The organism is Micromonospora sp. GCM10011541, assembly GCF_042650725.1.
Classification (GTDB): Bacteria; Actinomycetota; Actinomycetes; order Mycobacteriales; family Micromonosporaceae; genus Micromonospora; species Micromonospora sicca.
The window spans coordinates 459,991-515,995 of sequence record NZ_JBHSBP010000055.1 but is presented as its reverse complement, the minus strand read 5'-3'; the positions used below and the strand labels follow the sequence as shown (position 1 = coordinate 515,995).

The following is a 56,005-nucleotide window of genomic DNA, read 5'->3' as shown; positions in this document are numbered from 1 at the left end:
CACGGTCCGGCCGAGCTTCGGGGCGAGCTGGAACGAGGCGCCGCTGGCCAGCGCGATGCCGACCGACCAGGGCAGGTTGGCCATCGCGGCGGCGAGCACCGACTTGTCGAGGCCGGCCTGGAGATAGATGATGAAGACCAGGAAGAAGGAGACGATTCCGGCGAAGAACACGAGGTTCACCAGGAGCCCGCCGACGAACGCCTTCTCCTTGAACAGCTCCATCGGCACCAGCGGCGAGCCGCCCTGGGCGGATCGCCGCCGCTGGTGGGCGGCGAACACCACCAGGCCCACCGCGGACGCGGCCATCATGGCGAAGATCCAGGTCGGCCAGTCCTTCTCCCGGCCCTGCATGAGCGGGTAGACCAGCAGCAGCATGGTGACGGTGATGATGCCGACCCCGGTGAGGTCCAGCCGCAGGGCGTGCGGGGTGCGCAGCTCCTTCATGAAGACCAGCGCGCCGACGAGCGCGGCGAGTCCGATCGGGACGTTGATCAGGAAGATCGTCCGCCAGCCGAGGTCGAGGAGGTCCGCCTTGATCAGCAGGCCGCCCAGCAGCGGCCCGCTGACCGTGGCCAGGCCGGCGACGCCGCCGTAGACGCTGAACGCGGCCACCCGCTCCCTGGGCGAGAACATCACCTGGATCGAGGAGATGACCTGCGGCACCATCATGGCCGCCATGGCGCCCTGCAGCACCCGGGAGGCGATGAGCACCTCCGGGTTGGGGGCCAGGCCGCAGAGCGCCGACGCGAGCGTGAAGCCGGCCATGCCGAGCAGGAACATCCGCTTCCGGCCGACGATGTCACCGAGCCGCCCGCCGGTGATCAGCAGCAGCGCGAAGGCGAGCGAGTAACCCGCCAGCACCCACTGGGCGGCGGTGTACGTGGCGCTGATGTCCTGCTGGATCGACGGCACGGCGATCGCCACGATCGTCACGTCGAGCAGGTCCATGAAGGTGGCGACGAGCAGGATGACCAGCACCAGCCAGCGCCGGCGGTCGGGTGGCGCCTCGGGCCGCGTGCCGACCCGGGGTTCGTTGTTGTCGGTCATGACGACTCCTTCGACGGGGATATCGCGATACAACTCTCTCGGCCAGTCACGCTATATCGCAACTGCGGAACGGGTCAAGACGGTTCCAGAGAGTGACGAGAAGTCGTTCGTCACCTGCGAAAACGCCGTCCGCGGCGACCGGTCGCGAGTGTCGCGAGACAGTCGCGACTGTGCCAGTCGGCGCTGAAGCCCCGGTCGACGCCCGCTCGAACACCCCCTGGATCGCGGGCCGAGCGGGACTCGAGCGACGCGCCCGAGGATCAGCCGGTCGGCGGCGGGCGACGCCACCCGCCGGCCCGCGCCCGCCGGGCGTCCGGCGTCCGGGCCGTCACCCGGGCGGCCCAACGAACTCAGGGGGAGCACGCGCATGTGTGGCATCGCCGGTCTCGTCGACTTCGAACGCACCCTGCCCACCCACCGGTCACCGGTGACCGCGATGTCCGGCACCCTCGCCTGCCGCGGCCCGGACGCCGACGGCCTCTGGACCGCACCGCACGCCCACCTGGCCCACCGCCGGCTGGCGGTCATCGACCTGGCCGCCAGCACCCAGCCGATGACGGCCCACGCCGACGGTCGGGAACTCGCCGTGCTCAGCTACAACGGCGAGCTCTACAACTACCGGCAGCTGCGCGCCGAACTGGCCGGGCGGGGCCACCGGTTCCACACCGACGGCGACACCGAGGTGGTGCTCCGCGCCTACCTGGAGTGGGGTGAGGACGTCGGCACCCACCTCAACGGCATCTTCGCCTTCGCCGTCTGGGACATCCGCACCGAGAAGCTCGTCCTGGTCCGCGACCACCTCGGCGTCAAGCCGCTCTTCTACCACCGCACCCCGGACCGGCAGCTGCTGTTCGCCTCCGAGATCAAGGCGATCCTGGCCACCGGGCTGCTCGAGGCCCGCGCCGACACCGACAACCTGCGGGAGATCCTCACCCAGGTCTGGACCCCCGGCCGCACCGTCTTCGCCGGGGTCGAGGAGGTCCGTCCCGGGCACGTGGTCACCGTGGACGCCACCGGCGTCCGGCACCGCTGCTACTGGCGGCTGGCCTCGCGGCCGCACACCGACGACCTGCCGACCACCGTGGACACCATCCGCGGCAAGCTGGAGCAGGTGGTCGACGCCCAGCTCGTCGCCGACGTACCGGTCGGATCGCTGCTCTCCGGCGGCCTGGACTCCAGCGTGATGACCGCGCTCGCGGCGCAGGCCCGGGCCCGACGCGGCGCCGAGCCGATCCAGACCTTCTCGGTCACCTTCACCCGGTACACGGAGCGGTTCCGGGCCGACGAGGTCCGCGACACCCCGGACGCGCCGTTCGCCCGGATGGTCGCCGAGCACGTCGGCTCCCGGCACACCCCGGTGGTGATCACCCCGGAACGGCTCGCCGATCCCGAGATCCGCCGCCGCACCATCGCCGCCCAGGACCGCCCCACCCCGCTCGGCGACATGGACGCCTCACTCTGGGTGCTCTTCGACCAGGTACGCCGGCACGCCACCGTGGCGCTCTGCGGCGAGGCCGCCGACGAGGTCTTCGGTGGCTACCACTGGGCCTGGGTGCCCGAGCTGATCCACCGGGAGGCCTTCCCGTGGATCGCCTTCTACCAGCACTTCTGCGAGGGGCCGGGGCTCGGCAGCGGACTGTTCGACCCGGGGCTGCTCAAGCTGCTGGACCTGGAGACCTACAGCGTCGACCGGTACCGGGAGGCGCTGGCCGAGGTGCCGCAGCTGCCCGGGGAGACCGGCACCGAGAAGCGGATGCGCGAGATCACCCACCTGCACCTGTCCCGCTGGCTGCAGCACCTGCTCACCCGCGACGACCGGCTGAGCATGTCGGTCGGGCTCGAGGTACGCGTCCCGTACACCGACCCCGACCTGGTGGAGTACGTCTTCAACGCGCCCTGGGCGTTCAAGAGCCACGACGGCCGGGAGAAGGCGCTGCTGCGGGCGGCCGGGCTGGACCTGCTCCCCGCCGACGTGCTGGACCGGCAGAAGAGCCCTTTCCCGGTCACCCAGGACCCGCTCTACACCCGCTACCTGAGCGAGTCGCTGCGGGAGATCCTGGACGACCCGGGCCAGCCGGCGCACGCCCTGGTCGACGTCGCCGCCGCCCGGCGGCTGCTGGACACCCCGGCCAAGCTGGCGAACGGCCCGATCGCCTGGGTCAACCGCACCCACATCGAGCAGGTGCTCACCCTCAACTCCTGGCTCGACATGTACCGGGTCCGGCTCGACCTGGACGACTGACCGCGCACCGGAGTCCCGGCGGCCGGGCGAGCGCCGGCCGCGACCCGTACCGCTGTGAGAGGAACGAGATGTCATTTCGCAAGGAACTCTGGGCCGCCGGCGAGGCCAGCTTCGACGCGCTGCTGGCGCACCCCGTACCGGTCGGCATCTGCGACGGCACGCTGCCCAAGGCGGACCTCGCCCGGCTGATCCGGGCCGACATCGTCCACCTGGGCACCTTCGCCCGGGCGCAGGCCCTGCTCGCCGCCCGGGCGCCGGAGCTGGCGGACCTGTCGCACTTCGCCGGCATCGCCATCGGCTCCAGCTACTCGGCGACCGGCAAGAGCGTGGCGGTGCTGCGGATGCTCGGCGGCAAGGCGGCCGAGCCGGGCGAGACCGTCGACCCCGCGTACGACGACTTCATCACCGCCGTCGCGCACACCGGCGCGTACGCCGACGTGGTGGTGGCGACGCTGCCCCGGATGTGGTTCCACGCCGAGTTCAGCAAGGAGCTGCGCCGGCGCGGCTCGCCGGACCGGACGTACCGCAAGTTCATCGACACGCTGCTGCACGACGCGTACCTGCCGATCGTGGAGGCCACGCTGGAACGGGCGGACGCGGTCGGGGCGGACGCCACGCCGGACGAGCGGGAGCGGCTCGCCGCCCTCTTCGCCCGGGCCGCGGAGTTCGAGCTGCGGCTCTGGGACGCCGGCCTGCCCCGGACCGCCTGAGCCGACCGCGGGGGGCGCGTGGGTGGTCCCACGCGCCCCGTCGCCTCTGATGAGATATAGCGCGTCGCACTATCGCGATAGTGGGTATGCTGATTCCGGACAGGCGGTCGGCCCGAAGGAGTGTGGCGTGCAGGAGTGGCAGGTACGCGAGGGCGAGCGGCTCGAGCTGCCGCCGGCCCGACGGGTCCGGATCCGCGTCGTCGGCGGCGAGGTCGACCTCACCAGCGGCCCCCCGCTGCTGGAGCTGACCGACCTCAACGGCCCGCCGCTGCGGGTCAGCCTGACCGGCGACCTGCTGGAACTGCGCCACGACCAGGGGCTGCACCGGCCCTGGTGGCGGGACTTCCCGCCGGCCTTCCGACGCAGGTGCCGCCTGGCGCTGGCGCTGCCCGCCGGCACCGAGGTCGAGGTGGAGACCGTCGGCGCCGGCATCATCGCCGTCGGCCTCTCCGGCAGCACCCGGCTGACCAGCCTCAACGGCGAGATAGTGGTGGACCGCACCGGCCCAGAGCTGCGCGCCCGCACCGTCTCCGCCCGGATCCTCGCCCGCGGCTGCACCGGCCACGCGCACCTGGAGACGGTCTCCGGCGAGGTGACCGTGGTGACCGGCCGGGAGCCGGTCGCCCTCGACCTCGCCGCCGTCTCCGGCCCGCTGCTGGTCGGCGTGCCGGACGACGCCGGGGCCAGCCTCGACGTCGAGCTGACCACCAACGGCGGGTCGGTCGTCACCCAACTGCCCGACGGCACGCCGGGGCTGGAGAGCCACGCCCCCGGCGAGGGTGGCGCGACCGTGGGGCTGCGGCTGCGCCGCGGCACCGCGCCGCACGCCGTCCGCGTCCGCGGCACCACGGTCTCCGGTCAGGTCGCGCTGGTCCGGCAGGCCGGATCCGGAACGCCCACCCCGCCACCGGCGGCAACCGCACCGGCCATCGGGACCGAGGAGCAGCGATGAGGGCACCCACATCCCCGTTCGGCCACGGGCAGTTCAAGCTCTACCTGCTCGCCCTGCTGCGGGACCAGCCCCGGCACGGCTACGAAGTGATCAAGCTGATCGAGGAGACCTTCGCCGGCACGTACGCCCCCTCGGCCGGCGCCGTCTACCCGCGACTGTCCCGGCTCGAGACCGAGGGCCTGGTCTCCCGGGAGGTCGACGAGAGCGGCCGCAAGGTCTACCGGATCACCTCGGGCGGCGAGGAGGAACTCCGCCGCCGCGCACCCGAGCTGGACGAGCTGTCCCGCGAGATCGACCGCTCGATCGCCGACATCACCCGGGAGGCCGACGCCGACATCCGGGCCGAGGCGGCCGGGCTGCGCGCCGAGGCCCGGCGCGGCCGGCGGGTGCGGAGCCCGGAGAACCGGCGCGGCTGGTTCCGTCGGGGCGACGAGCCGGAGCCGACCGCCGGCGGGCCGGAACCCACCGGCACCGAGGCCGAGGCGCCCGACCGGACCGCGGCGGAGGACCGGACCGCACCGGGCCGGGCCGACGCGGAGCGCGCACCGGCGGCGCCGGAGCCGGAGCGGCACGCGACCGGGCCGGAGGACTGGGGCCCCCGGGAGTGGCGCGAGGCGCTCTCCTGGGGCGCCGAGTGGCGCCACGAGTGGAGCGACTACTTCGCCTTCGGGCGCAACGCCCGCCAGGTCGAGAAGATGGTGGACCGGTTCCGGGAGGACGCCCGCCGGGCCCTCCAGGAGGGCAACGCCGCCGACGCGCACGCCATCGAGGAGTGCCGCCAGGCGCTCGGCGAGGCCCTGGTCCGTATCCGCCGGGCCGTCGGCGTCTGACCCACCGCCGCGCCCGCCGGGTCCGCGCGCGCCGGCCCTCCCCGCCGTCGAGCGGTGGTCCAGTCCCCGTCGAGTCGCCGGTGCGAGCCTTCCGCCGACAGGGGCGCGGGACGCCTCCCGCGCCGGACCGGCCACGGAGGACGCATCGATGACACGGATCCAACTGGCGCCACCGGCGCCGACGACCGCGCCGGGCCGCCTGGCCGGCCTGCCGCGCTGGTTCGTCACCCTCTTCCTCACCGACATGTGGGAACGCTTCAGCTTCTACGGCATGCAGGCGATCCTCTTCCTGTACGCGGTGGCGCCCCGCGCCGACGGCGGCCTCGGCCTCGGCGTCGGCACCGCGACCGCGCTGTTCGGGCTGTACATGGCGATGGTCTTCCTCGCCGCCGTACCGGGCGCGTGGATCGGCGACCGGCTGCTCGGCGCCCGGCGGGCCACCCTGTACGGCGGCCTCGTCATCGCCGCCGGGCACACCTGCATGGCGCTGCCCGGCGCCTGGTCGATCTGGGCCGGGCTCGGCCTGCTGATCGCCGGCACCGGGCTGCTCAAGCCCAACATGGGGGTCCTGCTCAGCGACTTCTACGGCGACGGAGAGGTGACCCGCCGGGAGGCGGCCTTCTCCATCTTCTACATGAGCATCCAGGTCAGCGCGCTGATCGCCCCGGTGGTCACCGGCTTCCTCGGCGAGACCGTGGACTGGCACCTCGGCTTCGCCGCCGCGGCCGTCGGCATGTACGCCGGGGTGCTCCAGTTCGCCCTCGGCCGCCGGCACTTCGGGCCGGTCGGCGCCCACCCGGCGCACCCGATCGGAGCGGCCGCGCGCCGGCGGCTGTTCCGCCGGACCGGATACGTCGTGGCCGTGGTGGCCGCCCTGCTCGGCGCCGACGCGCTGGCCGGCACACTGCGCGTCGAGCACGCCCTGATCCCGCTCGGGCTGACCGTGCTGGGCGTCCCGGTGGTGCTGTTCCGGCGGCTGCTGCGGCACCCGGCGATCACCCCGGTCGAGCGGCTGCGGGTGTACGGCTTCATCCGGCTCTTCCTCAGCTCGGCCGTGTTCTGGATGATCTTCACCCAGTCCGGCTCGGTGCTCAGCCAGTTCGCCCGGGAATCCGTCGACCGGGAGGTGTTCGGGTTCCTGGTGCCGGCGAGCTGGTTCCAGTCGCTGCACCCGCTGTTCATCCTCGCCGTGGCGCCGCTGGCCGCCTGGCTCTGGGTACGCCTCGGCGACCGGCTGGGCGTACCGGTGAAGTTCGCGCTCGGCCTCGGCCTGGTGGCGGCGAGCTACCTGGTGATGGCGGTGGTCGCGGTGCCGGCCGCCGAGGCGCCGGTGTCGCCGGTCTGGCTGCTGCTGGTCTTCCTGCTCCAGGCCGCCGGGGAGCTCGCGCTCGCCCCGGTCGGGATCAGCGCCGCCGGCACCGCCGCCCCGGCCTTCTACCGCAGCCAGATGATGGGGCTGTGGTGGCTGTCCGCGGCGGTGGGCGCCGCGGTCGGCGGCCGGATCGGGCAGCTCGCCCCCAGCCTGCCGCAGCCGCCGTACTACACGGCGCTGGCCGTGGTCGCGCTCGCCGCCGGCCTGGTGCTGGTCGCCCGCCGGGTCCGCATCGGCCGCCTGCTCACCGCCGGCGTCCCGGCGGCCTGATCCCTCGACGCGGCGGGTGCCCGGAACGGCAGGCCGCCCCGGCGCCGGGAGGCGGTGCCGGGGCGGCGGGTGAGCCGACGAGGGGACGGGACAGGAGCTAGGCGCCGCGGGCGGCGGCCGGCAGGCTGAGCACGGAGAGCTGGGAGATGCACCGCATCGGGGCGGGCAGGGCCACCACCGGACCCAGCACGTACGGCCGCAGCCGCTCCCACTCCAACGCCCGCCCCGCCCAGCCGGTGATGTGGTCCAGCGCCGCCGCCAACTCACCCTCGTACTGGTAGATCCGCACCAGCGTGCGGTCCCGGACGAAGGCCGCGGTGGCCAGCACCGGACCGTCCTCGGCGGAGATCGGCGGGATGGTGGCCAGCGCGCCGCCGATCTCCGGCGCGGCGTCCGGCACGACCGGCCAGCGCAGCGCGAGCATCGCGGTGGCCACGTCGTCGCGGCGGACGTGCTGCTGCACCGGGCGCATCCTGGCCCGGCTGAAGTGGGCGGAGAAGCCCTCGACGGTGCCGGTGTCCCGGGTCTCCGCGAGGTACGGCGCGATCTGCTGCTCGGCCCGGTGCACGCCCGGCTGGGAGCCCATGTGCCGGGCTATCGCGGCGCCGTTCCCCTCGAACTGGATCACCCGGACCATGTCCGTGTCCTGGATGAACAGTCCGGTGGCGAGCAGGCGACCGACCACCGCGCCGGCCGGGTCGCGCAGGGTCGGCGAGGAGGCCCGCTGGAAGCTGCCGGCCGAGAAGATCGCCGCGATCTCGTCCTCGTGGCCGGGTTTCACTCCGTAGCTGATGGCACCGAACGGCATGGTCACTCCTTCAGGTCGTGGGTCGGACTGGTCAGATGCCACCGTCGACGTGGACGACGGTGCCGGTGACGTAGCCGGAGAGCCGGCCGGCGAGGAAGAGCACCACGTCGGCGACCTCCGCCGCGGTGGCCTGCCGGCCGAGCGCGGCCATCGCGCGCTGCCGGGCGGCGAGCGGCGGGGGCGGCTCCGCACCGGGCGACGCGACCGGGCCGGGCGCGACCGTGTTCACCCGGATCCCGGTCGGGCCCAGCTCCTTGGCCAGGGAGCGGGAGAGGCCGAGCAGCCCCGATTTCGCGGCGGCGTAGTGACTGCGGCCCGGGGCGCCGCGCAGCGCCAGCGCGGCGCCGACGGTGACCACCGAGGCGCCAGGACCGAGCAGCGGCAGGACCGCCCGGGTGGTGGCGGCGACCGCGGTCAGGTCCGCGTCGACGACCCGCCGCCACTCCTCGTCGGCCATCCCCGCGAACGGCGTCCCACCGTCGACGGCGGCGTTGTTCACCAGCACGTCCAGGCCGCCGAACTCGTCGCGGCAGGCGACGGCGAGCCGCTCCCGGTCCGCGCGCACGGTCAGGTCCGCCCGCACCACCCGCAACCGCTGCGGTACGTCGGTCGACCCGGCCAGGGAAACGGCCGCCGCCGGGTCGCCCCGGTGGCAGGTGAGCACCGAGGCGCCGGCGTCGAGCAGTGCGTGCAGCACCGCCCGGCCGATCCCCCGGGTGCCCCCGGTGACCAGGCACCGCCGCCCGGCCAGGCCCAGCAGGTCGACCGCATGGGCGGGGGCGCTCACAGCGTCACCACCGCGATCGCGTTGAGCACCAGCGCGCCGACGGCCAGTGAGGTACGGGTCCGGTGCAGCGCCTGCCACCGTGGCCGCGGATCCGACCAGTCGGCCGGTACGGCGTCCGGGTCGACCCGCTTGACCTGCCGGTTGATCGGCACGTTGCCGAGGTGCGAGACGAACTGGCTGGCGGCCAGGAGCAGCCCGGCGACCACGAACAGCAGCCAGCTGCCGCTGTTCCGGCCCAGCGCCACCGGGACCAGCAGGAAGTCCGCGACCATGCCGACGTTCACCACGATCGGCATCACCGGGTGGTAGCCCTTGCCCAGCAGCCGGTGCACCCGGATGTAGGTGCCCGCGGGAAGCGCGAAGAGCGTGGGCAGCACGCTCACCGCGACGGCGAACAGCACCCCGGCGGTGATCCCGCTGGCCACCAGCGCGGAGACCCCGAGCAGCCCCGATATCCAGGTCATATCGTCCTTCCCTCCCCGCCACGGCGGCCCGCCGCGGCTGCCGGCCGCCCGGACGTCCCGGCCGGGCGGATCGGTGACCATGCTCGGCCACCCCGGTGGAGCCGATCTGGAGGGCGACTGGAGCGACGGGCACCACCACGTCCTGACCGGTTCTCGAGCGCGTGGCGGCACCGTCGCCGGTGGCGGTCGGTGGCCGGGGCACCGGTCGGTCCGCCGGCACACACCCGGCGAGAACGGAGAACCCATGGACAGCAACTGGCGAGGGGCCCAGGCGGTGGCCGGCCTCGGCGACGCGCCGTTGCCGGCACCCGCCCGGCTCCTCCTGCTCACCAGCGGCAAGCGCATCTCCCAGGTCATCTACGCGCTGGCGGAGGTGGGGGTCGCCGACGCGCTGGCCGGCGGCCCGCTGCCGGTCGACGAGCTGGCCCGGCGTACCGACACCGACCCGGGGGCGCTGTACCGGCTGCTGCGCTGCGCCGCCGCCGTCGGCGTCTTCGCCGAGCGGGAGGGCCGGGAGTTCGCGCTCACCGAGCTGGCCGAGGCGATGCGCGCCGACGTGCCGCACAGCCAGCGGGACATCATCCTGTTCAACGGCGCCGAGGAGATGTGGGCGCCGTACGGGCGGATCGTGGACAGCCTGCGCACCGGCAAGCCGGTCTTCCCGGAGCTCTTCGGCGCCGGGTTCTTCGACCACCTGCGGGCGCACCCCGAGGTGAGCGCGGTCTTCGACCGGGCGATGACCCGGATGAGCGCGACCACCACCCGGCAGTTCCTCGACGCGTACGACTTCGGGCGCTTCGCCCGGGTGGCCGACATTGGCGGCGGCCGGGGCCACTTCCTGGCCGAGCTGCTGCACCGGCACCCCGCGGTGCATGGCGCGCTGGTCGACCAGCCGCACGTGGCCGAGGTGGCGGCCGGGGTGTTCGCCGCCCGGGGCGTGGCGGACCGGGCCGAGGTGCGGCCCGGCGACTTCTTCGGCGAGCTGCGCGGCGGCTTCGACGCGTACGTGCTCAAGGCGGTGCTGCACGACTGGGACGACGAGGACGCCCTGGCCATCCTGCGCCGGATCCGCGCCGCGATCGGCGCCGACGCCGAGGCGCGCCTGCTGGTGCTGGAGCACGTGCTGGCGCCGCTGAACGCGTGGGACCACGGCAAGTTCCTCGACATCGACATGCTGCTGCGCTTCGGCGGTCGGGAACGCGACCTGGCGCAGTGGCGGGAGCTGTTGCTGGCCGGCGGCTTCGAGCTGGTCGGCGAGCCGACGGCCGGGCGGTGGGCGGTGCTCGAATGCCGGCCGGCGTGAGCGCGGGCGGGCGCGCCGCGGCCCGGCTGGACGGCCGGCGCGCGCTGGTCACCGGCGTCGACCGGGGCGTGGGCCGGGCCGTCGCGCTGGCCCTCGCCGAGGCCGGGGCGACGGTGGTGGCGGCGTACCGCGCGGAGGTCGCGAGCGTCGAGGATCTGCGGGTCCGGCTCAAGGAGCGGGGCGGCCCGCACCACCTGGTCCGGGCCGATGTCACCGACCCGGACGAGGTGACCCAGCTGCTCGACCTGTGCCGGCGGCAGCTCTCCGGAGTGGACGTGCTGGTCAACGCGGACACCGCGAGCGGGTCGGCCCGGCTGGCCGCGCTGACCGTGGCCGAGTGGCGGCGGGTGCTCGACGGCACGCTGACCGGGATGTTCCTGGTCACCCGGGAGGCGCTGCCGCTGCTCGGGACGGGCGCCTCGGTGGTCAACCTGACCTCGGCGGCGGCCCTGCGCGGCCGGCCGGCCCGGGCGCACGACCTGGCGGCGAAGGCGGGCGTGCTCGGGCTGACCCGGGCGCTGGCCCGGGAACTCGGACCGGACGGCATCCGGGTCAACGCGGTGGCCGTCGGGCGCATCGCCCTCGACCCGGCGGACGCTGGGACGCCCGCACCGCAGGCGCCGGTGGCCGCGCCACAGGGCCACTGGCTGGGCAGCGCGACGCAGGGCCACTGGGTGGGGACCGCCATGCAGGGCCTCGGTCCCGCCGCCGCCCCGCCCGCGCCGCCCGCTGCGGCGGGTCGGGCGCCGGGAGCCGCCGACACCCACCCCCCGGTGGCGCTGCGCCGACCGGGCACCGCCGCGGAGGTGGCCGCCGCGGCGCTCTTCCTCGCCGGGGACCTCGCCCGCTGTGTCACCGGGGAGACCATCACCGTGGACGGGGGGATGTGATGAGCGTCCGGATCCTGCTCTGGCACCGGGTGGACGGCGACGGCGCGGCGGTGCGGGACGCGTACCACCGGGTCAGCCGGGCGCTGGCCGGGACGCCCGGGCTGCTCGGCAACCAGTTGCTGCGCTCCGCCGTCGACCCGGCGAGCTTCGTGGTGATGAGCGAGTGGACCAGCCTGGCCGCGTTCCAGGACTGGGAGGGCGGCGCCACGCACCGGGGCACCACCGCGCCGCTGCGCCCCTACCAGGACCCGCGCCGCCAGCCGCCGTACGAGATCCTGGAGACCGTCGCGGCGTACCCCTAGTGCGGTGTCCACTAACGTTCACCGGGTTTGCGGTGGGTGTTGTGGATCCTCGCCTTGGGGGCGAGCGACTCCCCACCACCTGTGGGTGGGGCGGGCCTCCGCGGGCCAACTGACCCTCGCGCCGCCCGGGGTGGGCGGCGGGGGTCACGTCGGGACCGTCCGGCACCAGGCAGGTGCCGGCCGGCTCGACGGTGCGTGACCACCTCCGGCAGCACAACCGCTGCCAGGGTTGTGGTGGGTCCGCCGCCCGGGGTGCGGGTGGCGATGCTGGCGGCCGCGACGAGGTCGCGGTGCCCGGAGAAGCGGCAGTGCGGGCAGGACAGGGTCCGTCCGCGGGGTTTCGGTACCCGGCGGTGGCAGGCGGGGCAGGTCGACGAGGTGCCGCGTTCGTCGACCAGCCGGACGGTGATCCCGGCGAGGGTGGCCTTGTCGGTGAGGACCTGCAGGAGTCGGCCGATCTGCCACTGCCGCAGCCGCAGGTTGTGCCGCCGCCCCGCGTCGATGTCGAGCACCCCGCGCGGGTCACCGACGTGCAGCACACCGACCCGCTGCTCCACCGCCCAGGACACGACGCTGCGGGCGGCCTCGTGCTGGGCCTGACGCACCCTGCGCCGGTGCCGGCCCTCGACCAGGCGGGCCCGGCGCCGGTACTTGCGCCACCGCCGGGATCCCTTCTGGCCAGGTTTCGGCGCCCGACGGGCCACGGCACGGCGGCGGGCTTTCGTGTCGGCGAGGTGCATGCGGTGTTCGGCGCGGATCGCCCGCCCTGACACCAACAACCCCTCTGCATCGGGGCCGGCCACCGCATACGGGTGGATGATCCCCACATCCACCCCGGCCACCCGGCCGGGGTCCGGTTGTTCACCAGGCGGGTAGACCGCCACCGGCACCTCGGCGGTCACGTCGAGGAACAGCCGGCCACCCTCACACAGCAGGGTGACCGACCGGACCTGCTCCGCCGGATACGGCACCTCCCTGGCCAGACGCACCCACAACGGCGACGTGCCTCTGGCGGTCGGGAGCCGCACCCGGCGGCCGTCGAGGGTGAACGTGCCGTGAAACCAGCGCACCGGCACCAACCCCCGCCGCCGACGCGGGAACCGCGCCGACAGGTCACCGGCGCTGCGGCGCTTCGCCGCCGCGAACCACGCATCCGAGAACCGGCGCAACACCGACCGGGCACCCGTGGTGTCCAGGTCTCCGAAGGTGCCCGGCCCCGACGCGGACAGCTCCCGACACAACTGCTGATAGCCCACCAGCGGCGCGCCGCCGCGGCGGCGCCGCCACGCGTTGACCTCCAACACACACGCCCACACGTCACCAGCCGACCGCAGCAGCCCGAAACACCGCCGCCGCTGCCCCGGCGTCACCCGCAACGCGACACGCGCGGTGCGATGCACGACCCGCGGCAAGGCGGGATCCCGACGGCGAGGCACGAACCGAAGACAACACCATCCCTACGACATTTTCCCAACCCCGACCAACCCGGCCAACGTTTGTGGTCAGAGCACTAGCTGATCTCCTCGGCCCAGGTACGCCAGTCGTCGAGCACCCCGTGCAGCGCCGGGGTGAGCCAGCCGGGCGCGGAGCGGCGGAAGACCCCCGGGTCCATGCCGCCCGCCCCGTCGGGTAGCGCGCCGAGCAGGTTCGGCACCAGGTCGGTCAGGTTGGTCCAGTGCACCAGCTCCGGCGCGGCCGGCCAGGCGCCGATCACCACCCCGGCCGGGACGGCCCGACGCTCCAACGCCTCCAGGGTGAGCGCGGTGTGGTTCAGCGTGCCCAGCCCGGCGCGGGCCACCACCACGGCCGGGGCGCCCAACGACACCGCCAGGTCGGCCACCGTCCACGGCTCGCCCGAGGGCCGCAGCCCCATCGGCACGAGCAGCCCGCCGGCCCCCTCGACGAGCACCAGGTCGTGCTTGTCGGCCTCCTCGCGGACCGCGTCGACCGCCGTGTACAGCTCCAGCGGCTCCAGCCCGGCGACCCGGGCGGCGGTGAGCGGGGCGAGCGGATCCGGGTAGCTGGCCAGCGTCCGGCCGGTCAGCGGGGCGGCCAGTCGGGTCACCGAGTCGACATCACCCGGGTCGCCGGTGGCCGTACCGGTCTGGCCGGGCTTGATCACGGCGACCCGCAGCCCGGCGGCCTGCGCCGCCGCGGCGATTGCCGCCGTCACCACGGTCTTGCCCACCTCGGTGTCCGTGCCGGTCACCAGCACCGGCCCGGTCCACGCCCCATCCGTCACAGTGCCACCTCGGTTCGCGACTGCGGGGCTCGCAAAACCGGCTCACTCCTCGCGCTCACAGTGCCACCTCGGTTCGCGACTGCGGGGCTCGCAAAACCGGCTCACTCCTCGCGCTCACAGTGCCACCTCGGTTCGCGACTGCGGGGCTCGCAAACCCGGCTCACTCCTCGCGCTCACGGGTGCACACGCCACGATGACGTCCAGCGCCCGTTCGTAGTCCGCGCGGGCCACGCCGGCGCTGATGGTGAGCCGGAGCCGGGAGCGGCTGTCCGGGGTGGACGGCGGCCGGAAGCAGCCCACCGCGACGCCGCGGTCGCGGCAGTCCGCCGCCCAGGCGGTCGCCGCCTCCGGGCTCGGCGCGGTCACCGAGACCACCGCGGCGTCGGGGGCGGAGACGGTCAGCGCGGCCGCGTCGAGCCGGCGCACCGCGAGCGCGGCCCGGTCGGCCAGCTCGGCGCGCAGGTCGTCACCGGCCCGGGCCAGCCGCGCGGCGGCGGCGACCCCGGCGGCCACCGCCGGGGGCAGCGCGGTGTCGAAGATGAACGTGCGGCCCGTCTCCACCAGGTGACGGACGAACTCGGCCGGGCCGGCGACCACCCCGCCGGCGCCGCCGAGCGCCTTGGACAGGGTGGCGGTGACCACCACGTCCGGCTCGCCGGACAGGCCCGCGGCGGCCACCGCGCCGGCGCCGGCCGGGCCGGTCACGCCGAGCGCGTGCGCGTCGTCGACCAGCAGCAGCGCGCCGTGCCGCCGGGCGACGGCGTGCAGCGCGGCCAGCGGGGCCAGGTCGCCGTCGACGGAGAAGACCGACTCGGTGACCACCACGGCGGGCCGGCCGGGAGCGGCGGCCAGCGCGGCGGCCACCGCGTCGACGTCGGCGTGCGGGGTGACCACGGTCTCCGCGCCGGAGATCCGGCAGCCGTCGATCAGCGAGGCGTGGTTGTGGGCGTCGGAGACGAGCAGCGTACGCGGCCCGACGACGCCGCGGACGGCCGCGAGGTTGGCCAGGTAGCCGGAGGAGAAGACCAACGCCCGGTCGGTGCCGAGCCAGTCGGCGAGGGTGTCCTCGAGGGCGTGGTGGGCGTCGGTGGAGCCGCGCACCAGACGCGACCCGGTGGCCCCCAGCCCGTACCCGGACAACGCTCGCGCGGCGGCGGCGGTGACCTCGGGGTGGGTCGCCAGGCCGAGGTAGTCGTTGCCGGCCAGGTCGACCACGGCGTCGCCGGCGGCGCGCGGGCGCAGCGTGCGGGTGAGTCCCGCCCGGGCCCTCAGCTCGGCGCGACGGTCGAGCGCCGCCAGCCAGTCCGCCACCGTCACTCCCCTCGTCCGCCGCGCCGATGGGCGCTCCCGCCGGGCGAAGTTACCACCCGGCCGACCGGCCCCGGCGTGGCGGCGGCCGCTCCGCCGGGCTGCTCCGACGCCCCTGGTGCCCGGCTCGAACGCCGGGCCAGGGCGGTTCTCCCCCGTCGGGCGGCCTTGTAGGGTACGAGCCATGCCAGAGATCCTCGACCAGGCCCGGACCCAGGTGCTGGAGAACGGCGTCGGCCTCGACGAGGCCGGTGTCCTCGCCGTGCTGAACCTGCCGGACGAAGACATCCCCGCCGCCCTCCAGCTCGCTCACGAGGTGCGGATGCGCTGGTGCGGCCCGGAGGTCGAGGTCGAGGGCATCGTCTCGCTGAAGACCGGCGGCTGCCCGGAGGACTGCCACTTCTGCTCGCAGTCGGGGCTGTTCACCTCGCCGGTCCGCTCGGTCTGGCTGGACATCCCGTCGCTGGTCGAGGCGGCGAAGCAGACCGCGAAGACCGGGGCGACGGAGTTCTGCATCGTGGCCGCCGTGCGCGGCCCGGACGCCCGGCTGATGAAGCAGATGCGCGAGGGCGTCGCCGCCATCAAGGCGGAGGTCGACATCCAGGTCGCCGCCTCCCTGGGCATGCTCACCCAGGAGCAGGTCGACGAGCTGGTCGACATGGGTGTGCACCGCTACAACCACAACCTGGAGACCTGCCGCTCCTACTTCCCGAACGTGGTCACCACGCACTCCTGGGAGGAGCGCTGGGAGACGCTGAAGATGGTCCGGGAGTCCGGCATGGAGGTCTGCTGCGGCGGCATCCTCGGCCTCGGCGAGACCGTCGAGCAGCGCGCCGAGTTCGCCGCGCAGCTCGCCGAGCTGGACCCGCACGAGGTCCCGCTGAACTTCCTCAACCCCCGGCCGGGCACGCCGCTCGGCGACCGCCCGGTGGTGGAGGGCAAGGACGCGCTGCGGGCCATCGCCGCGTTCCGGCTGGCCATGCCGCGGACCATCCTCCGGTACGCGGGCGGCCGCGAGATCACCCTCGGCGACCTGGGCACCCGCGACGGCCTGCTGGGCGGCATCAACGCGGTGATCGTCGGCAACTACCTGACCACCCTGGGCCGGCCGGCGACCGACGACCTCGCGCTGCTGGACGACCTGAAGATGCCGGTCAAGGCGCTCTCCGCGACGCTGTGAGGTCGACGGTGACCGAGCTTGTGGGGCCGACGGCAGCCGACCTGTGGTGCGACCGCTGCGGTGAGTCCGCCGCCGCGGGTCCCCACCAGGCGTGCGCGGCGGCCCGGGCGCTGGAGCCGCCGCGCTACTGCGCGCACTGCCGGCGCCGGATGAAGGTGCAGGTGCTGCCGGTCGGCTGGTCGGCGGTCTGCGTCGAGCACGGCGAGATCCGGGGCTGAGCCCGATGCTGCGGGGGCGGGCGGTGACGCTGCGACCGGCGACGGACGCGGACGTTCCGGTCCTCGCGGCGATCCGGGCCACCCCGGAGGTACGCCACTGGTGGCGCGGCGGCGACGACCTGGCCGAGGCCGTCCGCGCCGACCTGGCCGACGACGACCTGACCGTGTACGCGATCGAGCACGACGGCCGGGTGGTCGGCGCGATCCAGTGGTACGCCGAGCCCGACCCGGACTACCGCCACGCCGCGATGGACATCTTCCTCGACCCGGCGGTACGCGGCACCGGCCTCGGCGGGGACGCGATCCGCACCCTGGCCCGGCACCTGGTCGACGAGCACGGGCACCACCGGTTCACCGTCGACCCGGCGGCGGCGAACACCGCGGCGATCCGCGCGTACGCGAAGGCGGGCTTCCGCCCGGTCGGCATCATGCGCCGGTACGAGCGCGGCGCCGACGGCCGCTGGCACGACGCCCTCCTGATGGACCTCCTCGCCGACGAACTGCCCGACTGACGCAGCGGGGGCGGCCCGCGCAGCGCCGGACCGCCGCAGCCCGCTGCCGTCCTGGTGGACGCCGCGGCCCCAGTCGTAGCGGGCGGCCAGCCAGGCGGTGTGCAGGCCGGCGGTGGGCGCGATCAGCTCCGGCATGCGGCGAGGCTGGCGGGTCGGGCGCCCGGCGGACCATCGCACTCCCGGCCTCACCGGTCCCAGAGCAGGTGGCCGTCGGGCTGGCGGCGGGCGCCCTCGGCCGGGCGGTGTGGACTGAGCCGGCCATCGGGCATGAGATGGGTCACCGAGGCACCGCGGCCGAGCACCGCGACGTCGGCGATCAGCCGGCGGTGGCAGCGCCACCACACGCTCTCGCTGCACATCACCGCCGTGGTCCGGGCCGCCGCGTCGGCGAGCACCCCGTCCAACGCGGCGTCGAACCCGGCGGTTCGGGTGTAGGCGGCGTACGCCCGGAAAGCCGGGACGGTCCACCAGGTGTCCGGCTCCGGCTCCCCGGCCGGGACGTGCCGGCGTCCGCCGAGCCGCACCTCCCAGCGGTAGCCGATGCCCCGCTCCGGCAGCCAGCGGGCCAGTTCCTCGCGCCGGACGTCTGGATTGGTGCGGCTGGCCGGGTAGCGCCGCACGTCCACCACCAGGGCGATCTCCGCCGCGGCCAGCAACGCCCCCAGCCGCTCGCGGTCGGCCGCGCCGTGTCCCACCGTCAGCAGTTCCGCCACGACGGTGCATTGCCCCGAATCCCGGCGACCTACCCGCACGTCGAGCGGCGGACGATCGCGACCAAACCTCTCGGTCGGGACGGCACCCGGCGCACGTCGGTGTCCCGATCCGAGGGTGACCTGTCCATCCGGACGGCCATCGCGGCTCCACCCCTGCCGGTTCCACCTGACAGCGGGCCGACGAGCCCGCCGACCGAGGAGGAACCATGTCCCCGAATCCACGGCGGCGCGAGACGCTGATCGCGCTCGGCCTGGCCGCCGGCCCGATCGTCGCGCTCGGCTTCACCCGCTTCGCGTACGCCCTGCTGCTGCCCGCCATGCGCGGTGACCTGCACTGGACGTACGCCCAGGCCGGCGGCCTGAACACCGCGAACGCCGCCGGCTACGTGATCGGCGCCGGGACGGCCGTGCTCTGGGCCCGCCGGCTCGGCGACCGGGCCGCCTTCGCGGGCGCCCTCGCGGTCAGCGCGCTCGCCCTGCTGCTCACCGCGACCACCGCGGACTATCCGGTGCTGAGCCTGCTGCGGTTCGTCGGCGGCCTGGCCACGGCGGTCTCCTTCGTGCTCGGTTCGGCGCTCGCCGCCCGGGTCGCCACCGGCGGTGGCCAGCGCCGGGCCGCGCTGCTGGTCGCCCTCTACATGACCGGGGTGGGCATCGGTGTGGTGCTCTCCGGGCTGCTGGTGCCGGCGGCGCTCGCCGTGGCCGGGGACGCCGGGTGGCGGGCCGGCTGGCTGCTGCTCGGTGTGGTGGCCGTGCTCGCGGTCGGGCCGGCGCTGCTCGCCGTCCGGCGGGTCCCGGCGGCGGCCGCGCCGACCGGCGCCGGGCTGCCCCGGGCGGACCTGGCCCGACTCGCCCCGACGTTCGCCTGGTACGTCCTCTTCGGCGCCGGCTACGTCAGCTACATGACCTTCGTCATCGCGCTCCTGCGCGACCAGGGTCTCGGCACCCCGGGCATCGCCACCTTCTTCGTGGTGCTGGGTCTCGCCTCGGCGGTGGCCACGCTGGCCGTGTGGGGGCGGGTGGTCGGGCGGCTGCCCGGCGGCCGGGCGCCCGCGCTGGTCTCGGCGCTGGTGCTGGTCGGCGTGCTGCCGGTGCTGCTGCTGCCGGCCGGGCTGCCCGCGGCGCTGCTGTCGGCCGCGATCTTCGGCAGCTCGTTCATGGCCGGCCCGACGGCGGCCACCGTGCTCGCCCGGCGGGCCCTGCCGGCCGGCGGCTGGACCGCCGGCATCGCCCTGCTGACCGTGGCGTTCTCGGTCGGTCAGGCGGTCGGCCCGCTGATCTCGGGCGCGCTGTCGGACTCCGGTGGCGTCGCGGTGGGGCTCTGGCTCTCCGTCGCGCTGCTGGCCGCCGCCGGCCTGGTCGCACTCCGCCAGCGCGACACCGTCCCCGCCGAAGCCCCGGAGCCCGTGGCCGCCCTGCGCCGCTGACCCCGGCGTCGATCCGGGACCTGTCGTCCGGCCGCTCCCCCGCCGGCCAGGACAGGTCCCGGGTCGGGCGGGGTTCAGGGGGTGGGGTTGATGCCGGTGGTGCGGAAGCGGGAGCGGTAGGCGCCGGGGGTGACGCCGCGCTCGCGGAGGAAGGCCCGGCGCATCGTCTCCGGGGAGCCGAAGCCGACCCGACGGGCCACCACGTCGAGGGTGTCGTCGCCCCGCTCCAGCAGGTCCTGCGCCGCCTCGACCCGGACCCGGTCGAGGTACACCCCCGGGGTGATGCCCAGCTCGCTGCGGAACAGCCGGCCCAGGTGCCGCGCGCTCACCCCGGCCAGCGCCGCCAGGCCGGCCAGGTCGTACGGCCGGGCCGGGTCCGCGGCCACCGTGTCCAGCACCCGGCGCAGCAGGTCGTTGCGGGTGCTCGCGGTGTTGGTGCGGACGCTGAACTGGGACTGCCCGCCGGGGCGCTGCATGAAGACCACCAGGTGCCGGGCCACCGCGCGGGCCGTCTCCGGGCCGAAATCCGCCTCGACCAGCGCCAGGGTCAGGTCGATGCCGGCGGTGATCCCGGCCGAGGTGATGATCCGGCCGTCGGCGATGAAGATCGGGTCCGGGTCGACGGTCAGCTTCGGGAACTGCGCGGCGAGCTGGTCGGCGAGGTCCCAGTGCGTGGTCACCCGGCGGCCGTCCAGCAGGCCGGTGGCGGCGAGGGGGAAGGCCCCGGCGCAGACCGAGGCGGTCCGGTCGGACTCGGCGGCGAGCCGGCGGATGTGGTCGAGCAGCGCCCGGTCCCCCGCGGCGGCCTGCCAGTCCGGCGCGCCGGGCACGACCAGGGTGCCCACCGGGCCGGGCACGTCGGGCAGCGCCAGGTCGACCCCGAGCCGGGCGCCGGCGCTGCTCACCACGTCCCGGCCGTCGGGCGAGGCGAGCAGCGGCCGGTACGAACCGCCGTGCTCGTTGGCGACGGTGAGCACCTCCAGCGGCCCGGTGACGTCGAGCAGCCGCACCCGGTCGTAGACGACGAAGACCACGGTGTCGCTGCGCCCCCGGGCCCGCATGGGTCGAGCCTAGCCAGCCTGGTCGTGACCGGTTGCCGGTCGACGTGACCGGCAACCGGCCGACGGGGTGGGCCACGGGGTGGCGGGTCACCGCGTCCGGATCCAGTAGCGCCGGGTCCGGCCCAGCTCCGTGTCCCGGACGTCCTCGAGCACGCCGCCGTGCCGCTCGATGGTCCGGGCCGACGGCACGTTGTCGTCGGCACAGGTGACCAGGGCCTGGCCGATCCCGCGCCGCCCCGCCTCGGCCAGCACCTCCCCCAGCGCGAACGTCGCCGCCCCGCGCCGCCGGGCGGACGGGCGCACGCCGTAGCCGATGTGTCCACCCGCGCGCAGCAGGAAGTCGTTCAGGCGCAGCCGCAACGAGACGGCGCCGAGGACCTCGTCCCCCTCGACGATCCACCAGTACACCGCCGGGACCCAACCCTCCGGCAGCGGCCGGGACTCGTCGGCCTGCTCGCGGAGCGAGCGCACCCAGGCCGCGAACCCGGCCGGCGAGTCGACGTCGTCGCCGGGTTGCAACCCGCTGCCGTCCTGGTGGACACCGCTGCCCCAGTCGTCCCGGGCGGCCAGCCAGGACCGGTGCAGGCGGGTGGTGGGGGCGATGAGCTCCAGCATCGGCGCAGGCTAACGGGGCGGCCGCCGAACCGGCCAGCGCTTTCCCGCGACCCCCCGCCCGAGGGCGGCGCGCGCAGAACGCCCTCGATCTTGGACAGTTGCCGTTCGTGGCGAACGGCAACTGTCCAAGATCTCGGGAGACGCCCGTGCCGGGGGGGCGTGTCCGGTGCTGGAGGCGGCCGCCCAGCCGGTGATCTCGGCCGTGCGGTGTTGGTCGCGGCGCGCGGCGGGCAGGGGTCTGGTGCCAGGCGGCCGGGTAACGCGGTGGTCACTGGTTGCTGAATACGACGCCGGTCCGAGAGGCCCGGGCGCAAAGGGCCGCTTTTGTGTTACATCGACACGCGCTGAAATCGGCTCGATCTTGCCGGATCTCGCCCTCCCGGCGGCAACATCTTCCCAGCTCAGGCCGACCGTCCGATATAGCCATCCGGCGCGCCGCATGGGATCATGTGCCGTCCCCTCACCACATCCTGGAGGATTTTTCATGCCACAGCGTCGGCACGTGGCGCGCGCGGCCCTCACCGCAGCCGCCGCCACGGCCTGCCTCGCCTTCGCCGCTCCGGCCTGGGCCACGGGCAACCCGCACAACCCGCCCGGCGACAACGGCACCGTAAAGATCGACGGCGCTCCGTTCGAGGACGAGGTCGACAACCAGCCGCACGTCACCTGCGACTTCGAGCTGGAGTTCTTCAACTTCGACGAGAGCCAGAAGGCGAACATCACCCTCTGGGCGCAGCCGCCGTCGAGCAGCCCGAAGGACAAGGTCGTCTGGTCGAAGAGCAATGTGCTGATCAGCAACGACCCGGCCTCCGGCGCGGAGAACGACCACGACGAGGTCATCAAGCTCTCCGCCAAGGACCTGGACCTGGCCGGGCTGACGCTGCATCCGCAGCAGGGTTACCACATCAAGCTCGACGTGGACCTGACCGACGGCAAGGCGTTCGACGACAAGCACAAGGTCTTCTGGCTGAAGCCGTGCGAGTCGAGCGAGTCGCCGACCCCGACGCCGGGCGGATCCGACAACCCGTCGGAGGACCCGTCCGCGAACCCGTCGGGCTCGGCGGGCGGCGGCAGCGGTGGAGGCACCGGCACCGAGGGCGGCCTGCCGCTCACGGGCGTGGCCGCGACCAGCATCGCGCTGACCGGCCTCGTGCTGATCGGTGGCGGCGTCGCGTTGATGGTGCTCCGCCGTCGCCGCGACAAGATCACCTTCACCAGCTGACCCACGCGTCGGCAGCGACCGGCCGTCGGACCTCGGTCCGGCGGCCGGTCGGCGCTTTCCCGGGGAGCCCGGCCCTGGTGCCGCAGCCCGGCTCGTCCGCGGCAGCCCGGCTCGTGCGCGGCAGCCCGGGCGGGTGGGGCTGCTCCCTCCCACCACCGCCGCCAGCCGTAGGCGGCTGAGCAGCACCTCAACCGATACGATCATGGCGTGGACGCGCTCGACCCGCACCGGACCGCCGTCGTCCTGATCGACCTGCAACGGCGCATCGTGGACCTGCCCACCGCCCCGCACACCGGCGCCGACGTGGTGGCCCGCTCGGTCGCCCTCGCCGACGCCGCCCGCGCCACCGGCGCCACCGGCGTGGTGGTCCGGGTCGAACGTCCTGGTCCCGACCCGCAGCCGGCCGGGAGCGAACTGGTTCCCGAGGCCGTACCACGACCCGGCGACCTGGAGATCGTCAAGCACAGCTGGGGCGCCTTCCACGAGACCGGGCTGGACGATGCCCTGCGTGCGCGGGGCGTCGACACGCTGGTCGTCGCCGGGCTGGTCACCAACTTCGGCGTCGAGCAGACCGCCCGGGTGGCCGAGGAGATCGGCTACCGCGTGGTCTTCCCGCACGACGCGATGTCCGGACTGGACGCGTACGCGCACGAGTTCGCCGTCGACTACGTCTTCCGCCGGCTCGGCACGGTCTGCTCCACCGACGAGGCAGTCGCGGCGCTCCGACCGGCCGGCGTTCGTTGAACCCGATCCGGCCTTGATCCGTACTGACGGGTAACCCGGTCGACGTCGCCCGGAGATGTATCACATAATCGGCAGCCTTCTATTCCTTTGAGGCGTACCCCCAGGTCAGAGCCGATGTTCGACGGTCGCGAGAATTCGCGAGCGGCGCCGCACGGCGGACCTGGTGTCCTGGCATACGAGCGTACGGTTGCCGCCGCGCTCGACGGCGCGGGACAGTACCCGACACCAGCGGTGCCATCGACGCCGCCGCTCCCCCGGTCCACCCTGAGGAGAAACGCGATGGCTCTCAGACTCGCCGACGGCACCGCCTGGTCCGACACCCTCGCCCGCGCGGTGGCCGCCACGCCGGAGGCCTTCGGGGCCCCGGCCGACGGCGTCACCACCCTGCACAACCTGGTCCAGGGCGACTGGCGGGCGGTCGGGGCACCCACCCCCGTCCGCACCCCCGTCGACAACACGGTCCTGGTCAACCTCGCCCGGCTCGACGCCGACACGGCCCGCGCGGCGGTCGCCCACGCCGCCGCCGCGCACCGGGAGTGGGCGCAGACCCCGCTCGCCGACCGCAAGGCCCGGGTCACCGACGCGCTGGACGCGCTCACCGCGCACCGCGACCTGCTCGCCCTGCTGCTGGTCTGGGAGATCGGCAAGCCGTGGCGGCTGGCCTGCGCCGACGTGGACCGCGCCCTCGACGGCGTCCGCTGGTACGTCGGCGAGATCGACCGGATGCTCGCCGACGGCCGGGAGCCGCTGCCCGGGCCGGTCAGCAACATCGCCTCCTGGAACTACCCGATGAGCGTGCTGGTCCACGCCGAGCTGGTGCAGCTGCTCGCCGGCAACGCGGTCATCGCCAAGACCCCGTCCCAGGGCGGCGCGGTCTGCCTCACCGTCGCGCACGCCCTCATGCGCCGGGCCGGCCTCCCCGCCACGCTCGTCTCCGGCGGCGGCGAAGAGCTGTCCGAGGTGCTCGTCCGGGCGCCGGAGATCGGCGCGGTCGCCTTCGTCGGCGGCCGCTCCAACGGCGGCAAGGTGGCCGCCGCGCTGCTCGACTCCGACAAGCGCCACTTCATCGAACAGGAGGGCCTCAACGCCTGGGGCATCTGGAACTTCTCCCAATGGGACCTGCTCGCCGCGCACCTGAAGAAGGGCTTCGAGTACGGCAAGCAGCGCTGCACCGCGTACCCCCGGTTCGTGGTCCAGCGCGACCTGGTCGACGAGTTCCTCGACATGTACCTGCCGGTCGTCCGCTCCGTCCGGTTCGGACATCCGCTCGCCGTCGGCGCCGACTGGTCGGCCGGCGACCCGCTGCCCGAGCTGGACTTCGGCCCGCTGATCAGCGCCGCCAAGGCCGAGGAGCTGCGCCGCAAGGTCGACGAGGCGGTACGCGGCGGCGCGGTGCCGCTGCACCGCGGCAAGCTGGACGGCGCGCCGTTCCTCGACGGGCAGGACACCTCGGCGTACGTGGCCCCGGCGGTGCTGCTCGCCCCGCCCGGGCGGTCCGGGCTGATGCACGCCGAGCCGTTCGGCCCGGTCGACACCATCGTCGTGGTGGACACCACCGACGAGCTGTTGGCCGCGATGAACGCCTCCAACGGCGCGCTCGTGGCGTCGCTGGCCTGCGACGACACCGACGAGGCGGCGAAACTCGCGGTCGACCTCCAGGCGTTCAAGGTGGGCATCAACAAGCCCCGCTCCCGGGGCGACCGGGAGGAGCCGTTCGGCGGCCGGGGCGCCTCCTGGAAGGGCGCCTTCGTCGGCGGCGACCTGCTCGTGCACGCGGTCACCGTCGGCGGGGACGGCCGGCTCTACGGTAACTTCCAAGACTGGACGGCACTACCGCCAAACGTCTGACCGTTTAGGCAAGCGTCCGTCATCCGTCAGGGTGCGTCCGGATCGGCCGAGGCGAGCGAGCACGACCCGGACTAGGTGCCGGAAGAGGCCCTAGAAACGCCGAACGTCCCGGCCCTGGGTAGCACCAGGGACCGGGGCGAACGGGCGCGAGAAGTGGCTTTACGAGGGGTACGACGGCTGGCGCCGCCGTCGGCCTTCGCTCGCAGCCGGCGCTACCCCGCTACAGTCGCGCGGGTGACCGGAGAGATTTCGTGAACTGGCGTCAATTCGTGGTCGCGATGGTTCAGGCCCTCGTGTGGCCGGCGGTCGTCGTCGTGGTCCTCGTCATGTACCGCCGCCGTGTTGCCGAACTGCTCGGCGACAATCTCCGCCGGCTCAGAGCAGGCCCTCTTGAGGTTGAATGGGAAAAGGCCGCGGAGGAGGTCAGAGCCACCATCGAAGCTGTCGAGGCTGTGTCGGACGCCAGCGACGACGACCAGCCGTCAAAGGTTGAAGAGCTCCTTACCATCGCGCGATCCCTCGTCAACGAGCGTCCGCCCTTGGCGATCGCGTTTGCCTGGGAGGCCGCACGGTACGCCTTCGAATCGCATCTTCCAGGCGAGGGTTTTGAGGATCTTCGGGGGCTTCGGAAGATGTTGGCGAGAGCGAAGGCACGTGGCCTAGTCAACCCCGGCGCGGCACTTGTTTTTGAGCGGCTCTTCCCGCTTGGCATGTTGTCCTACGAGGCTAAGGGGACGGAGGAGCAGGCCCGAGAGTTCGTCGATCTGGTGGAGGACTTCCGAACGCTCCTCGACAAGCCGACGCTTCTGACGTAGTGGCCTCGTCACGGCCTGCGGCCTCGCCCTCTGGCGGCCGAGACCACGTCTCCTCCACGTAGCGCTCGTAGGCGCGTAAACGCCAAAAGCCCCCGACCAGCACGGAGCCAGAGGTCGGGGCTAGGCGCTCGCCCGCCTCGCCCGGCGCCCTCAGCCGCGTCAAGTCGTCGAGCCCGAGGGTAGGCCGTTGGTTGCGTGCTTCCGCCAGGGCGCGGCCGGGTCGGCCAGGGTGTCGAGGATGAGCTGACACCAGGTATGGGCCGCGCCGACCGCCAGGTGCGCGTGACGCGGACGCAGGCCGGCGCGCGGCGCTGCTGGAGCGTGTCCAGTCCCCCAGCCTTCATTCCGCAGCTCGCCGAGGCCCATCGCGACGCTCATCAAGCCGCCGAGGATGCGTTTCACCGCGTTGCTTCCATCCGGTCCTGGCACCTGCGTTTGCGGGTGCAGGAGCAGCGCCCGCTGTGCGAGGTCGATCAACGCCGGCAACTTCGCCGTCTTGTCTTCGAACGGCACGCCGAGCTCAATGAGGACAGTCTTGGCGGTCGCCTCGACCAGTTCCTTCGCGGAGCCGATCGCCTGCGCCGGGTCCGTCGGTAGCGCCCGGTCGATCCTGTCGAACGAGTCCAAGATCATGGTCGGGTCGCGCAGTGCGCCGAAGGATCGGGGCAACCTCGCCGCGGCGGCGGCGAAGCTGTCCGCCTTCGGCTTGATTCTGCCGTCCGAGTCCAGGTCGAACCCCTGGCGCTCTAGGAACTTGCGCGCAGCGTCGATCACGCCGTCGGCTAGCCCATCGAGCAGCGTTTCGTAGACCCTGAGCACTCTCGCCACGTGCGCAGGGTCGACCCAATCGACGTTGTCCTCGTACTCGTGCCACAGCGTGCGCCGGTCGCCTGCTTCGTTGTTTGGGTCGCCAGAGGGGACGAAGCCTTGGTCCTCCCACATGCCCGTGATCAAGCGCAGCACAGAGGTTTGAGCGGCGAGCTCACGGAAGTGCCGTCGCACGGGCAGCGGGACGATCTGGCGATAGGTCACGGCCGCCAAGCGTATCCACTCGTCCACACACTGTGCTAACCGTTACTCCTCACCGGGCTGGTCTACTTGAGGACCAGGCCGGCAACCCCGAGAAGATACCGACAAGCAGACCCAGGGTCGCCAGACCTTGGCTGGGAGGCCGGGGCCGACGAGAAGACGAGCTTGACCAGCGCCATAAAGGCCAGCGCCGGAACGGCCGACAGGATGCCGCCGGATAGGCCCGGCTTCGCGACGGCGAGCTGGGCCGAGAGCGACAGACCGGCGGCGGCGACAAGCAGCGCGCGGGTAACCGGCGGCCTTGCTGGCGCGGCGACGGCGGCGGATGTCGAGGAGGGCGGCGACCGGGACGAGCTCGGATATGCACGCGTTAGCCCAGCCGAACCAGTCCGGCGTACCGGCGGGGCTGTTGGTCATGGTCCAGTCGTGGACGTGTGTAAACGAGGCTGCGCCAGCGGCGAGGCCGACCACGAGGAGGATCGCCACGAGGACGACGGACTCGGCCCGCTCGGCGCGGGTCGGTCGGTGGGTAGGCTCGGACAAAGCGGAACCTCCAGAGTTCCGTTAGGGCCTCGGCAGCGCTGCAATCGCTCGCCGGGGCGTGCCTTGTTGGTGGGCCTGGGTCAGGCGTCGGCGGACTCGTCCTCGCCCGCCCAGCGAACGCGGAAGCGCGCCTTCGGCGGTAGCGCACGGTCCCGCAGGATCGTGACGACGTCGAAGGTGAGCAGGTACAGCGCCCGCCGGTCCTCGGCGGTGCCGCCGTCGAGCGACTCCAATAGCTGGAACGCGTCGAGCAACCCACCGACGTCGACCACGTGGTCCGCCTCGGGAGCGGCGGCAGTCGCAGCGGCGAGACGCGCCGTCGCTCGCTCGTAAAGCGCCGTCCATCGCGCGATGCCGTTGACGCCGACGAACTCGCCCCGCTCGTACCGTGCGGCTTCGAGGTCGGCGACGGCGGCCTCCGCGTTCGCGATCGCGGCGACGGCGGCCCGTCGCTCGGCGTCGTCGACCGGGTCTTGCTCGCGGAGCCAGCGGGCGGCGACCGCCTGGAACTCGGGCGAGCCGGGCTCCAGCGCGGCGACGCGGCGAGCGACGCGCGACGACACCTCGGCGGTAATCGCGGGGGCGTTGACGTAGTTACCCGGACACGGGCTCGCGCCCTGCGAGCTACGTACGCACTTGAACGCGTCCGCGCCCTTCTTCCGCTGGCCTCGCCCGCCGCGCTGGAACGTCATCGCGCCGCCGCATTCGCACCGCAGAAGCCGGCTCAGCTCGTGCGCCGGGGCAGCACCTACGGCCGGCCTGCGGCGGCCGTCGGCGTTGAGCGCCGAGCGGGCGTTGAGCGCCGTTTGTAGGCCGTGCCACTCGCCGGGGCTGAGGATCGGATCGTTGGCGACGACGATCAACTCGCCGTCCTCGCCGCGTACGGGGAGACCTTCGTTCGGCAGCCAGCCAGCCAGCGCCGGGTTACGCAGGATGACGCGGACGGACTGGAGCTGCCAGGTCGGCGGGCCGGTGTAGGTGCGGCCGTTGCGGGCGGGCTTGTCGGGCCGCTTGTAGCCCTTGGCGGCCTTCGGCGTCGGCACGCCCTCCGCGTCGAGCCACTTCGCGAGGGCGCGTAGCGAGTCGCCGGTCATGGCTCGGCGCACCAGCTCGCGGACGATCGGTGCCTCGTCGGGGTGCCGCACGAGGCGGTGATCTTGGACGACGTAGCCGAAGGGCCGTTCGCGGGTCCACCAGCCCTTGCGGCGGTCGTTGGCTTGGCGCGAGAGCACGCGGGCCTTCAACGTCTCGCGCTCGGTGTAGGCGACCTCGGACAGCACGGCGGCGGTGATGCGGAAGGCGTGCGAGTCGCTGTCCATCCGGTCGCCGTAGGTCAGCATTCGGCCGCCGGACGCCTTGAGGACCTCCAGCAGCCGGGCGACGGCGGGTAGCCCTTCGCGGGAGATCCGGTCGAATCGCCACGCGAGCAGGGCACCGGCGCGGCCGGCCGCGGCGTCGTCAAGCCACGCGAGGAACGCGGGACGCGCGGAGAGCGCGCCAGACAACCCGTCGTCGACGTGGGTGGCTACAACGGTGTAGCCCTCGTCGAGCGCGAGGCGGCGCAGGTCGCGTTCCTGGCGCTCCAGCGAGTCGGACTCATCTTTCGATACCGATATCCGCAGGTAGAGTGAGCAGGTTTTCGGGGGTGTTGGCATGGCCCGGACGGTATCACTGTGCTGGGACAATTCCCCGACTACAGCAGCTACCCGGCCACCTGAGTCACCCCGGACATGGGCAGGGCCCCCGCACCAGGGGCCCTGCCGTTTCACCGCCTCCGCACCGGAGGTCGGCCGTCCCGCCGGCGCCGGGCGCACCGCCCGACGCCGGCGCTCCCTTCAGCTCACCCGGACCGTGCCGTCACGCCGGCCACCAGCGGCACCGTCGCGGTCAGCAGCGACCCGTCCCGCTCCACCGGGGCCGGGCGGCCCAGCCGGGCCAGGGTCCGCTGCATCGGCGCGTTCTCCGCCTGGACGAGCAGCACCACGGCCACGTACCCGGCCCGCTCGGCGTGCCCGACCAGGCGGCGCAGCAGCGCCGTGCCGATGCCCCGCCGCTGCCAGTCGTCCCCGACCAGCAGCGCCGCCTCGGCCTCGTCCCCCTCCGCGAGGAGGTTCGCCATCGCGACGACCGACTCCGCCTCCCCGCCGGAGCCGGCGCGGGTCGCGAGGAGGGTGATCCCCCGCGCCGGTTCGAGCAGCCGGCGCAGCCGGGACGCCGGCGGGCACGGGGCGCCACCCAGGTACCGGCGCTGCCGGCTGCGCGCCGAGCAGGCCCGGTGCAGCTCCACCACACCCGGCAGGTCGTCCCCGGTCGCCGGCCGGACCGACAGCTCCGTCCCGTCGGGCAGGAGCAGGGTGACCTGGTCCGCCGCCCGGCGGGCCACCGTGCCGGCCAGCTCGACGAGCGTCTGCGCCCGGGCGTACTCGGCCGGGGTGAAGCGGGGCGCGGCCCGGCGCAGCTCGAACGACCCGCCGGCCGGGTCGGCGAGCAGCATCGTCGCCGCGCCGATCCCGGGCCGGGCGCCGACCGGCACCGGACGCCAGGTCACCGCGTCCGCGCCGAGCAGGGTGCGCAGCGCCTCCCCGGTCGCGTCCGGGTCGCGGACCAGCCGGGTGGCCAGGCCGAGCACCCGGGTGGGCTGGTCGGCCAGGCCGCGCGCCTCGCTGCGCGCCACCCAGCAGTCCCGACCCCGCCCCCGCTCGACCGCGGCCAGCAGGTCCGCCTCGGTCAGCTGGTCGGGCGCGTCGACGAGAAAGTCGTCGACGGCGCCCACCTCGGTGGTGTGCACCTGCACGGTGAGGATGTTGACCCCGCGCAGCGCGAGGCTCGCCGTGAGCACCGACAGGTAGCCGGGCCGGTCGTCCACGGTGGCTCGGATCCGCCATAGCGTCATGTCTGCTCCCTTCCTCACCACAAGACCCTGCCGCCCAGCTGTTGCGCTGCCGTTGCCCGACGGTGACAGGCCCGGACCGGTCAGGTGACGCTGGTCACCGGCGGAGCGCCGACCAGGTCGAGGCGGTCGCCGAGGATCACCGCGCTGGCCCGGACCAGCTGGGCCAGCCGGTCCACCTCGGTGGAGTGGAACGCGGCGGCCGCGAGGGGCTCGATGCGGTCGCGCGCCACCACCAGCACCAGGCCGGCGCGCCCGAACGGCGCGACCGCGTAGTGGTCGCCGGCCGCGGTGGTCATCGCGCGGGCCCGCAGCGGGGTCACCTCCGGCAGCCGCGGCGGTTCCGGCGCCCGCCAGCTCGCGTGCCCCACCGTCGCCTCGCCGGCCGCGCCGCTGCGCGAGGCCCAGTCCAGCGGTACGACGGCGGCCACCGCCCAGTCGGCGGCGAGCAGCCCGGGCACCGCGTCCACCAGGGTGGCCACCCCGTCGGCCGGGTTCGCGGCGACCTGGGCGAGTAGTTCGGCGTCCTGCCCGGTGGTGGTGGGCGCGCCGATCGCCCGCCACACCCCGTCCACCTTGACGCCGGGGATCGCGGCCAGGCCGGCGAGGAGGCGTTCCACCCGCGCCGCTCCCGGCCAGACCACCGTGAAGTCGTCGACCGCCCGGCCGCCGAGCCGCTCCAGCACCACCACCTGGACGATGTCGGCGCCGGACACGCCGAGTGTGCGGGCCACCTGGCCGAGCGTCCCGGGTCGGTCCGGCAGGGTCACCCGAACTCTCAGCAACATGTCTGGTCCCTCCGCGTCGGCGGGCCGACCGTGGCGGCCGGCAGGCTGGGCACCAGCCTGTCGGTTGACCATTTCGCCCCTGTTGCAGCGGCATGTCCCGGCGGAAAATCCGACCTTGACAAGAAAGCTGAGCTGCCATCAACTATCCGGATGACCGAACCGGCCGTCGACCCTGCCCAGACCCCGACCGGCTCGGCGGCCGACCGGTCCCCGAAGGGCCTCGACCTCGACCGGCTCGCCGCGTACCTGGCCGAACGGCGGCCGGAGCTCACCGCCGGGCCGCTGTCGGCGCGGCTGATCGCCGGCGGCAAGTCCAACCTGACGTACCTGGTGCACGCCGGCGGGCGCGAACTGGTGCTGCGCCGGCCCCCGCTCGGGCACGTGCTGGCCACCGCGCACGACATGGCCCGCGAGCACCGGGTGATCTCGGCGCTGGCGCCGACCGAGGTCCCCGTCCCGGAGGCGCTGCTGCTCTGCGCCGACGACGCGGTGATCGGCGCGCCGTTCTACCTGATGCAGAAGGTCGACGGGCAGGTCTACCGGACCCGGGCGCAGACCGACCCACTCACCGACGGGCAGCGGCACGACCTGGCGATGGCGATGATGGACACCCTCGCCGCGCTGCACATGGTCGAGCCGTCCGCCGTGGGGCTGGCCGACTTCGGCCGCCCCGAGGGCTACCTGGGGCGGCAGGTACGCCGCTGGGCCGGCCAGCTCGACCGCTCCCGCAGCCGGGAGCTGCCCGGCATCGACGAGCTGCGCGACGCGCTCGCCGACACCGTGCCGGAGGGCGCCAACGCGGGACGGATCGTGCACGGCGACTACCGGCTGGACAACCTTCTCGCCGCGGTCGACCCGGTCACGGTCCGGGCGGTCCTGGACTGGGAGATGGCCACCCTCGGCGATCCCCTCGCGGACCTGGGGCTGCTGCTGACGTACTGGAGCGTGCTGGGCGACAGCGAGCTGGCCGAGGGCAACCCGGTGGCCGACGGGATCGGCCCGCGCGCCGGCTTCCCCAGCGGGGACGAGCTGATCGACCGGTACGCCGGCCGCAGCGACGTCGACGTGGGCCCGCTGCACTGGCATGTGGCGCTCGGCTGTTTCAAGCTCGCGGTGATCTGCGAGGGGATCCACTACCGGCACACCCTCGGGCAGACGCTCGGTGGCGGGTTCGACCGGATCGGCGACATGGTGGCCCCGCTGGTTGAGCACGGCCTGCGCGCGGTCAGGGAGAAGTGACGGACCTTCGTCCCGTCCGGCCCGCCCGCAGGTTCGCCTCTCCTCGCCGTCCGGGGGTCCGACGCGACCGCTGACTGCCTTTGGCGCTGATGTCGCAGACGATTCAGCCGGGCGCCGGGGGCCATTAGGCGGAGGCGCGGTGGATGAGTTTCGTGTCGAGGAGGACGTGGGGGCTCGGGACCTCGTCGCCGCGGATGCGGGAGACCAGCAGGCGGGCCATCTGCCGGCCCATCTCCTCGACCGGTTGGAAGACGGTGGTCAGCGGGGGTTCGGCCTGCCGGGCGATGGGCGCGTCGTCGAAGCCGACCACCGCCACGTCCTCGGGCACCCGGCGACCGGCCTCGCGGAGCGTGCGGAGGGCGCCGAAGGCCATCAGGTCGGAGGCGGCGAAGACGGCGTCCAGGTCGGGGCAGACCTCCAGCAGCCGCCGCATGCAGGCGGTGCCGCTGCCCTCGCTGAAGTCCCCGTACGCGATCAGGTCCTCGTCCACGCGGGCGCCCGCGGCCCGGACGGCCTCCCGGTAGCCGGACAACCGGGCCAGGCCGGCGCCCATGTCCTGCGGCCCGGCGATGGTGGCGATGCGTCGCCGCCCCCGCGCGAAGAGGTGCTCCACCGCCTGCCGGGCGCCTCCGACGTTGTCCATGTCGACGAACCAGGCCGGCTGGGCGTCGGGGTGCAGCATCCGGGCCGGCCGACCGCCGAGCACGGTGGGCAGGCCCCGCTCCTCCAGCAGGGCGGGCAGCGGGTCGGAGTCGTGCAGCGAGAGCAGCAGAACCCCGTCGACGTGCTGGTTGGTCAGATGGTGCTCGACCCGTTCCCGCTCGATCGGCGACTGCACCATGGCCAGCCAGAGCTGCATCGGCGTCTCCAGCAGCCCGGAGCTGACGCCCCGGACGATGCCGGCGAAGAACGGCTCGGTGAAGACCCGCTCGCCGGACTCGGAGACCACCAGCGCCACCGAGTCGGTCCGCTGGGTCACCAACGCCCGGGCGGCGCGGTTCGGCACGTACCCCAGCTCGGCGATCGCCTGTTGGACCGCGGCGCGGGCCTCCGGGCTGACCTGGGGCGAGCCGTTGACCACGCGGGAGACCGTGCCGCGCCCGACGCCGGCGCGGGCCGCGACCGCGTCGAGGGTCGGGCGCCCGAGCGACCGGGTGCGCTGCGTTGTCATCGTGTGCTCCTCCGACGTCGGACGGGCCCGGCACCGGTTGAGGCGTCGGTGCCGGGCCGCCCGCTACTGGCTGGCCTGGAGCCTATTGTGCGGCCAGGCCGTTCCGTCGGATCACCTCGGCGTACCACCTGGCGCTGGACTTGGGGATCCGGGCCTGGCTGTCATAGTCGACGTGGACCATGCCGAAGCGCTTGGTGTAACCCCACGCCCACTCGAAGTTGTCCATCAGTGACCAGGCGAAGTAGCCCTTCAGGGGCACCCCGGCGCTGATCGCGGCGTGCGCGGCGCGCAGGTGCGCGTCGAAGTACGCCAACCGGTCCGGATCGTCGACCTGGCCGTCGACCACCGTGTCGACGAAGGCCGAGCCGTTCTCGGTGACGTAGAGCGGCAGGTCGGTGTACTCCCGGTGCACCCGCTCCAGCGTCTCGACCAGGCCGGGGGCGTCGATCTCCCAGTCCATGTCGGTGACCGGAACGCCCCGGGTGACGAACCGGACGTCCTCGCTGCCCGGCCAGCACGACGGCGACCGCCAGTACGCCTCCGGCTCCGCCCCCTCGACCGGGGCGGCGACGACGTGCCGGCTGTAGTAGTTGATCCCCACCACGTCCAGCGGGCTGGAGATGATCGTCAGGTCGCCGTCCCGGACGTGCCCGAAGTCGCTGACCTCGCGCAGGTCGGTCCGCAGGTCGGCCGGGTAGGACCCGCGCAGCACGGGGTCGAGGAAGAACCGGTTCGCCAGCCCGTCGATCCGCCGGGCGGCGTCGACGTCCGCGGCCGCGTCGCTGGCCGGGGTGACCGGGTAGAGGTTGAGCGTGATGCCGAGCTGGGCGTCGGGCCGGGCCGCCCGCAGCGCCTGCACCGCCAGCCCGTGGCCGAGCATCAGGTGGTGCCCGGCCCGGACCGCGTCGCCGCCGTCCGAGCGGCCCGGCGCGTGCACACCGGAGCCGTAGCCGAGGAACGCCGAGCACCACGGCTCGTTGAGCGTCGTCCAGTACCGCACCCGGTCGCCGAGGGCGGCTGCGACGAGCTGGGCGTAGTCGGCGAACCGGGCGGCGGTGTCCCGCGCCGGCCAGCCGCCGGCGTCCTCCAGCGGCTGCGGCAGGTCCCAGTGGTAGAGGGTCAGCCACGGCTCGATGTCGTGCGCCAGCAGCTCGTCGACCACCCGGCGGTAGAAGTCCAAGCCCTCCTGGTTCGCCGCGCCGGTGCCGCCGGGCTGCACCCGCGGCCAGGACACCGAGAACCGGTACGACTTCAGCCCCAGCTCGGCCATCAGCCGGACGTCGTCGGGCATCCGGTGGTAGTGGTCGCAGGCCACGTCCCCGGTGTGCCCCGCCACCGTCCGGCCCGCGGTGTGGCTGAAGGTGTCCCAGATCGAGGGGGTCCGGCCGCCCTCGGCCGCCGCGCCCTCGATCTGGTACGCGGCAGTGGCCGCGCCCCAGAGGAAACCGGGCGGGAAGGTGAGTTCCGGGCCCTGGTCGAGGACGCCGACGGCGGGTGGGCTGGCTGGGTTGCTCACGACTTGACGGCGCCTTCCATGATTCCGCCGATGATCTGGCGGCCGAACAGAACGAACACGATGAACAGGGGCAGGGTGGCGATCAACGTACCGGCGAAGATCTGCGAGTTGTCGGCGAAGTAGGCGGTGTTGAGGCTGCGCAGGGAGATCTGGACGGTCGGGTTGGCCGGGTCGGCCAGCACCACGAAGGGCCAGAAGAACTGGTTCCACTGTTCCATGAAGGTGAGCAGGCCGAGCACCGCGGCGGCGGGGCGCAGGGCCGGCACCACCACGTGCCAGTACACCTTCCACGTCGAACAGCCGTCCACCCGGGCGGCCTCGATCAGCTCGTTCGGGACCGCCTGCTCGGCGTACTGCCGCATCATGAAGATCCCGAAGCCGCCGATCAGGAACGGGACGGTGACCGAGGGCATGGTGTTCAGCCAGTCGAGCTTGGCCATCAGGATGTAGAGCGGCAGCACCCCGAGCTGGATCGGCACCATCATCGAGGCGAGGATGACCAGCAGCAGCGCGTTCTTGCCGCGGAAGCGGAGCTTGGCGAAGGCGAAGCCGGCCAGCGAGCCGAAGAAGACCGTGGCCAGGGTGATCGTGCCGGCGACCAGGAACGAGTTCAGCAGGCCCTTGACGATGTTGGCGTCGCCGTTGGCGAGCACCCGCTGGATGTTGTCGCCGAGCTTGCCGCCGGGTAGGAACGGCGGCGGCCAGGAGTTGGCGGCGTCGTTGGTCCGCGACGCGATCACGATCATCCAGTAGAACGGGAAGAGCGACAGGATCACGCCGAGGACCAGGCCGAACCAGGTCAGCGGGCTGGCCTTCCAGAGGCGCTCGGCGGAGTGGCCGGCGGCGCGCGGTTTCCCGCCGGGGCGGACGGGTGGGCGGAGCGTCGTGGTCGTCATCTCGTCACCTCACTTGTCGGCGCTGATGCGCCGGGCCAGCAGGTAGTTCACCGTCGACATCAGCGCGATGAGCAGGAAGAGCACGAGCGCGACCGCGCCGGCGTACCCCCAGCGGAACCGCTGGTTCATCACGTCGAGCAGGTACATGGTGATGGTCTGGAACTGCCCCTCCGAGCCGCCGGAGAGGCCGCCGGAACCGCTGGTGAACAGCAGCGGCTCGGTGAACAGCTGCAACCCGCCGATGGTCGAGATGAGCAGCGTGAAGATGATCGTCGGGCGGAGCTGGGGGATGGTGATCGACCAGAACTGCCGCCGGCGGGAGGCACCGTCCAGCGCGGCGGCCTCGTACATGTCCTTGCTGATGGACTGCATGGCGGCCAGGTAGATCAGGGCGTTGTAGCCGACCCACCGCCAATCGACCATGGTCGAGATCGCGAACCAGGAGGCGAACCGGTTGGCCCGCCAGTCGACCGGGCCGAGGCCGACGGCGTCGAGCAGCCAGTTGACCAGGCCGAAGTCCTTGGCGTACAGCATCGAGAAGATCAGCGCGACCACCGCGGTGGAGGTGATGATCGGCATCGCGATGGCCATCCGGAAGAAGGTCTGCCCGCGCAGCCGCCGGTTCAGGGCGTTGGCCAGCACCAGCGCCAGCAGCAGCTGCGGCACCGTGGAGAGCAGGAACATGCCGAACGTGTTGACCACGGCGTTCCAGAACTGCGGGTCGTCGGTGATCAGTTCGACGAAGTTGTCCAGGCCGACGAAGGAGATCGTCGGGTTCAGCGGCGACCGGTCGGTCAGCGCGATCCAGACGGTGTACGCGATCGGGTAGGCGCTGAACCCGGCGAAGATCACGAAGAACGGCAGGACGTAGAGGTAGGGCGAGTACGTCAGGTCCAGCCGGGTGAGCGAGGCGGGGCGGTGCCGCGGAGAACGGACGGCGCGGGACGGTCCGCCGCCCGGGGGTGCCGCGGTGTGCAGGTCGAGGCTCATTGCGGGTCCTTATCCTCGGCCGGCGTCACCCGCCCACACGGGCGACGCCGGGACTCTCTGGACACCGCGGGTGGCGCCGACAGCCGGGCTGTCGGCGCCACCCGCGGCCGGTCCGGCCGGGTCACTTGCCGGCGGCCTCGCCGTTCTTCAGCGCTGCCTGCCACTGCTCCACCGCGGACTTGCCCTGCTCGACGGCGCGCAGGCTGTGCTCCACGGCGGTGCGGACCGCGTTGTTCTTCGGGCCGAGGTAGACCGGCTTCAGCTCGCTGGCGCCGGTGGCGAAGATCTTGCCGACCGGGGCCGTGCTGAAGTAGTCGTTGGTCGAGTCGGCGACGGCCGGGTCGGCCAGCGCCTGCGGCGAGGAGGGCAGGTTGCCGACCTTCTTGAACGCCTCGGTCTGACCCTTGGCGCTGGTCAGGAACTTCGCCAGCTCGGCGGCCTCCTTGGCGTGCGTGCTCGACTTCGGCACGGCCAGGAAGGAGCCGCCCCAGTTGCCGCCGGTGCCCGGGGCCTTGGCGATGTCCCACTTGCCGGCGGCCGCGTCACCGGCCTGGCCCTTGATGACCCCGGTCATCCAGGCCGGGCAGGCGATGGTGGCGAAGGTGCCGTTCTTGAAACCGGCGTTCCACTCGTTGGAGAAGGACTGGAGGTTGTTCGACAGGCCCGCGGCGATCATCCGGGTGGTGAGGTCGTACGCCGCCTTGACGTCCGGGTTCTCGCCGATGACCAGCTTGTTGCTCTTGTCGTAGTAGGTGTAGCCGGTGCCCGCGCCCGCGGTCTGCATGAGCACCACGTTGTAGAAGTTGGTCGCCGAGTCGACGAACTTGTGCTTCTTGTCGGCCGCGGCGAACCGCTGGCCGGTGGCGATGAACTGGTCCCAGCTGGGCCAGAGCGCGCCGACCTGCTCCCGGTCGGTGGGCAGTCCGGCGGCGGAGAACAGGTCGCTGCGGTAGCACAGCGCCATCGAGCCGACGTCGGTGCCGAGGCTGAGCACCTTGCCGTCTGGGGTGGTGCCCTGCTCCCACTTCCACGGCAGGAAGTTGCCCTTGAGGTCGTTCGCGCCGTGGTCGGCCAGGTTCACGAACCTGTCGGCCTGGGCGTAGAACTGGACGATGGTGCCCTCCTCGAGGGCGACCACGTCGCCGGCGCCTGACCCGGCGGTGATCTGCTGGGTCAGCCGGGTGGTGTAGTCGCCGAGGCCGAGGCCCTTGCCGCGCTCCTGGATCTTGACGTTCGAGTGCTCCGCTTCGTACTGCTTGTACAGCTCGTCGTAGCCGAAGCCCTGGTCGCCGAAGACGTCGACGACCAGGGTGACCGGGTCGGCGCTGCTGCCGCCGTCCGACGAGTCGTCGCCGCAGGCGGTGGCGGTGGCGAGCAGCGCGACGGACGCGACCGCGATGGCCGCGAACCGGCGGCGACGGATTGGGACGTTCATCCGAGACCCCTCTTTTCGCTGGTGAGGCTGGTGTCTGTGTGGTGGGGGGTGCTGTGCGGCGCGGCCGACCGGCCGCAAGGCCGGCGGGCGGGGGACCGGAGCGGCCACGGATGAGATCCGCGCCACTCACGGGAGCGCTCCCATGAGCGTGACGGGAGGGGTCAGGGGTGTCAACAGACGTATGGGAGCGTTCCCAGATCGTTACCGCCACGATCGGCGCAGCCCGGTCTCAACCGGTCGGGAGAGCCCGGATCAGCAGAGGCGGCGCAGCAGGGTGGTCGCCCGGGCGGCGTCGAAGGCGTCCGGGTCGAAGCCGGCGCCGGCCCACTCCCGCATCGCCAGGTGCTCGGGATGGGCCGGATCGGTCAGCGCGGCCAGCAGGACGGCGTACCCCGACGGGCCGCCGACGTCCTCCGGCGGGCAGGCCCGCTCCCCCTGCGGACACGACGGGTACCGCACGTCCGGGTCGGCCGTGCACACGTCCTCCACCAGCAGGTCGTGCTCCCACCAGTCGCCGAAGTCGTACGTGTAGTGGAACCGGCTGCCCTTGCCGACCACCGCGTCCAGCCGGACGTCCAACTCGTCGCGGACCGCCAGCTCGCCGTCCGGGTCCGGCTCGCCGTACTGGAGCCCGTCGATCTCGAACGAGTGCAGGTGACAGTCCCGCCAACCCATGGCGTGCTGCACCACCCGGTGCACCCGGTCCAGGGTGTACCCACCCGGGACGAGGACCCGCCGCCACACCGGCGGCCGGACCCCGGCCAGGGAGATCGTGAGCTGGAAGATCTGACGCGGCATCGGTGTCCCATCCTCCCTCGGCATAGGCTGCCAGCATGATCTGCCGAGCGTGCCGAGAGCGACGGCACGACGACTGTCCGGGCCGGAAGTGGTGCGACTGCCAGCACCGTACCCCCCGACCCACCCCTCCGGTCACCGGTCCGGCCAGCGAATGAGCGACAGCACGGCGATTTCCCGGGTCTGGCCCGCGCCGGCCGCCGGGCCGCTGACCGACCCCGAGCTGGCCGCGCTCTACGGCCGCGCCGGTCGACCACACCTGCGGGTCAACTTCGTGACCAGCGCCGACGGCGCGGTCACCCTGGACGGCTACTCCGAAGGGCTCTCCGGCGAGCCGGACAAGCGGGTCTTCGGGCTGCTCCGGATGCTCTGCGACGGCCTAGTCGTGGCCGCCGGCACGCTCCGGCACGAGGGCTACCGGGCGGTCCGGCTGAGCGAACCGCGCCGGGCCTGGCGGCGGGAGCACGGCCTGGTCGAGTACCCGACGCTCGTGGTGGTCTCCGGCTCGCTCGACCTCGACCCGGCCCAGGCCGCGTTCGCCGACGCGCCGGTCCGGCCGCTCGTGCTCACCCGCGACGCCGCCGAGCCGCCGCCGGGGCTCACCGAGGTCGCCGACCTGGTCCGCTGCGGCCCGGACCGGGTGGACCTCGGCGCCGGCCTGGCCGAGCTGCGCCGGCGCGGGCTCGACCAGCTGCTCTGCGAAGGCGGCCCGCACCTGTTCGGCGCGCTCACCGCCGCCGACCTGGTCGACGAGCTCTGCCTCACCGTCGCGCCGCTGCTGGCCGGGGCCGGCCCCGGCCGGATCACCGCCGGGGACGCCGGCGCGCCCCGTCGGCTGCCGCTGCGGCACGTGCTCGCCGCCGCCGACGGGACGCTCATGCTGCGGTACGCCCGAGGCCCGCAGGAAAAACCTCCGGCCGGCGCCGCCCCCGCCGCCTAGGGCGGGTCCCGTCGCGGACCACCGGCGGGTTCGCCCGGCCCCGGCGGCAGCGCGTCCGGCAGCCCGAACACCGGGAAGTGCGTCACCGCCACGAACGACGTGATCTCCGCGATCCGCGCGCCCCGCAGCGTCAGCACGTCGATCGACCACGGCAGGTGCGGGCCGGTCCCGCCCCGGCGCAGGTACGACCCGACCGCGGGCTGGCCGTTCGCGCTGGTCGGCAGGTGCCGCCAGCTCCCGCACCGGGTCAGCGGCACCTCGCGGGCGAAGTCGGCGACCGCGTCGAGGCCCCGGTACCAGTGCGGCATCGGCGGCATCGACCAGGTGACGTCCTCGGTGAGCAGGGCGATCAGGGCGTCGGCGTCGCCGTTCTCCAGCGCCGTGGCGTACCCGGTGACGATGTCCCGCAGGCGGGCGTCGTCGAGCTTGCGCAGGGTCCGCTGCTGACTGGCGGCGGGGACCCGCTCGGCCAGGACCCGGCGGGCCCGCGCGAGAGCCGAGTTCACCGACGTGGTGGAGGTGTCCATCATGGCCGCGATCTCCGCGGCGGAGAAGCCGAGGACGTCGAAGAGCAGCAGCGCCGCCCGCTGGTTGCCGGCCAGGTGCTGCAACGCGGCGACGAAGGCCAGCTCGACCGCCTCGCGCTGCTCGTAGCGTACGTCCGGGGCGGCCGGACCGGCGGCGAGGCCGGCATCCGGATACGGCCCGAGCCAGGCGACGTGGTGGGCCGGACGGTTGTCCGGCACCGCGCGTTCACTCGCCGGGCCGAGGTCGACGGGCAGTGCCCGGCGGCGGCGACCCGCGAGGATGTCCAGGCAGGTACGGGTCGCCACCGTGTACAGCCACGAGCGCAGCGAACCGCGTCCCGCGAAGCCCGGCAGGCCCGCAGCAGGGCGTCCTGCAGGGCGTCGTCCGCGTCGTGGGTGGAACCGAGCATCCGGTAGCAGTGGGCGTGCAGTTCCCGGCGCAGCGGTGCGACCAGCGCGGTGAAGGCGGCCTGGTCGGCCGCGCCCGCCGCCCCCTTCCGGGAAGTCACGCTCACAGCGACGATTCTGCCCCAGGACGGGAGTCTGCATGGTGAACGCCATCGCCACGACCGGGAGGACCCCGATGAGCAGCATCTCCGCCGACCATGTCACCGCCGCGACCCTGGAGGTCCCGGACGGGCGGCTCTACTACGAGGTACGCGGGCAGGGACCGCTGGTGGCCCTGGTCGCCGCCCCGATGGACGCCGGCGCCTTCGCACCGCTGGCCGACCTGCTGGCCGTGGCACACACCGTGCTGACCACCGACCCACGAGGCATCAACCGCAGCGTCCTGCACGACCCCCACCAGGACTCGACCCCACAGCTGCGCGCCGACGACGTGGCCCGGCTCCTCGCCCACCTCGACGCCGGCCCGGCCGCGGTCCTCGGCTCCAGCGGCGGCGCGGTGACCGTCCTCGCCCTCGCCGAGGCCCACCCCGAGCAGGTGCACACGGTCATCGCGCACGAGCCGCCGCTGCTCGGCCTGCTGGCCGACCGCGCGGAACTCCTGGCCCGGGAGGAGGACATGATCGCCACCTACCGGTCGGGGGACCGGCTCGGCGCCGGGCGCAAGTTCCTCGCCAACGCGAACATCGAGCTGCCCGAGGAGATGATCCAGGCCATGTTCGGCGGCGAACCCGATCCGCGGGCGGCCGCCGACGAGCACTTCCAGTACGTCCACATGATCCGGGGGACGACCCGGTTCCGGCCCGACGTCGCCGCCCTGCGCGACGGTGCCACCCGCGTCGTCGTCGGCCTCGGCGAGCAGTCGACCGGTCAGATCTGCGACCGCACCTCGCGGGCGCTGGCCGCGGCGCTGGGCGGCACCCCCACGATGTTCCCCGGCGGGCACATCGGCTTCGTCGAGGACCCGCCGGCCTTCGCCGCCCGGCTGCGCGAGGTCCTCGCCGACCACTGAGACGCACCACGACGACGGGCGCGGGCACCGGCGTAGTCGGGGTTCACCGGTGCGGGCGGTCGCCGAACCCGCCCGCACCCGCCCCTTCGGCCCCATAGCCTGGGACGATGCGGTTCACATGGGCGGGCGACAGCGGCGCGGCCGGGGCCGGCCGTCCCCTGCTGGCCAGCGGCCTACTGGCCGGCGCCGGCCTGGTCGACGTGCTGTCGGTCTGGCCGTACACGGCGCGCAACCTGTTCACGGTCGAGACCGGTCAGGGCGTGTACCAGGTCGACATCACCGGCTGGGCGTGGCTGCACGTCGCGGTCGGCGCCGCGGTGACGCTCGCCGGCCTGCTGGCGTTGAGCGGTCGACGCGGGACCGTTCCGCTCGCCGTCTGCTCCGCCACGGCGGCGATCGGCATCGACCTGCTGTTCCTGCCGTACGCGCCGATCCAGGCCGTCCTGGTGGTCGCACTCGACCTGGCGGCTGTCCGACTGCTGCTCCGCCACCGGCGCGCCGTCCCCGGTCGCACGCCGGCCCCGCCCGGGCCGGATCGGCTCAGCGCGCCTCGCAGACCCGGCCGGTCCTCGCCGGGTCCCCCTCCCGGCTCGCCGACCACACCGGGTTGAGCGACAGCGCTAACGGCGGCGCCTGCCAGGCGGCACCCAGCCGCTGGAGCAGGCCGTACTCCCGGCGGGGCTGCTCCACCCGCTCGCCGGCCAGGAACGCGATCACCCGGTCCTCCACCATCCGCTGGCCGATCAGGCCGCCATGGAACGCGGGCTGCTGGTAGACCGGGATGCGGCTGTACTCCCCGGGCGGAGCCTCGGCGGCGCTGACCGTGGGCAGGAAGGCGATCATCCGGACGCCCGGCACCGGGCAGAGGGTGCGGTTGCGGTAGAACGGCGCGTCGATCAGCACCGATCGCACGAACGGCTCGTCGGGGTCGTCCTTCACTGGTTGCGGCCGGCCCGCCAGCCAGAACAGGACGCGCAGCTCCCAGCCCGTCGCGACCCCCCAGCCCTCGTGCCCCGGGGGCGGGTAGTAGGTGCGCCCGGCCTGGACCAGCGGGCTGAACATCACCGCCGCGGTCACCGGGCCAGGGGGCAACTTCTCCAGGTAGGTCCGGACCACCATGGAGCCCTCGCTCTGCCCGACCAGGGCCACCGGCCGGCCGGTACGCCGGTGCAGCGCGTCCACCTGGGCGGCGAGCAGGACGCTGCTGGAGTCGAGCGACCGGTGGGTGGCCGCCGGCGGGTACGGCAGGGGCCGACCACGCGCGTCCAGCCCCGCGTAGGAGAAGCGCTCGACCCGCGGGTCGGCGGGTGCTTCCCCCTCCCAGTCCGAGTCGTGCCCGTCGAGGACGATCACCGCGTGGTTGACCCGGTCGGGCAGCCGTTCGGTGAGGACCGGCGGCCGCCACACCCCCGGTCCGGGGGCGGCGATCCCGATCAGCGACTGGGCCCAGACCGCCCCCGCCATGGTGAGGACGATGGCGATGGGGGCAACCGGTACCCGTCGCCAGCGCATCCGGGCCGGCAGCGCCGCGTCGGCCACGGTCCGTTGCCAGAGCAGCCCGTTCGCCACGCCGGCCAGGCCGGCGACCCCGACCGCCCACCAGCCGGGGGTGGTGGAGATCAGCGCGCCCGCCAGGGTCAGCAGCACGAAGTTCAGCGCCGACCAGCCGAACAGCTCGATCGTCGGCAACCCCCGCCACCAGCCGGCAGCCACCCCGGCCCGGACGAGGAAGGGGGCGAGCACCAGCATCGGGCCCAGCGAGGCGAACAGGTACCAGGAGAGCGCCACCGCGGAGAAGGCGACGGAGAGCGCGGCCCAGGGGGAGATCACCACCGCGGCCAGCACCGCGACCTCCAGGTTGCGCCGCACCAGCCAACCCCACGCAGGGCGCGGCGTACCGGCCGGCCAGGCCAGCGCGGTCAGCCCGGCGGAGAGGAGTCCCCGGGCCAACGTGATGCCGAGCAGCCCGAGCACGAACGTGAGCCACGAGTCGTGGTAGACCAGCAGCCAGCGCAGGTCGTGGTACGAGTCGTACGGCCAGACGGCCGTGACCTGCGGGGCGAGTCCCCGGGCGGCGTGCAGCGGGACGGCGGCCAGCGCCGCCTGCTCGACCACCGGCGGCAGCCCGGCGAGGACGAGCAGCGCCACCACCCGGCCCCGTCTCGATCCCACGTCCGCTCCCCGCTTCCCCCGGTCCCTTGCAGGATCTCGCGGATCATGCCCGGCCGGGGCGGGAATCGCGCCACCCCGACACGCGGTGTGGTTGACCGACCCCGTTGCGCGAGGGCGCGGAGGACCTCGGGTGGCGTCCGCCGCGTCGCGTGGCAACCTGTCGCATCCCTCGGGCAGGATGCAGGTCGTGCCCCGCGACCGAGACGACCAGCTGACCGGAGTCCGCCGATGACCGACGACCTGCTCGACGGCTCCGGCGAGGGGGTCGGCCGGGTGCTCGGCACCGCCGACGCCACCCCGCTGACGTTCTGGACCGCCGTCGCCCCCGGCAGCTACCTCCAGCTCGACGACGTCGTGGTGACCCGCCGCGAGCTGCCCGACCGCGAGCCGGTGACCATCGCCGGCGTGGTCACCCAGGTCCGCGCCCGGCACGAGGGGGCGCAGTTCGACTCCGACGTCTTCGCCATCGCCGACGGCACCCTGCCGGCCCAGGTGCAGGAGGCCGCCGAGGTGACCACCACCCGGGTCGACCCCGAGTTCTACGTGCCACCCACGCCGGGCGCGGTGGTGCACCGGGCCGAGGGCGACGCCCGGGCCCGGGCGCTGCACTTCGACCGGATGGAACGGCGCATCCCGATGGGCATGGGCCGGGACGGCGTGCCGGTCTACCTCAACGCCGACTTCCTCGACGGCACCCGGGGCGCGCACGTCTCCATCTCCGGCATCTCCGGGGTGGCCACCAAGACCAGCTTCGCGACCTTCCTGCTCTACTCGGTCTTCCGCTCGGGGGTGCTGGGCGGCGACGCGGTCAACGCCAAGGCGCTGATCTTCAACGTCAAGGGCGAGGACCTGCTCTTCCTCGACCACCCCAACACCCGGCTCGACGACGCCACCCGAGCCGGGTACGCGAAGCTCGGGCTGGACGCCGGCGCGTTCCCCGACGTGCGCGTGTACGCCCCGCCCCGGGTCGGCGACTCCTCCGGCACGCCGGACGTGAGCAGCCGGCTCACCGGCGTGGACAGCTTCTACTGGACCCTCACCGAGTTCTGCGCGGACCGGCTCCTGCCGTACGTCTTCGCGGACGCCGACGACGAGCGCCAGCAGTACACGATGGTGGTCCACTCGGTCGCCGCCCACCTGGCCCGGTACGCCCAGCCCGCGGACGGCGGGGTCAGCCTGGACGGGGTCCGGCTGGGGTCGTACGCCGACCTGGTCGACCACATCGTCGAGCAGCTCAACGACGACGAGACCCGGTCCGAGTGGGCGGGCAGCGCGGTCGGGCTCGGCACGGTCAACGCGTTCGCCCGGCGGCTGATCGGCAGCAAGAAGGACCTGGGCCGGCTGCTCCGGGGCGACCTGGCCACCCGCCGCCCGCACAGCATCAACACCGCGGAGAGCGCCCAGGTCACCGTCGTGGACCTGCACAACCTCCCCGACCGGGCGCAGCGCTTCGTGGTCGGCGTGACGCTGAAGAGCGAGTTCGAGCGCAAGGAGAAGGCCGGCACCGCCAAGCCGCTGCTCTTCGTCGTCCTGGACGAGCTGAACAAGTACGCCCCTCGCGAGGGCTCCTCCCCGATCAAGGAGGTGCTGCTGGACATCGCCGAGCGGGGCCGCTCGCTCGGGGTGATCCTGGTCGGGGCGCAGCAGACGGCCAGCGAGGTGGAGCGCCGCATCGTCACCAACTCGGCGATCCGGGTGGTCGGCCGGCTCGACCCGGCCGAGGCCTCCCGCCCCGAGTACGGCTTCCTCCCGCCGGCCCAGCGGCAGCGGGCCCTGCTGGCCAAGCCGGGCACCATGTTCGTCAACCAGCCCGACATCCCGGTGCCGCTGTGCCTGGAGTTCCCCTTCCCGGCCTGGGCGACCCGGGTCTCCGAGGCCGGCCGGGCGCCGTCGGAGACGCTGCGCTCGATCACCCAGTCCGCCGACCCGTTCGCCGTGGTCGGCTCCGGCGCCACCACCGACGACGACATCCCGTTCTGAGGTGATCCAGCCATGAAGATCCTGCACACCTCCGACTGGCACGTCGGCAAGGTCCTCAAGGGACAGTCTCGGGCCGAGGAGCACAAGCAGGTGCTGGCCCAGGTGATCGAGATCGCCCGGGCCGAGCGCCCGGACCTGGTCATTGTGGCCGGCGACCTGTACGACACCGCGGCGCCCACCCCGGAGGCGACCCGGCTGGTGACCCGGGCGCTGACCGCGCTGCGGCGCACCGGCGCGGACGTGGTGGCGATCGGCGGCAACCACGACAACGGGCAGGCCCTCGACGCGCTGCGCCCCTGGGCCGAGGCGGCCGGCATCACCCTGCGCGGCGGCGTCCGGGACAACCCGGCCGAGCACGTCATCGACGGCGTCACCGCCGACGGGGAGCGCTGGCAGCTCGCCGCGCTGCCGTTCCTGTCCCAGCGGTACGCGGTCCGCGCGGTGGAGATGTACGACCTGACCGCCGCCGAGGCCAACCAGACGTACGCCGACCACCTCGGCCGGGTCCTCGCCCGGCTCACCGAGGGCTTCACCGAGCCCGACCGGGTGCACCTGGTCACCGCCCACCTGACCGTGGTCGGGGCGAGCACCGGCGGCGGCGAGCGGGACGCGCACACCATCCTCGGCTACGCCGTACCGGCCACCGTCTTCCCGGGCACCGCGCACTACGTGGCGCTCGGCCACCTGCACCGCTCCCAGCGGGTCATCGGCCCCTGCCCGGCCCGCTACAGCGGCAGCCCCCTCGCCGTCGACTTCGGCGAGCAGGAGAACGTCGGCTCGGTGACCGTGGTCGAGGTGACCGCCCGGACCGCCGCCCAGATCCGGGAGGTGCCGGTGCCGGGGGCGACCCCGCTGCGCACCGTGCGGGGCACCCTGGCCCAGCTCGCCGAGCTCGAGGCGCCGGAGGGCTGGCTGCGAGTGTACGTCCGCGAGCAGCCCCGCGCCGGGCTGCGCGAGGAGGTGCAGGAGCTGCTCCCCCGCGCGCTGGAGATCCGGATCGACCCGGAGCTGGTCCCGGCGCCGGGCAGCGGCACCCGCACCGCCCAGCGGGCCGGCCGGTCGCCGCGCGAGCTCTTCGCCGACTACCTGGGCAGCCGGGGGCACGTCGACGAGGGCGTCCAGGAGCTCTTCGACGAGCTCCTCGAGGAGGTCGACTAGTTGTCGGCTCTCTCTGCTTTGAGGACATGCTGGCGGTCGTGCCCGCCTTTCGTGTCTGCTGTGTGGGTTGCGACGCTACGTGAAGGAACTCGGAAGGGGGCGGATCTGACCGTGGGGGGCGAGCGGTGAGGGTCACCCGGATTGCTTACTCGGCGCGCCTGAACTCGGGTAAGTACGCGGCGTTGCTGGAGCAGGCCCGTCGGTTGGGTCGGGTTCGCAGTGAGGTGTGGCAGCGTTACGGCTCGATTAGTGGAGTCGGGTCCGGCCTGAGGGACCGGCAGGTGCGGGACCGGTGGTTGGTCGACGGCACGCATGTGCGGTTCGGTGTGCTGGCGAATGCGTGGAAGGAAACGGTCCGCGACGCTATGGCCGACATCGCGACGAACCTGGCCTCGGCCAAGGTGCAGGTCCGCCGGGCGGTCTTCCGGCGCACGGGCGATCCTGGCGAGCGCAAGCGAATGCTGGCCGCGCTGGCGGCTGACCGGTGGGCTGGTGACCCGTTCCTGGCTCGGCAGACGCGCAAGCACTGGAAGCGTGGCCGCAACCGCACGCACGATCAGATCGTGGTGCGCGCCGACCAGCACAACACCGTCACCGACGGGCGCGGCCGGTTGTGGCTGGCGGTTCCCGGTCTCGAACGCCGCCAGATGGTGAGAATCCCGCTGTCCACGACCGTCGCCCCGACTGGCACGCTGCGGCTGATCCTGCGCGGCGGCCGGGTCGAGGTGCACTACCAGATCGACGCGTCGCAGATGCGGTCGTCGCAGCGGCCGTGCGGCGACGCGACGGTCGGCGTCGACAAGGGGTACACCGAGGCCCTGACCGATTCCGATGGCGTTCGCCACGGCAGCCGCCTCGGCGAGTTGCTGACCAGCGAGTCGGACCGGTTGAAGGAACGTAACCGGCGTCGGGCGAAGCTGCGCTCCATAGCGAACACCGCCGCCTTGCGTGGTGACCACGCGAAGGCACGTCGGATCACGGTCAACAATCTCGGGACGGTCAAGCGGGACCGACGGGCCGCCCGCCACCGTGCCCGGGTGCGCACGGAGATCTTCACCGCCGCGGACCGGGTCGCCGACAAGGCCGCCACCGTGGTCGCCGAAGACCTCACCAAGAGCTTCGCCGGGCGCAGGACGCTCGGCCGCAATGTCGACCGGCGCCTCGCCGCGTGGACCAAAGGGGTCACCGCCGAGGCCCTCACAAGCGTGTCGGAGCGCAGAGGTTCTGCGCTCGTGCACGTCAACGCCGCCTACACCTCACAAGCCTGTCACCGCTGCGGCCGGCTCGGCCGACGCAACGGGGACCGGCTTCACTGCACCTCGTGCGGGGTGGTGTGGCAGGCCGACGTGAACGCCGCGATCAACATCCTGCAGCGAGCCGGCGACCCCGACATCGCCCTGCACACCCCGCACCACGCAGTGAGGCAGATCCTGCAGGACAGGACCGATCGCCACCGGACCAGACTGCCGGTCCAGGACTCCAGCCCGGCCACCACCGAGCGGAGAGCGAGACATCCGAACCGCTCACTCATGAGCAACAGTAGGAAGCAGGTCGACCGCTGATGCGACCGATCCGGCTGGACATGGCGGGCTTCACCGTCTTCCGCGAGGAGACCACCGTCGACTTCACCGACGCCGATTTCTTCGCCCTGGTCGGGCCGACCGGCTCCGGGAAGTCCACGGTGCTCGACGCGATCTGCTTCGCGCTCTACGGCACCGTGCCGCGCTGGGGCGGCACCCGGGGTCTGGCCAACGCGCTCGCCCCGTCGGCCACCGAGGCCCGGGTCCGGCTGGTCTTCGAGTCCGCCGGCGACCGGTACGTCGCCACCCGGGTGGTGCGCCGGGACGGCCGGGGGGCGGTGAAGACCGCCAACGCGGGGTTGCAGCTCATGCCCGCCGGTTTCGACGTGACCAAGCTCGACACCGGGCTCAGCCCGGACGATCTCGGCGAGGTGGTCGCCGGCACCCCCGCCGAGATGGAGGACGCGGTGCTGGAGGCGGTCGGGCTGCCGTACGAGCAGTTCACCTCCTGCGTGGTGCTGCCGCAGGGCCAGTTCGCCGACTTCCTGCACGCCAAGCCCGCCACCCGGCAGCAGATCCTGGTCAACCTGCTCGGCCTCGGCGTCTACGAGGAGGTGCAGAAGCGGGCCACCGAACGCGCCGCGCAGGCCGAGGCGAAGCTGGAGGCCGTGGACCGGATGCTCGCCGGGCTCGCCGCCGTCGACGACGAGACGGTGGCCGGGGCGCAGGCGCGGGTCGACCGGATGCGGGAGCTGGCCGGGGCGGTGGCGGTGGCCGTACCGGAGCTGGAGGGGGCGCGGGCCACGGCGCGGGAGGTGGCGGCGGCGCTGGCCGGGCTCGACGCGGAGCTGACGGTGCTGGCCGGGGTGCGGGCGCCGGACGGCATCGCCGAGCTGGCCCGCGCGGTGACCACGGCGCGGGCCGCGGCCGACGAGGCGGTCGCCGCGGTGGCGCTCGCCGAGGAGCGGGAGGAGAAGCTCCGCGGCGAGCTGACCGCGGCGGGCGACGAGAGCGCACTGCGCCTGCTGCTGAAGGCGCACGCCGACCGGGACCGGCTGACCGCCGAGGCGGACACGGTCCGGGCGGCGGTGACCGCGGCGCAGGCCGAACACGACGCGGCGGCGCAGGCCCTGGCCGAGGCGCGGGCCGCGGCCGAGCGGGCGGACGCGGAGCTGGCGGCGGCGTTCCGGGCGCACGAGGAGGCGAAGGCCACCGACCAGGCCGTGGCCCTGCGGGCCCACCTGGTGGACGGCGCGCCCTGCCCGGTCTGCGAGCAGGTGGTGTCCCGGGTGCCGGCGGTGCCGGCCGGCTCGGCGGTGGCCCGGGCCACCGCCGCGGGAAAGGCGGCCCGGGCCGCCAGCGAGGCGGCGAAGCGGACCGTGCAGGAGCGCGACGCGGCCGCCCGCGACCTGGACCGGGTGCTGCTGCGCGCCCGCGCCGAGCACGACCAGCTGCGGGCCCGGCTGGCCGAGCTGGACGCCCAGCTCACCGACGCCGCCGCGCCGGCCGCGCTGCGGGCGGCCCTGGACGAGCAGACCCGGCTGCGCCGGGCGCTGGAGGAGGCGGCGACCGCGGTACGGGCCGGCCGGGACGCCGCCCGGCGGGCGCGGGGCGCGCTGGACGGCGCCGAGGAGCGGCTGCGCCGGACGTGGCGCGACTTCGACACGGCCCGGGACCGGCTCGCTCGGTTCGGCCCGCCGGCCGCCGACCGGGACGACGTGGCCGCCGCCTGGGCCGCCCTGGCCGGGTGGGCCGGCGGGGAGGCCGACCGGCGGCGGGCCGACCGCGGCGGACTGGTCGACTCGGTCGCCGCGGCCCAGGCGGCGGCGACCGAGGTGGCGGAGCGGATCGCCGCCCTGTTCACCGCCGCCGGTCTGGCCGTCGCCGACGACCCGGGGCGGGCCGCCGCGGTGGCGGTGGAGCGCGCCGAGGCCGAGCTGCGGCGACTGGTGGAGCGGCGCGAGCAGGCCGCCGAGCTGGGCGAGCAGCGGGCCGGCCACGAGCGGGAGGCCCGGGTCGCCCGGGCCCTGGCCGGGCACCTGCGGGCCAACAACTTCGAGCGCTGGCTGCTGGCCGAGGCGTTGGACCTGCTGGTCGACGGCGCGTCGCGGATCCTGCGGGAGCTGTCCGGCGGCCAGTACGACCTGGTGCACGACAAGGGCGAGTTCTTCGTGGTCGACCACCACGACGCCGGGCTGCGCCGGGGGGTGCGCACCCTCTCCGGCGGGGAGACGTTCCAGGCCTCGCTGGCGCTGGCGCTGGCGCTCTCCGAGCAGCTCGCCGGGATGTCGACCACCGCGGCGAGCCTGGAGTCCATCGTCCTCGACGAGGGCTTCGGCACGCTGGACGCGGCCACCCTGGACACCGTCGCGGCGACCCTGGAGAGCCTGGCCGCCCGCGGCGACCGGATGGTCGGCGTGGTCACCCACGTGCCGGCCCTCGCGGAGCGGATCCCGGTCCGCTACGAGGTCCGCAAGGACGCCCGCACGGCCCGCGTCGAACGGACCGGCCTGTGAGCGCGAGATGTGCGGCGCGGCGGAGTCGTCCGGTCGCGGACGAAGGGGTGGCGGCCCGGTGAGCCGGCCCCGGTTCTTCGTCGACGCCTGGGACCCGGCGTACGGCGCCTCGTTCGAGGCGTCGGCGGGCGGCCCGGCGGCGCCGAGCAGCGCCCAGGTCGACCCGGACGTGGAGCTGCCGGCGACGGACTGGCGGGCGATCGGGGCCCGCCGGGACCTGCCCGCCCCGGACGTGGTGCTGCTCGTCGACGGGGTACGCCGGATCGACGCCAGTGTCTGGACGGCCGAGGACGACGGCGGGTCGTTCCCCGGCATCGCCGCCTCGTACGCGGCCGGGGTGGTCCGCTGCGACCTGGAGCGCGGCGCGGCGGAGCTGGCCGGCGCCCGGGTCGGCCGGGGCCTCTTCACCGCCAGTCCGTCCGCCCAGGACGTGCTGGCCGGCCGGATCCACTACCCGGTGCACCGCGTCGGCGGCACCGGTGAGCTGAGCAAGCTCCCGGCGGCGGTGCAGGGCCCGCTGACCGCGCTGGAGGTGGCGGTCTCCGACGCCGCCCGGGTCGACGGTGACCTGCTGGTGGTGGACGGTCCACTGCGCAGCCGCCGGCAGCTGCCGCGCACCCTGGGCTACATCAAGACCCAGCACAGCCAGTACCTCGACGCCCGGCTGACCGCGGTGGTGACCGGGCTCGCCCCGGGCCAGCGCTCCCCGGTGTTCCGGCTCGGCACCGCCTGGGGCGGTTACTCGTGGTACCTGCGGCTGCCGGTGGCCGCGGGCGCGCCCTGGGCCGGCATCGTGCGGATGGAGTGCTCGGCGGAGCTGAGTCCGGCCGAGGCGATCGGCCTGGCCGACCTCTCCCTGGTCACCCTGCCCCGGTTCGCCTCCACCCCGTACAAGGACCCGCGCGCCCCGCAGAACCTCGTCCCCATCGCCGGGCTGGAGCGTCGACTGCGCGGGCTGCTGGGCGACGCCCGCCTGCTGCACCGGGTGCTGATCGCGGCGGCCCGCGGGATCCGGCGCTGATGGGCCGCCGACGCGACGCCGACCGGGTGGTCGAGCAGGTCGACACCGGGCAGGCCGAGCTGCTGCCGGACCCGGACCGGGCGGGCTCGTGGACGCTGCTGCTCGACGGCGCCCCGCAGTCCCATGTGGACCTCACCGACCCGACCCACCTGGAGTTCGAGTACGTCCGGCGGCTGGCCGCCGCGCTGGACCTGATCGCCCCGCCCGGCGCCCCGCTGCGGGTGCTGCACCTCGGCGGCGGCGCGCTGACCCTCCCCCGGTACGTCACCGCGACCCGGCCCGGCTCGACCCAGCGGGTGTCCGAGGTGGACGGCGCCCTGGTGGAGCTGGTCCGGCGGGCGTTGCCCTGGCCCACCGATCCCCGGCTGCGGGTCCGGGTGGCCGACGCCCGGTCCACCCTGACCGCCAGCCGGGACGCCAGCTACGACGTGGTGGTCGCGGACGTCTTCGCCGGCGCCCGCACCCCGGCCCACCTGACCTCGGTGGAGTACGCCGCCGAGGTGGCCCGGGTGCTCCGGCCGGACGGCTGGTACCTGGCCAACATCGCCGACGGCCCGCCGCTGCGGCACGCCCGGGCCCAGGTCGCCACGGTCCGTTCGGTGCTGCCCCGGGCCTGCCTGGTCGGCGACGCGGCGGTGCTGCGCGGGCGGCGCTACGGCAACCTGGTGCTGGTGGCCGGCCGGGTCGAGCCCCCGGTGCCGGAGCTGACCCGGCGGGCGGCCGGCGACTGGTTCCCCGGCCGGGTGCTGGCCGGCGAGGAGCTGGACCGGTTCGCCGGCGGCGCCGGTGTGGTCCGCGACGCGGACGCCACCGCCTCCACCCCACCCCCGCCCGGAATTTTTTCCGTGCGCCGTTGATCCGCTGAGCGGGCCACTCCGTATCCACGGGCGGCCATGCCCGTGGGGGGCCGGCTGATGTCATTGGACACCCGGAGGTCTGCATGCATGCGGTGGCGGCCGGCTGGCACGGCGAGGTGGCGCGGCCCGAGTGGATGTTCGCCCGGGCGCAGCCCCAGTCGCGTGCGTCGAGGGCGGGCCGTGGGGTCGACGGCCGCCCCGCCGATCGCCAGAATGGCCCGGTGACGCCACGACCGGCGCCCGGACGCCACCAGGCGGCGTCCCCTGAGGCCAGTCATTCCGACCAGCTGATCCGGCTGCTCTACGCGGAGCACGCCGGCCCGCTGCTGATGTTCGTGATGCGGCTGACCGGCGGTGACCGGCAGCGCGCCGAGGACATCGTCCAGGAGACGCTGCTGCGCGCCTGGCGCAACGCGCACCGGCTGGGCACGCACGGCCAGGGGTCGCTGCGCCCCTGGCTGGTCACCGTGGCCCGGCGGATCGCCATCGACGAGCATCGCAGCGAGCAGGCCCGCCCGGCGGAGACGTACGACCGGGACCTGACCGCGTTCGCCGAGGCGGACAGCACGGACCGGGTACTGCGCACGATGACGGTCGCCGACGCGCTGCGTACCCTGAGCCAGTCCCACCGGGAGATCCTGGTGGCGACGTACTTCCGGGGCCGGACGGTGCCGGAGGCGGCCGAGGAGCTGGGCCTTCCGCTCGGCACCGCCAAGTCGCGCGTCTACTACGCGCTGCGCGCGCTGCGCACGGCTCTGCAGGAACGGGGGGTGACGGAATGAGCCGGGCAGACCACATGGACGTGGCCGCGTACGCGCTCGGCGTGCTCGATCAGCAGGACACCGAACGGTTCGAGGAGCACCTCGCCACGTGCTGGGCGTGCGCCGCGGAGCTGGAGACCATGGTCCCCGTGGTGGGGCTGCTCTCCGGCATCGACGGCGAGACGATGACCGCGCTGGAACAGACCCGGACCGACCCGGCCCTGCTGGACCGGACGCTGGTGGCGGTGCGGCTGCACCGCCGGCGTACCCGGGTCCGGCGGCTCCTCGCCACGGCGGCGGCGGTGGTGGTCTTCGGCGGCCTGAGCGGCGTCGGCGTCGCCGGCCTGAGGGGCGGCGGCGACGGGGAGCGGATCCCGCAGGCCGAGCCGACCCTGACCACGCCGGTCACCGGCCCCCCGGCCGACCCGACGTCCGATCCGGGCGACCCGGGCACCGGCGGCAACGAGCAGGAGGGCGAGAAGCACAACGCCACTGATCCGGCCACCGGGGTGAAGACGACGATGTGGGTCGCCTCGAAGGAGTACGGCACCAAGATCGATCTTCAGCTGACCAGGCTGCCCGGGCCGCGCACCTGCCGGCTGGTGGTGATCCGGAAGAACGCCACCAGCGAGGTGGTCTCGACCTGGTCGGTGCCGGGCGGCGGCTACGGGACGAGCACCAATCAGCTCCCGTTGGAGCTGAGCGCGTCCACCTCGGCAGGGTTGCCGGACATCGAGAAGATCCAGGTGCAGTCGGTCGACGTGAACGGGATCGCCAGTCCGCTGGTAACGGTGGCCGACCTCTGATCCGCCCTGACGGCGGCGCCGGGCAGCGACATCGCCCGGCGCCGCTGCGGCGTGCGCGGCGGGGCGGACCCGACGTGCTCCCGTACGGGTCCGGGCGCGGATCGGTTCAATCGATCCACTGTGAAATGGAGCACCCTTTCCCCTTCAACCTTGACAGCGGACCACCCGTACTACCGGGTGAACTGCCAAGAATGAGGAGGGCACGTGGCACACCTGAAGCGGACGACCGTCATCGTCGCGAGCGCGATGGTCGCACTAACGGCCTGCGCTCCCGCGGGTTACGACGGGGCGAACTCGAGCGCGGCCGAGCCGGTCGCCGTCGCCGCGGCCGAACCCACCGCGGCGGCCGAACCGGAGGCCTCCGCGACCGCGGAAGCCCCCGCCACCGAGCAGGCGCCGCCAGCGGACGTCCGGCTCACCGACCAACTGGTCGGCAAGAAGGTGCCCCGAATGGGCAACGTCGTGATGGACCAGGACGGCTGGATCCTCTACCGCTTCGACAAGGACTCCGCCGACCCGCCGTCGTCGAACTGCGTGGACAAGTGCGCCCAGGTCTGGCCGCCCGCGCTGACCGACGGCAACCCGCAGCTCCAGGGCGTCTCCGACGACAAGGTCGGCACGGTCACGCGGCAGGACGGCACCCGGCAGATCACCATCGGCGGCTGGCCGGTCTACCGCTACATCGGCGACAAGAAGCCGGGCCAGTGGAAGGGCCAGGGCGTCGGCGGCACCTGGTTCGTGGTCGACCCGAACGGCAAGAAGAACCTGACCTGCCTGCCCACCGGCACGCCGAAGGCGGTCGCCCCGCCCGCGTCGGGTGACTCGGGCAGCTCCGACGGCGGCAGCTCGGGGTACTCGTACTGATCCCGCACCGCACGGACACGGTGGCCGGTCGCAGCCGGGGAGGGCGCGGTCGGCCACCGTCGTGAACCTGGACGCCGGCGTACCGGCAGCGCCCCGCGTCCCGGTGCCGGCGCCGGCCCGCTCAGGGCCGGCGCCGCTGCGCCCTGCCTGGACCGTCAGCCCCTCTCCCAGGGGCTGGGGACCGGGAAGTACGTGTCCAGGAATGGCGTCAGGATCGACAGCTGAGCGGCGAGGTCCTCCTCGGTGGAGAACGCGTCGTTGAGGCAGAAGACGTGCCGATCCCGTTTCGCCA

The 56,005-nt window shown here is 73.9% G+C and carries 52 protein-coding genes and 1 pseudogene (2 of these 53 running past the window's edge); 29 read left to right on the top strand and 24 right to left on the bottom strand.

Annotated elements, in window-relative coordinates:
* Positions 1-1,047, bottom strand: the 5' portion of a protein-coding gene (locus ACFOYX_RS24460; protein ID WP_322442825.1) for an MFS transporter. The gene continues 690 nt to the left of window position 1, outside the view; the window shows 1,047 of its 1,737 coding nt (coding positions 1-1,047); it begins with the start codon at positions 1,045-1,047; its stop codon lies beyond the left edge, outside the window.
* Between the two features lie 367 nt (positions 1,048-1,414).
* On the opposite strand from ACFOYX_RS24460, the gene asnB reads away from it, so the two are divergent.
* The 5 genes from asnB (at position 1,415) to ACFOYX_RS24435 (ending at position 7,423) form a co-directional block, all read left to right on the top strand.
* Complete coding sequence (gene asnB / locus ACFOYX_RS24455) at positions 1,415-3,289, top strand: asparagine synthase (glutamine-hydrolyzing) (RefSeq protein ID WP_322442826.1); 1,875 nt, start codon at positions 1,415-1,417, stop codon at positions 3,287-3,289.
* 68 nt (positions 3,290-3,357) lie between these two features.
* Positions 3,358-3,999 (top strand): hypothetical protein, encoded by a 642-nt coding sequence (locus tag ACFOYX_RS24450; protein ID WP_238454260.1) that lies wholly within the window; start codon positions 3,358-3,360, stop codon positions 3,997-3,999.
* A 127-nt stretch (positions 4,000-4,126) separates the two neighbouring features.
* On the top strand, positions 4,127-4,951 hold the full coding sequence (locus ACFOYX_RS24445) for a hypothetical protein (RefSeq protein WP_322442827.1): 825 nt from the start codon (positions 4,127-4,129) through the stop codon (positions 4,949-4,951).
* Complete coding sequence (locus tag ACFOYX_RS24440) at positions 4,948-5,781, top strand: PadR family transcriptional regulator (protein ID WP_322442828.1); 834 nt, start codon at positions 4,948-4,950, stop codon at positions 5,779-5,781. The genes ACFOYX_RS24445 and ACFOYX_RS24440 overlap by 4 nt, the downstream gene beginning before the upstream one ends.
* A 148-nt stretch (positions 5,782-5,929) precedes the next feature.
* Positions 5,930-7,423, top strand: coding sequence for an oligopeptide:H+ symporter (locus tag ACFOYX_RS24435; RefSeq protein ID WP_322442829.1), 1,494 nt, complete (start codon positions 5,930-5,932; stop codon positions 7,421-7,423).
* Positions 7,424-7,520: 97 nt separating this feature from the next.
* Here ACFOYX_RS24435 and ACFOYX_RS24430 read toward each other — a convergent pair whose 3' ends face one another.
* Genes ACFOYX_RS24430 through ACFOYX_RS24420 form a run of 3 tightly spaced genes read right to left on the bottom strand, consistent with a single transcriptional unit; the run spans position 7,521 to position 9,482 of the window.
* Positions 7,521-8,231 (bottom strand): SchA/CurD-like domain-containing protein, encoded by a 711-nt coding sequence (locus ACFOYX_RS24430; protein ID WP_322442830.1) that lies wholly within the window; start codon positions 8,229-8,231, stop codon positions 7,521-7,523.
* A 31-nt stretch (positions 8,232-8,262) separates the two neighbouring features.
* On the bottom strand, positions 8,263-9,018 hold the full coding sequence (locus tag ACFOYX_RS24425) for an SDR family oxidoreductase (protein WP_322442831.1): 756 nt from the start codon (positions 9,016-9,018) through the stop codon (positions 8,263-8,265).
* On the bottom strand, positions 9,015-9,482 hold the full coding sequence (locus ACFOYX_RS24420; protein ID WP_322442832.1) for a DUF1772 domain-containing protein: 468 nt from the start codon (positions 9,480-9,482) through the stop codon (positions 9,015-9,017). Before ACFOYX_RS24420 ends, ACFOYX_RS24425 begins: the two co-directional genes overlap by 4 nt.
* A 244-nt stretch (positions 9,483-9,726) precedes the next feature.
* On the opposite strand from ACFOYX_RS24420, the gene ACFOYX_RS24415 reads away from it, so the two are divergent.
* The 3 genes from ACFOYX_RS24415 to ACFOYX_RS24405 are packed head-to-tail and all read left to right on the top strand — an operon-like array spanning position 9,727 to position 11,977.
* Positions 9,727-10,785 (top strand): methyltransferase, encoded by a 1,059-nt coding sequence (locus ACFOYX_RS24415; protein ID WP_322442833.1) that lies wholly within the window; start codon positions 9,727-9,729, stop codon positions 10,783-10,785.
* Entirely contained in the window at positions 10,770-11,675 is a 906-nt protein-coding gene (locus tag ACFOYX_RS24410) for an SDR family oxidoreductase (RefSeq protein ID WP_322442834.1), read from the top strand. Before ACFOYX_RS24415 ends, ACFOYX_RS24410 begins: the two co-directional genes overlap by 16 nt.
* Positions 11,675-11,977, top strand: a complete 303-nt coding sequence (locus ACFOYX_RS24405; RefSeq protein ID WP_201749425.1) for an antibiotic biosynthesis monooxygenase — start codon at positions 11,675-11,677, stop codon at positions 11,975-11,977. The genes ACFOYX_RS24410 and ACFOYX_RS24405 overlap by 1 nt, the downstream gene beginning before the upstream one ends.
* Before the next feature lie 11 nt (positions 11,978-11,988).
* Here ACFOYX_RS24405 and ACFOYX_RS24400 read toward each other — a convergent pair whose 3' ends face one another.
* From ACFOYX_RS24400 to ACFOYX_RS24390, 3 genes are all read right to left on the bottom strand, one after another.
* A complete protein-coding gene (locus tag ACFOYX_RS24400) occupies positions 11,989-13,347 on the bottom strand; it encodes a transposase (RefSeq protein WP_322475067.1) in 1,359 nt (452 codons plus the stop codon).
* Between the two features lie 140 nt (positions 13,348-13,487).
* A complete protein-coding gene (gene bioD / locus ACFOYX_RS24395; protein WP_322442855.1) occupies positions 13,488-14,192 on the bottom strand; it encodes a dethiobiotin synthase in 705 nt (234 codons plus the stop codon).
* 141 nt (positions 14,193-14,333) lie between these two features.
* Positions 14,334-15,530, bottom strand: a complete 1,197-nt coding sequence (locus ACFOYX_RS24390) for an 8-amino-7-oxononanoate synthase (RefSeq protein ID WP_322442836.1) — start codon at positions 15,528-15,530, stop codon at positions 14,334-14,336.
* Between the two features lie 181 nt (positions 15,531-15,711).
* Here ACFOYX_RS24390 and bioB point away from each other — a divergent pair, with 181 nt between their 5' ends.
* From bioB to ACFOYX_RS24375, 3 genes are read left to right on the top strand one after another with little or no spacing between them, the layout of a single operon-like run.
* Positions 15,712-16,707 carry a biotin synthase BioB gene (bioB, locus tag ACFOYX_RS24385; RefSeq protein WP_322442837.1) on the top strand — a complete coding sequence of 332 codons (996 nt, stop codon included), beginning with the start codon at positions 15,712-15,714 and terminating at the stop codon, positions 16,705-16,707.
* Positions 16,708-16,715: 8 nt separating this feature from the next.
* Positions 16,716-16,925, top strand: a complete 210-nt coding sequence (locus tag ACFOYX_RS24380) for a hypothetical protein (protein ID WP_322442838.1) — start codon at positions 16,716-16,718, stop codon at positions 16,923-16,925.
* Between the two features lie 5 nt (positions 16,926-16,930).
* A complete protein-coding gene (locus tag ACFOYX_RS24375) occupies positions 16,931-17,437 on the top strand; it encodes a GNAT family protein (RefSeq protein ID WP_322442839.1) in 507 nt (168 codons plus the stop codon).
* Positions 17,438-17,622: 185 nt separating this feature from the next.
* On the opposite strand, the gene ACFOYX_RS24370 is transcribed toward ACFOYX_RS24375, so the two are convergent.
* Entirely contained in the window at positions 17,623-18,150 is a 528-nt protein-coding gene (locus ACFOYX_RS24370) for a DUF488 domain-containing protein (RefSeq protein ID WP_322442840.1), read from the bottom strand.
* 206 nt (positions 18,151-18,356) lie between these two features.
* Here ACFOYX_RS24370 and ACFOYX_RS24365 point away from each other — a divergent pair, with 206 nt between their 5' ends.
* Positions 18,357-19,577: a YbfB/YjiJ family MFS transporter gene (locus ACFOYX_RS24365; protein ID WP_322442841.1), complete on the top strand. Its 1,221-nt coding sequence runs from the start codon at positions 18,357-18,359 to the stop codon at positions 19,575-19,577.
* A gap of 74 nt (positions 19,578-19,651) precedes the next feature.
* Here ACFOYX_RS24365 and ACFOYX_RS24360 read toward each other — a convergent pair whose 3' ends face one another.
* Together ACFOYX_RS24360 and ACFOYX_RS24355 are read right to left on the bottom strand one after the other, a co-directional pair.
* A complete protein-coding gene (locus tag ACFOYX_RS24360; protein ID WP_322442842.1) occupies positions 19,652-20,638 on the bottom strand; it encodes a GlxA family transcriptional regulator in 987 nt (328 codons plus the stop codon).
* 87 nt (positions 20,639-20,725) lie between these two features.
* Entirely contained in the window at positions 20,726-21,253 is a 528-nt protein-coding gene (locus ACFOYX_RS24355) for a GNAT family N-acetyltransferase (RefSeq protein ID WP_322442843.1), read from the bottom strand.
* A gap of 484 nt (positions 21,254-21,737) precedes the next feature.
* Here ACFOYX_RS24355 and ACFOYX_RS24350 point away from each other — a divergent pair, with 484 nt between their 5' ends.
* The 4 genes from ACFOYX_RS24350 (at position 21,738) to ACFOYX_RS24335 (ending at position 25,882) form a co-directional block, all read left to right on the top strand.
* Complete coding sequence (locus ACFOYX_RS24350) at positions 21,738-22,475, top strand: LPXTG cell wall anchor domain-containing protein (protein WP_322442844.1); 738 nt, start codon at positions 21,738-21,740, stop codon at positions 22,473-22,475.
* 207 nt (positions 22,476-22,682) lie between these two features.
* Positions 22,683-23,219: an isochorismatase family protein gene (locus ACFOYX_RS24345; RefSeq protein ID WP_322442845.1), complete on the top strand. Its 537-nt coding sequence runs from the start codon at positions 22,683-22,685 to the stop codon at positions 23,217-23,219.
* Positions 23,220-23,498: 279 nt separating this feature from the next.
* The gene (locus ACFOYX_RS24340) at positions 23,499-25,067 is read left to right on the top strand and encodes an aldehyde dehydrogenase family protein (protein WP_322442846.1); all 1,569 of its coding nucleotides are present in this window, start codon (positions 23,499-23,501) and stop codon (positions 25,065-25,067) included.
* 269 nt (positions 25,068-25,336) lie between these two features.
* The gene (locus ACFOYX_RS24335; protein WP_322442847.1) at positions 25,337-25,882 is read left to right on the top strand and encodes a hypothetical protein; all 546 of its coding nucleotides are present in this window, start codon (positions 25,337-25,339) and stop codon (positions 25,880-25,882) included.
* Positions 25,883-26,041: 159 nt separating this feature from the next.
* Here the strand turns inward: ACFOYX_RS24335 and ACFOYX_RS24330 are convergent, their stop codons facing one another.
* From ACFOYX_RS24330 to ACFOYX_RS24310, 5 genes and pseudogenes are all read right to left on the bottom strand, one after another.
* Positions 26,042-26,914, bottom strand: coding sequence for an abortive infection family protein (locus ACFOYX_RS24330; RefSeq protein WP_322442848.1), 873 nt, complete (start codon positions 26,912-26,914; stop codon positions 26,042-26,044).
* A gap of 113 nt (positions 26,915-27,027) precedes the next feature.
* A pseudogene (locus ACFOYX_RS24325) lies at positions 27,028-27,454 on the bottom strand (DUF2637 domain-containing protein); the annotation flags it as partial.
* An 80-nt stretch (positions 27,455-27,534) separates the two neighbouring features.
* The gene (locus tag ACFOYX_RS24320) at positions 27,535-29,109 is read right to left on the bottom strand and encodes a recombinase family protein (protein ID WP_322475066.1); all 1,575 of its coding nucleotides are present in this window, start codon (positions 29,107-29,109) and stop codon (positions 27,535-27,537) included.
* A 185-nt stretch (positions 29,110-29,294) separates the two neighbouring features.
* Positions 29,295-30,347, bottom strand: coding sequence for a GNAT family N-acetyltransferase (locus ACFOYX_RS24315; RefSeq protein ID WP_322442850.1), 1,053 nt, complete (start codon positions 30,345-30,347; stop codon positions 29,295-29,297).
* Positions 30,348-30,427: 80 nt separating this feature from the next.
* A complete protein-coding gene (locus ACFOYX_RS24310; protein WP_109802987.1) occupies positions 30,428-31,132 on the bottom strand; it encodes an amino acid-binding protein in 705 nt (234 codons plus the stop codon).
* 150 nt (positions 31,133-31,282) lie between these two features.
* Between ACFOYX_RS24310 and ACFOYX_RS24305 the strand changes: the two genes are divergently transcribed.
* A complete protein-coding gene (locus ACFOYX_RS24305; RefSeq protein ID WP_322442851.1) occupies positions 31,283-32,371 on the top strand; it encodes a phosphotransferase family protein in 1,089 nt (362 codons plus the stop codon).
* A gap of 124 nt (positions 32,372-32,495) precedes the next feature.
* Here the strand turns inward: ACFOYX_RS24305 and ACFOYX_RS24300 are convergent, their stop codons facing one another.
* The 6 genes from ACFOYX_RS24300 to ACFOYX_RS24275 all read right to left on the bottom strand — a co-directional run bounded on the left by ACFOYX_RS24300 (position 32,496) and on the right by ACFOYX_RS24275 (position 39,177).
* Positions 32,496-33,542 (bottom strand): LacI family DNA-binding transcriptional regulator, encoded by a 1,047-nt coding sequence (locus ACFOYX_RS24300; RefSeq protein WP_109802985.1) that lies wholly within the window; start codon positions 33,540-33,542, stop codon positions 32,496-32,498.
* 82 nt (positions 33,543-33,624) lie between these two features.
* On the bottom strand, positions 33,625-35,058 hold the full coding sequence (locus ACFOYX_RS24295) for a GH1 family beta-glucosidase (RefSeq protein WP_322442852.1): 1,434 nt from the start codon (positions 35,056-35,058) through the stop codon (positions 33,625-33,627).
* Positions 35,055-35,954 carry a carbohydrate ABC transporter permease gene (locus ACFOYX_RS24290; protein WP_322442853.1) on the bottom strand — a complete coding sequence of 300 codons (900 nt, stop codon included), beginning with the start codon at positions 35,952-35,954 and terminating at the stop codon, positions 35,055-35,057. The genes ACFOYX_RS24295 and ACFOYX_RS24290 overlap by 4 nt, the downstream gene beginning before the upstream one ends.
* 9 nt (positions 35,955-35,963) lie before the next feature.
* A complete protein-coding gene (locus ACFOYX_RS24285; RefSeq protein ID WP_322442854.1) occupies positions 35,964-36,944 on the bottom strand; it encodes a sugar ABC transporter permease in 981 nt (326 codons plus the stop codon).
* Between the two features lie 121 nt (positions 36,945-37,065).
* A complete protein-coding gene (locus ACFOYX_RS24280; protein ID WP_322439135.1) occupies positions 37,066-38,379 on the bottom strand; it encodes an extracellular solute-binding protein in 1,314 nt (437 codons plus the stop codon).
* A 252-nt stretch (positions 38,380-38,631) separates the two neighbouring features.
* Positions 38,632-39,177, bottom strand: coding sequence for a plasmid pRiA4b ORF-3 family protein (locus ACFOYX_RS24275; RefSeq protein ID WP_238453778.1), 546 nt, complete (start codon positions 39,175-39,177; stop codon positions 38,632-38,634).
* Between the two features lie 151 nt (positions 39,178-39,328).
* Here ACFOYX_RS24275 and ACFOYX_RS24270 point away from each other — a divergent pair, with 151 nt between their 5' ends.
* Positions 39,329-40,114, top strand: a complete 786-nt coding sequence (locus tag ACFOYX_RS24270) for a pyrimidine reductase family protein (RefSeq protein ID WP_322439136.1) — start codon at positions 39,329-39,331, stop codon at positions 40,112-40,114.
* Here the strand turns inward: ACFOYX_RS24270 and ACFOYX_RS24265 are convergent.
* Entirely contained in the window at positions 40,111-40,947 is an 837-nt protein-coding gene (locus ACFOYX_RS24265) for an RNA polymerase subunit sigma-70 (protein ID WP_322439138.1), read from the bottom strand. The two genes, ACFOYX_RS24270 and ACFOYX_RS24265, sit on opposite strands and share 4 nt — an antisense overlap.
* A gap of 277 nt (positions 40,948-41,224) precedes the next feature.
* Between ACFOYX_RS24265 and ACFOYX_RS24260 the strand changes: the two genes are divergently transcribed.
* Together ACFOYX_RS24260 and ACFOYX_RS24255 are read left to right on the top strand one after the other, a co-directional pair.
* Positions 41,225-42,058: an alpha/beta hydrolase gene (locus ACFOYX_RS24260; protein ID WP_322439139.1), complete on the top strand. Its 834-nt coding sequence runs from the start codon at positions 41,225-41,227 to the stop codon at positions 42,056-42,058.
* Positions 42,059-42,165: 107 nt separating this feature from the next.
* Complete coding sequence (locus ACFOYX_RS24255) at positions 42,166-42,669, top strand: hypothetical protein (protein WP_322439140.1); 504 nt, start codon at positions 42,166-42,168, stop codon at positions 42,667-42,669.
* Here ACFOYX_RS24255 and ACFOYX_RS24250 read toward each other — a convergent pair.
* Positions 42,599-44,230 carry a hypothetical protein gene (locus tag ACFOYX_RS24250; RefSeq protein WP_322439141.1) on the bottom strand — a complete coding sequence of 544 codons (1,632 nt, stop codon included), beginning with the start codon at positions 44,228-44,230 and terminating at the stop codon, positions 42,599-42,601. The genes ACFOYX_RS24255 and ACFOYX_RS24250 overlap by 71 nt on opposite strands.
* A 228-nt stretch (positions 44,231-44,458) precedes the next feature.
* Between ACFOYX_RS24250 and ACFOYX_RS24245 the strand changes: the two genes are divergently transcribed.
* From ACFOYX_RS24245 to ACFOYX_RS24205, 9 genes are all read left to right on the top strand, one after another.
* A complete protein-coding gene (locus ACFOYX_RS24245) occupies positions 44,459-46,210 on the top strand; it encodes an ATP-binding protein (protein WP_322439142.1) in 1,752 nt (583 codons plus the stop codon).
* 12 nt (positions 46,211-46,222) lie between these two features.
* Entirely contained in the window at positions 46,223-47,368 is a 1,146-nt protein-coding gene (locus ACFOYX_RS24240; RefSeq protein ID WP_322439143.1) for an exonuclease SbcCD subunit D, read from the top strand.
* A 281-nt stretch (positions 47,369-47,649) separates the two neighbouring features.
* Positions 47,650-48,930 (top strand): transposase, encoded by a 1,281-nt coding sequence (locus tag ACFOYX_RS24235; protein ID WP_322439144.1) that lies wholly within the window; start codon positions 47,650-47,652, stop codon positions 48,928-48,930.
* Positions 48,930-51,404, top strand: a complete 2,475-nt coding sequence (locus ACFOYX_RS24230) for an SMC family ATPase (protein WP_322439145.1) — start codon at positions 48,930-48,932, stop codon at positions 51,402-51,404. Before ACFOYX_RS24235 ends, ACFOYX_RS24230 begins: the two co-directional genes overlap by 1 nt.
* A 58-nt stretch (positions 51,405-51,462) precedes the next feature.
* Positions 51,463-52,425, top strand: coding sequence for a hypothetical protein (locus ACFOYX_RS24225; RefSeq protein ID WP_322439146.1), 963 nt, complete (start codon positions 51,463-51,465; stop codon positions 52,423-52,425).
* Positions 52,425-53,282 carry a spermidine synthase gene (locus tag ACFOYX_RS24220; RefSeq protein WP_109802974.1) on the top strand — a complete coding sequence of 286 codons (858 nt, stop codon included), beginning with the start codon at positions 52,425-52,427 and terminating at the stop codon, positions 53,280-53,282. The genes ACFOYX_RS24225 and ACFOYX_RS24220 overlap by 1 nt, the downstream gene beginning before the upstream one ends.
* Before the next feature lie 83 nt (positions 53,283-53,365).
* Positions 53,366-54,064 carry a sigma-70 family RNA polymerase sigma factor gene (locus tag ACFOYX_RS24215; RefSeq protein ID WP_322439147.1) on the top strand — a complete coding sequence of 233 codons (699 nt, stop codon included), beginning with the start codon at positions 53,366-53,368 and terminating at the stop codon, positions 54,062-54,064.
* Positions 54,061-54,849 carry a zf-HC2 domain-containing protein gene (locus tag ACFOYX_RS24210; protein WP_322439148.1) on the top strand — a complete coding sequence of 263 codons (789 nt, stop codon included), beginning with the start codon at positions 54,061-54,063 and terminating at the stop codon, positions 54,847-54,849. The genes ACFOYX_RS24215 and ACFOYX_RS24210 overlap by 4 nt, the downstream gene beginning before the upstream one ends.
* A 204-nt stretch (positions 54,850-55,053) precedes the next feature.
* Positions 55,054-55,713: a hypothetical protein gene (locus ACFOYX_RS24205; protein ID WP_322439149.1), complete on the top strand. Its 660-nt coding sequence runs from the start codon at positions 55,054-55,056 to the stop codon at positions 55,711-55,713.
* A gap of 155 nt (positions 55,714-55,868) precedes the next feature.
* On the opposite strand, the gene ACFOYX_RS24200 is transcribed toward ACFOYX_RS24205, so the two are convergent.
* Positions 55,869-56,005: the final stretch of a stealth family protein gene (locus ACFOYX_RS24200; protein WP_322439150.1), read on the bottom strand. 1,630 nt of this gene lie beyond the right edge of the window; only the last 137 of its 1,767 coding nucleotides appear in the window; the start codon falls outside the window, past its right edge; the stop codon is at positions 55,869-55,871.

Bases quoted from the DNA above. Each gene is read 5' to 3' on its own strand.
- asnB (WP_322442826.1), top strand. From the start codon at position 1,415: ATGTGTGGCATCGCCGGTCTCGTCGACTTCGAACGCACCCTGCCCACC.
- ACFOYX_RS24440 (WP_322442828.1), top strand. From the start codon at position 4,948: ATGAGGGCACCCACATCCCCGTTCGGCCACGGGCAGTTCAAGCTCTAC.
- ACFOYX_RS24310 (WP_109802987.1), bottom strand. From the start codon at position 31,132: ATGTTGCTGAGAGTTCGGGTGACCCTGCCGGACCGACCCGGGACGCTC.
- ACFOYX_RS24305 (WP_322442851.1), top strand. From the start codon at position 31,283: ATGACCGAACCGGCCGTCGACCCTGCCCAGACCCCGACCGGCTCGGCG.
- ACFOYX_RS24430 (WP_322442830.1), bottom strand. From the start codon at position 8,231: ATGCCGTTCGGTGCCATCAGCTACGGAGTGAAACCCGGCCACGAGGAC.
- ACFOYX_RS24375 (WP_322442839.1), top strand. From the start codon at position 16,931: ATGCTGCGGGGGCGGGCGGTGACGCTGCGACCGGCGACGGACGCGGAC.
- ACFOYX_RS24435 (WP_322442829.1), top strand. From the start codon at position 5,930: ATGACACGGATCCAACTGGCGCCACCGGCGCCGACGACCGCGCCGGGC.
- ACFOYX_RS24230 (WP_322439145.1), top strand. From the start codon at position 48,930: ATGCGACCGATCCGGCTGGACATGGCGGGCTTCACCGTCTTCCGCGAG.
- ACFOYX_RS24320 (WP_322475066.1), bottom strand. From the start codon at position 29,109: ATGCCAACACCCCCGAAAACCTGCTCACTCTACCTGCGGATATCGGTA.
- ACFOYX_RS24215 (WP_322439147.1), top strand. From the start codon at position 53,366: ATGCATGCGGTGGCGGCCGGCTGGCACGGCGAGGTGGCGCGGCCCGAG.
- ACFOYX_RS24260 (WP_322439139.1), top strand. From the start codon at position 41,225: ATGAGCAGCATCTCCGCCGACCATGTCACCGCCGCGACCCTGGAGGTC.
- ACFOYX_RS24420 (WP_322442832.1), bottom strand. From the start codon at position 9,482: ATGACCTGGATATCGGGGCTGCTCGGGGTCTCCGCGCTGGTGGCCAGC.
- ACFOYX_RS24255 (WP_322439140.1), top strand. From the start codon at position 42,166: ATGCGGTTCACATGGGCGGGCGACAGCGGCGCGGCCGGGGCCGGCCGT.
- ACFOYX_RS24280 (WP_322439135.1), bottom strand. From the start codon at position 38,379: ATGAACGTCCCAATCCGTCGCCGCCGGTTCGCGGCCATCGCGGTCGCG.
- ACFOYX_RS24415 (WP_322442833.1), top strand. From the start codon at position 9,727: ATGGACAGCAACTGGCGAGGGGCCCAGGCGGTGGCCGGCCTCGGCGAC.
- ACFOYX_RS24285 (WP_322442854.1), bottom strand. From the start codon at position 36,944: ATGAGCCTCGACCTGCACACCGCGGCACCCCCGGGCGGCGGACCGTCC.
- ACFOYX_RS24360 (WP_322442842.1), bottom strand. From the start codon at position 20,638: ATGCGGGCCCGGGGGCGCAGCGACACCGTGGTCTTCGTCGTCTACGAC.
- ACFOYX_RS24350 (WP_322442844.1), top strand. From the start codon at position 21,738: ATGCCACAGCGTCGGCACGTGGCGCGCGCGGCCCTCACCGCAGCCGCC.
- ACFOYX_RS24240 (WP_322439143.1), top strand. From the start codon at position 46,223: ATGAAGATCCTGCACACCTCCGACTGGCACGTCGGCAAGGTCCTCAAG.
- ACFOYX_RS24410 (WP_322442834.1), top strand. From the start codon at position 10,770: ATGCCGGCCGGCGTGAGCGCGGGCGGGCGCGCCGCGGCCCGGCTGGAC.
- ACFOYX_RS24355 (WP_322442843.1), bottom strand. From the start codon at position 21,253: ATGCTGGAGCTCATCGCCCCCACCACCCGCCTGCACCGGTCCTGGCTG.
- ACFOYX_RS24340 (WP_322442846.1), top strand. From the start codon at position 23,499: ATGGCTCTCAGACTCGCCGACGGCACCGCCTGGTCCGACACCCTCGCC.
- ACFOYX_RS24210 (WP_322439148.1), top strand. From the start codon at position 54,061: ATGAGCCGGGCAGACCACATGGACGTGGCCGCGTACGCGCTCGGCGTG.
- ACFOYX_RS24270 (WP_322439136.1), top strand. From the start codon at position 39,329: ATGAGCGACAGCACGGCGATTTCCCGGGTCTGGCCCGCGCCGGCCGCC.
- ACFOYX_RS24315 (WP_322442850.1), bottom strand. From the start codon at position 30,347: ATGACGCTATGGCGGATCCGAGCCACCGTGGACGACCGGCCCGGCTAC.
- ACFOYX_RS24220 (WP_109802974.1), top strand. From the start codon at position 52,425: ATGGGCCGCCGACGCGACGCCGACCGGGTGGTCGAGCAGGTCGACACC.
- ACFOYX_RS24290 (WP_322442853.1), bottom strand. From the start codon at position 35,954: ATGACGACCACGACGCTCCGCCCACCCGTCCGCCCCGGCGGGAAACCG.
- ACFOYX_RS24245 (WP_322439142.1), top strand. From the start codon at position 44,459: ATGACCGACGACCTGCTCGACGGCTCCGGCGAGGGGGTCGGCCGGGTG.
- ACFOYX_RS24275 (WP_238453778.1), bottom strand. From the start codon at position 39,177: ATGCCGCGTCAGATCTTCCAGCTCACGATCTCCCTGGCCGGGGTCCGG.
- ACFOYX_RS24365 (WP_322442841.1), top strand. From the start codon at position 18,357: ATGTCCCCGAATCCACGGCGGCGCGAGACGCTGATCGCGCTCGGCCTG.
- bioB (WP_322442837.1), top strand. From the start codon at position 15,712: ATGCCAGAGATCCTCGACCAGGCCCGGACCCAGGTGCTGGAGAACGGC.
- ACFOYX_RS24300 (WP_109802985.1), bottom strand. From the start codon at position 33,542: ATGACAACGCAGCGCACCCGGTCGCTCGGGCGCCCGACCCTCGACGCG.
- ACFOYX_RS24450 (WP_238454260.1), top strand. From the start codon at position 3,358: ATGTCATTTCGCAAGGAACTCTGGGCCGCCGGCGAGGCCAGCTTCGAC.
- ACFOYX_RS24405 (WP_201749425.1), top strand. From the start codon at position 11,675: ATGAGCGTCCGGATCCTGCTCTGGCACCGGGTGGACGGCGACGGCGCG.